Below are 57671 nucleotides of genomic sequence, written 5' to 3'. Positions count from 1 at the left end.
TCCGCATCGTCGCCGGCGTAATAGCGGGGACGCTTGGGCTCGTCTTCATGCCATTTCTTGGCAACGGGAATGCCCGAAATCATCGACTGATCGATGCCTGCAGCGTCCATGGCCTTGAGCAGCGCCGGCATACCTTCGGATTCCTGGAAGAAATCCACGTAATGCAGGTGAGCATCGCTGTAACGGTATTCACGGGCCTCGGCCCCTGGCCCCAGCCAGGCGGTCAACGCTACGCAGGCCAGTGCTCTGGCGATCATGGTGGGCTTCCTTGTAAGGGGGCAAACCTACTAGACCTGCACGCGCAGCGTGCGGTTCGCCAGCCTTGCCATCAAAGCAGGGCTGGCAATCGCTGCGGCCACCTGCGCGCTAGCGCTGGAATACCTCGGCCAGCAGGTTGTGCATCGCGCGGAAGGCGCGCTCGGACGTGCGCCGGTCATACTGCGTCTTGCCGGGCACGTTGGCATCCGGGTCGGTGAACGAATGCACCGCCCCGCCATAGCTGACCAGTTGCCAATCGACCTTGGCGGCGTTCATTTCGTCTTCGAATGCCGGTAGCTGCTCTTTGGGCACCAAGGGATCGGATGCGCCATGCAGCACCAGGACCGAGCCCTTGATGCGTTTGGCATCCTCGGGGTCAGGCGTGTCCAGCGTGCCATGGAAGGAGATCGCTGCACGAAGATCAGCCCCCGCACGCGCCAATTCGAGCGCGCAGCAGCCCCCAAAGCAGAACCCGAAGGTAGCCACCTTGCCTGGGCTCAGTGGCGCCTTGGACTGACCGAGCAACTGGGCAAGGGCACCTTCCATGCGCCTGCGCAACTCGCCGCGGTCGTTTTTGAGCGGCATCATTGCTGCGCCCGCTTCATCGGCATTCGCCGGGCGAACGGTCTGCCCATAGAGATCGACGAGCAGCACCACATAACCTTGCGCTGCCACCTCCTTGGCGATGCGCTCGGCCCCTTCGGTCACGCCCATCCAGTTGGGCGCCATCACCAGGCCAGGTCGACCCAGGGCGCCGGGCTCATAGGCCAAACGGCTTTCGAAGGTCTTGCCGGACAGGTGGTGGATCAAAGATTCGACGACTACCTTACTCATGCTGTACTCCTCAGGCTGCACCATGAAAAAAGCCCGCCGAAGCGGGCTTTAGCCATACGTCAATTCAAGCAGACAACTCGACCAACAGCTTGTTCAGGCGCCGCACATAGGCTGCGGGATCCTTCAGGCTATCACCGGCTGCCAGCGCGGCCTGGTCGAACAGGATGTGCGACAGCTCGGCGAAGCGGTCCTCACTCTGTTCGTGATCGAGCTTCTCGATCAGCGGGTGGGTTGGGTTGAACTCGAAGATAGGCTTGGAATCGGGCACTTTCTGGCCGCTGGCTTCCAGAATCTGGCGCATTTGCAACCCCAGGTCCTGCTCGCCGATGGCCAGGATGGCTGGCGAATCAGTCAGGCGATGGGAGACACGCACTTCGGCGACGTTTTCGCCCAGTGCGGTTTTCAGGCGCTCCACCAAGCCTTCCTTATCCTTGGCGACTTCTTCCTGGGCCTTCTTGTCCTCTTCGGTATCAAGCTTGCCCAGGTCCAGATCGCCACGGGCCACATCCACGAACGCCTTGCCGTCAAATTCGTTCAGGTAGCTCATCAGCCACTCGTCGATGCGGTCGGTCAGCAGCAACACTTCGATGCCTTTCTTGCGGAAGACTTCGAGGTGCGGGCTGTTCTTGACCTGCGCGTAGGACTCGCCGGTGAGGTAGTAGATCTTGTCCTGCCCTTCCTTGGCGCGGGCCAGGTAGTCAGCCAGCGACACACTCTGCTCGCCGCTTTCGTCCTGGGTGGACGCGAAGCGCAACAGGCCAGCGATCTTTTCCTTGTTGGCAAAGTCTTCGGCCGGGCCCTCTTTCAATACCTGACCGAAGTTTTTCCAGAAACTCTTGTACTGCTCGGGCTCGTTCTTGGACAGTTTTTCAAGCATGTCCAGCACGCGCTTGGTCAACGCGGTCTTCATCGAATCGATGATCGGGTCTTTCTGCAGGATTTCCCGCGACACGTTCAGCGACAGGTCGTTGGAGTCCACGACACCCTTGATGAAGCGCAGGTAAAGCGGCAGGAACGACTCGGCCTGATCCATGATGAACACGCGCTGCACGTACAGCTTCAAGCCGCGCGGGGCTTCGCGCTGGTACAGGTCGAACGGTGCACGGGCAGGCACGTACAGCAGCGAGTTGTATTCGAGCTTGCCTTCGACCTTGTTATGGCTCCAGGCCAACGGGTTTTCGAAGTCATGGCCGATGTGCTTGTAGAACTCCTGGTATTCCTCGTCCTTGATCTCGGTACGCGGACGGGTCCACAGGGCGCTTGCACGGTTGACGGTTTCCCACTCTTCGGCTGGCTGCTCTTCGCCTTCGGCGGCTGCCTGCTCCTTGGGCAACTGGATTGGCAGGGCAATGTGATCGGAATACTTTTTGACCACGTTGCGCAGGCGCCAGCCATCGGCGAATTCCAGCTCGTCTTTTTTCAGGTGCAGGACAATGCGGGTGCCGCGCTCAGGCTTGTCGACGGTCGCAACTTCGAACTCGCCCTCGCCCTTGGACGACCAGTGCACGCCTTCGCTGGCAGGCTGGCCTGCACGACGGCTGTAGACATCGACCTGATCGGCCACGATGAATGCCGAGTAGAAGCCCACGCCGAACTGACCGATCAGGTGCGAGTCTTTCTTCTGATCGCCGGTGAGGTTCTTCATGAAGTCGGCAGTGCCGGATTTGGCAATGGTGCCCAAGTGAGCGATGACGTCATCGCGGGTCATACCGATGCCGTTATCCTCGAGGGTGACCGTACCGGCCTCCTTGTCGAAGCTCAGGCGAATCTTCAGGTCGGCATCGCCTTCGAGCAGTTCAGGCTTAGCCAGCGCCTCGAAGCGCAGCTTATCGGAGGCGTCGGAGGCGTTGGAGATCAGTTCGCGCAGGAAGATCTCCTTGTTCGAGTACAAGGAATGGATCATGAGGTGCAGCAGTTGCTTTACCTCGGTCTGGAAGCCCAGCGTTTCTTTTTGAGTCTCCACGCTCATGTTCTTCAAACTCCGATCAGATGACAGTGGTCGCCAAGCGGCACAATGGCTGCGTTGGCGGCGGATGTCATGCAGATGGGGGCTGCCAAATCGATTTCAAGGGCCTGCATGGTTCGATCTTCAAATCCGAGCGGGTCATGGCGAGCCGCTGTGCCGCCCTGCTTGCCGCGGGCGGTGTAACGTTTCCGGGTTAGGACGGGCGTCGATACAGACACAGCAAAGAGCCATGCATGTTCGTACCTCGCGTACATTGTGATACCGGCTAAGTGGCAGTTGCCCGCAACGGATAACCCGCCTTAGTGCGAAACACTCGCCAGGGCCGGAAGTTCAGTTTCAAGATATTTAATATCTGTGTACTGACGGTGGAACTAATCCAGCAGGCCCCGACTCGAAGCATCAAGTCAACTTATTCCACCAAGGAGAGACACCCTCATGCGTAAACCATTTGCTTTTGCTCTGATGCTGGCTGCTGCCATGGGCCTGGCTGCTTGCGATAAAGCGAGCGAAGACAAAGCCCAGGACGCACAAGAACACCGTGAAGAAGCCCAGGAGAAGATGGGTGACGCACAGGACAAGATGAACGACGCTGCCAAGGAAAACGCCGAAGCTGCCCAAGACCAGGCCGAAGCCAATCGTAAGGCTGCCGAAGAGGCTTCCCCAGCCACTCCAGCAACCACCACGACTCCGGCCGATCCTGCCAAGCAGTAATCGAACCGATCAAAAAACCCGACAATGTCGGGTTTTTTTATGCCTGTCATTCATGGACTAATCGTTTCAGTTAGGCACAGTGGACTGGGAGGCATGCACCTCACCTGTCGAACTTTCGGTGGGGGTGAATACCATGACGTCAAGCACGTCCGAGTGGAACTCGCGGCGATAAAGAATCAGCACAACCCCTACACTTACCGCCATGAACAACCAGGGGTTGATAAACCAGCTCAACATGGCCATGCCGAAGTAATAGGCGCGCAGCCCGAAGTTGAATTGGTTGGCAGCCAACGACAACACCCTGGCCGCCCTCAAGGCAAAGGCCTTGCGTTCTAGTTCGCTGACCTGGCGCTCGCCGATCATGGGCGCCGAGCCCACCAAGACAGCAGCGAAGTTGTATTGACGCATGCACCAGCTGAACGTGAAGAAGGCATACACGAACACCGTGGCCAGGCACAGCAACTTGATCTCCGACATCCCTTGGGAGGCCTGCTGTACCAACGGCAGGTCGGCCAGCAACGACAACGCGCGGTCGGAAGCTCCCAGCACCGTCAGGATACCGGCGAGAATGATCAGGGTGCTGGAGGCAAAAAACGAGGCGTTGCGTTCCAGGTTGCCGATCACGCTGGCATCGGCAATGCGGTTGTCACGCAGCAGCATCCTGCGCATCCAGTCCTCGCGATACAAATGCAGCACGCTGGCCAGGCATGCAGTGTCCCGCCCCTTCCAGATGGCATAGCGCGTATAACCGCCCCAGCACAGCACGAACCAGCATGCCGCTATGAGGTTATTGAGATTACTCAGGATGAAGTTCATGCAGAGATCCGTAGGTGCCATGTGCCGAAAGCATAAAGACCGTCTTTCGACGCTGGCAAGCCGCAAAAGGCACGCAAACTCCGAAGAATAATTTCCAGGGCGGTTCGCTTGCGGCGTTTGGCAGGGTGCATGCGAACAAAAGCCCCGCATCCTTGCGAATGCGGGGCTTGCGCTGCCAAGCGGTGGGTCCAGCATCCCATGGCTTGTGGCCAATGCCGGACCTTGTGCTTAGCGACTCATGCCATGGCCTGACGGGGCTTGCCGAGCATGCGATCGCATACCACTGCACCCACCAAGGTCACCACCGACGGCACCAGCCAGGCAAGGCCCTGATCGCTCAACGGCAAGTGCGCCATGAAGTCCGGGAGCACGTGGGCAATGCTGCTGCCTTTAACGGCATCGACCATGCCGAACAGCAACGAGACCAGCATTACCGGGCCAAGGATGCGCGTTGGCGAGTTCCACAGGTCGTTCACGAAGCTCAACCCCACCACGACGATGCACGGCGGGTAGATGGCGGTAAGCACAGGGATCGAGAACATGATCAGCTTGGTAAGCCCCAGGTTGGACACCAGAAGCGAGAAGCCCGCCAGGATCACGACCAGTGCGCGGTAGGACAACGGCAGGATCTGGCTGAAGTACTCGGCACACGCGCAGGTCAGGCCCACGGCAGTCACCAGGCAGGCCAGCGCGATCAACACGGCCAGGAAGCCGCTGCCCAGCGAGCCGAAGGTATGTTGCACATAGGCGTGCAGCACGGCCGCACCGTTGCTGGCCCCTGCCGCGATTTCGTGACTACCGGCGCCCAGGCGGAACAGGCTGATGTACACCAGCGCCAGACCAACACCGGCAATCAGCCCGGCAATGATGGCATAGCGGGTGATCAACTTGGGCGACTCAACGCCGCGCGAGCGGATGGCGTTGACGATGACGATGCCAAATACCAGCGCCCCGAGCGTATCCATGGTCAGGTAGCCGTCGGAGAAGCCCTTGGAGAACGCAGCAGCAGCATAGGCAGGCTGCGCCTCGCCAATGGTGCCCGCTGGCCATGCGAATGCCGCGATGCCAAGCACGGCCAGCGCGATGATTTTGAGCGGTGCCAGGAACCGACCCACGGTGTCCAGCAGCTTGCCAGGGTACATCGACACCGCCAGCACCACGATGAAGTAGACCAGGCTGTAGATGAACAACGCCAGCGGGCTTTCACCCGTCAACGGCGCCACACCCACTTCGAACGATACCGTCGCGGTACGCGGTGTTGCGAACAAGGGGCCGACCGACAGGTAGCAAACGGCTGCCAGCAGGCCACCGAAGAACTTGCCAATCGGGCTGCTCAGCGCATCCATGCCGCCGCCTACCTTGGCCAGGGCGACCACGGTGATCACAGGCAGCCCTACCGCCGTGACCAAAAAGCCCAGCGCAGCCATCCATACATGCGGGCCGGATTGCAGGCCGACGATGGGCGGGAAGATGATGTTGCCAGCGCCTACGAAAAGCGCGAACGTCATAAAGCCAAGCGCCAGGATATCCTGGCCTTTAAGAACTTTCATTTGAGGTAGTACCACACTGCTGAAATCGGGATTCGTGAGGGGATTTCCCCATGGGTGAGGGAAATGCTGCCCGGCTTGGTAGGCCAGACCCGTTTAGCGTGTCGTTCCCTTTTGGGGCACGGGCACAAAATAGTCGCGTAGATTAACCGGTTTACCCTTCAAACGCACTGGCACAGTGCGTGTTGTCCGATGTGCGTACGCCATTGTCGTCTGCGTGAACGGAACGATCGGTATTATCCGCTGGCTGAACACGGCGTATGTACGAAAATTCCTATCACAGCCATCGAAAAAACCTAATCGCTTTACCCCTACCCTGCCGCGCAAAGCTTCGTCAGATGAAGCAGCCCCCTGATACGACAAAGGCCACCCGAAGGTGGCCTTTGTGCGCGTGGGGGGTGCAGCGGTATTACTTCTTCACTTCCCAACCGGTCAGCTCGGCCAAGGCCTTGCCGATGTCGGCCAGCGAACGCACGGTTTTGACACCTGCGTCCTGCAGGGCTGCGAACTTCTCGTCTGCAGTGCCCTTGCCGCCGGAAATGATGGCGCCAGCGTGGCCCATGCGCTTGCCCGCAGGTGCGGTAACACCGGCGATGTAGGAAACGACAGGCTTGGTGACGTTGGCCTTGATGTAGGCTGCGGCCTCTTCTTCAGCCGAACCGCCGATCTCACCGATCATGACGATCGCTTCGGTCTTCGGGTCTTCCTGGAACAGCTTCAGGATGTCGATGAAGTTGGAGCCCGGGATCGGGTCACCGCCGATGCCGACACAGGTCGACTGACCGAAGCCGGCGTCGGTGGTCTGCTTGACAGCTTCGTAGGTCAGGGTGCCGGAGCGCGACACGATACCGACCTTGCCTGGCAAGTGAATGTGGCCAGGCATGATGCCGATCTTGCATTCGCCGGGCGTGATGACGCCTGGGCAGTTAGGGCCGATCAGGGTCACGCCCAGCTCGTCGCACTTGACCTTGGCGTCCAGCATGTCCAGGGTCGGGATGCCTTCAGTGATGCACACGATCAGCTTGATGCCGCCGAACGCCGCTTCAAGGATGGAGTCCTTGCAGAATGGCGCTGGTACGTAGATGACCGAAGCATCGGCGCCGGTCGCCTCGACGGCTTCCTTGACGGTGTTGAACACCGGCAGGCCCAGGTGGGTGGTGCCACCCTTGCCTGGGGTGACGCCACCGACCATCTTGGTGCCGTAGGCGATGGCTTGTTCGGAGTGGAAAGTACCTTGCGAGCCGGTGAAGCCCTGGCAGATGACTTTGGTGTCTTTATTGATCAGGACGCTCATTACTTGCCCTCCGCAGCTTTGACAACTTGTTGAGCAGCGTCGGTCAGGCTGGTTGCAGCAATGATGTTCAAACCGCTTTCTGCCAGTACTTTAGCGCCCAGTTCGGCATTGTTGCCTTCAAGGCGAACGACGACCGGAACCTTGACGCCGACTTCCTTCACCGCACCGATGATGCCTTCGGCAATCATGTCGCAGCGAACGATGCCGCCGAAGATGTTGACCAGAACGGCCGCGACATTGCTGTCGGACAGAATGATCTTGAACGCTTCGGTAACGCGCTCCTTGGTAGCACCGCCGCCCACGTCGAGGAAGTTGGCTGGCTTGCCGCCATGCAGGTTGACGATGTCCATGGTACCCATGGCCAGGCCAGCACCGTTGACCATGCAGCCGATGTTGCCTTCCAGGGCAACGTAGTTCAGTTCGAACTTGGCAGCGTGGGCTTCACGGGCATCGTCCTGGGACGGGTCGTGGAAGGTTTTCAGCTTCGGCTGACGGTACATGGCGTTGGCATCGATGTTGATCTTGGCATCGAGGCAGTGCAGGTCGCCGTCGGCCTTGATCACCAGCGGGTTCACTTCCAGCAGGGCCAGGTCGTGATCCTTGAACAGCTTGGCCAAGCCCACGAAGATCTTGGCGAACTGTTGAACTTGCTTGCCTTCCAGACCCAGCTGGAACGCCAGCTCACGACCTTGGAACGGCTGAGCGCCGACCAGTGGATCGATAGTGGCCTTGAGGATTTTTTCAGGCGTGTCGTGCGCGACTTTCTCGATGTCCACACCACCTTCGGTGGAGGCCATGAACACGATGCGGCGGCTCGAACGATCGACCACAGCGCCCAGGTACAGCTCTTTGGCGATGTCGGTGCAGGATTCGACCAGAATCTTGGAGACGGGCTGACCGTTGGCATCGGTCTGGTAGGTGACCAGATTCTTGCCCAACCACTGTGCAGCGAACGCCTTGGCGTCTTCCTTGCTGCGAACCAGCTTGACGCCGCCCGCTTTACCGCGACCGCCAGCGTGAACCTGGGCTTTGACGACCCACTCGTTCCCGCCGATCTTGTCGCAGGCTTCTGCCGCTTCTTCAGGGGTGTCGACCGCGAAACCCTTGGAAACTGGCAGGCCGTACTCAGCGAACAGCTGCTTACCCTGATACTCGTGAAGATTCATGCTTTTTACCGTCTTCGTTAGGTACTGCGCTTCGGCGCTGCGCCATCACTGGCGCCGCACCACCTGTGACCGTTGACCCCGGGTTATCCCATGTGATCCGGTCCGGCGGACTTTCCGCGGTGAGTCATGCACGCAAGACTCACGACGGGCAGCCCGCCGTGGTTTCTTATGATTAACGCTTCTTACGGTTGGCGACGTGAATGGCACCGCCATTCACCGCCAGCGCTGCTTCATGCAACGCTTCGGACAGGGTTGGATGGCTGAAGACCATCATGCCCAGGTCCTCGGCACTGGTGCCGAATTCCATTGCGATTGCGCCTTGCTGTACCAGTTCGGCAGCCGATGGGCCAATCACGTGCACACCCAGTACGCGGTCGGTCTTGGCATCGGCGATGACCTTGACGAAACCACCGGTGTCGTTGGCTGCCATCGCACGGCCGCTGGCCGCGAACGGGAAGGTGCCCACGTTAACCTCAACACCCTCGGCCTTCAAGGACTGTTCGGTCTTGCCAACCCACGCGATTTCCGGGTGGGTGTAGATGACCGATGGGATCAGATCGTAGTTCATCTGGGCCTTGTGACCCTTGATGCGCTCGACGACCATGATGCCCTCTTCCGAGGCCTTGTGCGCCAGCATCAGGCCACGCACCACGTCACCGATGGCGTAGACGCCCGGCACGCTGGTTGCGCACTGGTCATCGACGTAGATGTAGCCACGCTCGTCAATGTTCACACCGCTGTCGGCAGCCAGCAGGTCGGTGGTCACTGGACGACGGCCCACGGCAACGATCAGCTTGTCGAAGGTGATCTTCTGCTCGCCTTCGGCGTTGGTGTAGGTCACCTCGACTTCGTCGCCGTTCACCTTGGAACCGGTGACGCGCGCACCCAGCTTGATGTCCAGGCCCTGCTTGGTCAGGACCTTCTGGGCTTCCTTGGAGACGGCGCTGTCGGCAGCCATCAGGAAGGTGTCCAGGGCTTCGAGCACGGTCACTTCCGCGCCCAGACGCGCCCATACCGAACCCAGTTCCAGGCCGATCACGCCAGCGCCGATCACGCCAAGGCGCTTGGGCACGGCTTGGAATTCCAGGGCGCCGGTGGAGTCGACGATCACGTTCTGGTCGACCGGAGCCGGCGGAATGTCGATCGGGCGCGAGCCGGAAGCCAGGATGACGTTATCCGCTTCGATGACTTCGCTGGTGCCGTCGGCCTTGGTCACTTCGACCTTCTTGCCCGCCAGCAGCTTGCCGTGGCCCTGGATGGAGGTCACGCCGTTGGCCTTGAACAGGGTAGCGACACCGCCGGTCAGGTTCTTGACGATGCCTGCCTTGCGGCCAACCATCGCCGGTACGTCCATCTTCACTTCGCCAGTGGAGATACCGTGGACATTGAAGCTCTCTTTGGCTTCCTTGTATTTCCAGGAGCTGTCCAGCAGCGCCTTGGAAGGAATGCAGCCTACGTTGAGGCAAGTGCCGCCCAGGGCCAGCTTGCCCTCGGCGTCGGTGTACTTCTCGATACAGGCAGTCTTCAGACCGAGTTGGGCGGCCTTGATAGCAGCTACATAGCCGCCAGGACCGGCACCAATCACTACCACGTCGAATTTCTGGGTCATAAAAGATTCCTTGTTAGCTCAAGCGGCCGCTGCAAGCCGCAAGACAGACAGGCTTCGATCTGAAGCCTGTCGCTCGCAGCTTACAGCCGCGCGATTAGATGTCCAGCAGCAGGCGGGACGGATCTTCCAGCAGGTTCTTGATGGTCACCAGGAAGGTTACCGCTTCCTTGCCGTCGATCAGGCGGTGATCGTAGGACAGTGCCAGGTACATCATCGGGCGAATCACCACTTGGCCATTGATGGCCATTGGGCGCTGGATGATGTTGTGCATGCCCAGGATCGCGGCTTGCGGTGGGTTGACGATCGGCGTCGACATCATCGAACCGAAGGTACCACCGTTGGTGATGGTGAAGGTGCCGCCGGTCATTTCTTCGATGGCCAGCTTGCCGTCACGGGCTTTCTTGCCGAAGGTGGCGATGCCGTTCTCGATTTCGGCCAGGCTCATGGACTCGGCGTTGCGCAGTACCGGAACCACCAGACCACGGTCGCTGGAGACAGCCACACCGACGTCCGCGTAACCATGGTAGACGATGTCGTTGCCGTCGATCGAGGCATTGACTGCAGGGAAGCGCTTGAGCGCTTCGGTCGCAGCCTTGACGAAGAACGACATGAAGCCCAGGCGCACGCCGTTGTGGGTCTTCTCGAACAGGTCCTTGTACTTCGAACGCAGGGCCATGACTTCAGTCATGTCGACTTCGTTGAAGGTGGTCAGCATGGCCATGTTGGACTGGGCTTCGACCAGGCGCTCGGCGATCTTGGCGCGCAGACGGGTCATCGGCACACGTTTCTCGGTACGATCGCCAGCGGCGGTCACGACCGGTGCCGCTGCAGCTGCGGCAGGCTTGGCCGCCGGGGCAGGCGCCGACTTCTTGTTGGCAACGGCAGCGACCACATCTTCCTTGGTCACGCGACCGCCTTTACCGGTACCCGAGACGCTGGCCAGGTCAATGCCATTTTCTTCTGCCAGCTTGCGGGCAGCAGGGGCAGCGACCGGGTCGTCTTCACTGGCGTCGGCAGCAGCGGCAGCCGGTGCGGCGGCCTGGGCAGGCGCAGCAGCCGGTGCAGCGGCAGCAGCGCCGCCTTCCACGATCGAACCCAGCACTTCGTCGGACAGGACGGTGTCGCCCTCGCCCTTGACGATGTCACCCAACACGCCGTCGGCAGTGGCCAGCACTTCCAGGACGACCTTGTCGGTCTCGATGTCGACGATCAGCTCGTCCCGCTTGACGGCGTCGCCTGGCTGCTTGTGCCAGGTGGCAACGGTGCCGTCGGCAACCGATTCCGGGAAGGTTGGGGCTTTGATCTCGATAGCCATTATCAGTGTTTCCTTAAATTCGGTTTCAGATGCGCGAAGGCGTTAAACGGTGAACGCGTCTTGCAGCAGTCGTTCCTGCTGCTCGGCGTGCTTGGAAGCGTAACCACAGGCTGGCGCGGCAGAAGCCTCGCGACCGGCGTATTCCAGGTTCAGCGCCTTGTTGTGGCGGCCCAGGATACGGCGCATGTGGTGCTGGCTGCTGTACCAGGCACCCTGGTTCATTGGCTCTTCCTGACACCAGACCGCATGCTTGAGGTTGGTGTACGGTGCCAGGATTTCGACCAGGTCGTCTTCCGGGAACGGATACAACTGCTCGATACGCACGATCGCAATGTCTTCGCGGCCTTCGGCACGACGTTTTTCCAGCAGGTCGTAGTAGACCTTGCCACCGCACAGCACCAGGCGCTCGACCTTGGCTGGATCGAGGGTGTCGATCTCCGGAATGACGGTCTGGAACGAACCTTCCGCCAGATCTTCCAGCGTCGAGACGGCCAGCTTGTGACGCAGCAGCGACTTGGGCGTGAGCACGATCAGCGGCTTGCGCAGCGGGCGAATGACCTGACGACGCAGCAGGTGGTAGATTTGCGCCGGCGTGGTCGGCACGCACACCTGAATGTTCTGCTCTGCACACAGCTGCAGGTAACGCTCCAGGCGTGCCGAGGAGTGCTCGGGGCCCTGCCCTTCATAACCGTGAGGCAACAGCATGGTCAGGCCGCACAAACGGCCCCACTTGTGCTCGCCACTGGTGATGAACTGGTCGATGACCACTTGCGCACCGTTGGCGAAGTCGCCGAACTGGGCTTCCCAGATCACCAACGCGTTGGGCGTGGTGGTGGAGTAGCCGTACTCGAATGCCAGTACCGCTTCTTCGGACAGGAAGGAGTCGTACAGTTCGAAGCGTGGCTGGCCCGGGTACAGGTTCATCAGCGGTACGTAGGTGCTGGCGTCCTTCTGGTTGTGCAGCACCGCGTGACGGTGGGAGAAGGTACCGCGGCCGATGTCCTGGCCGGTCATGCGGATCGGGTGCCCTTCGAACTGCAGCGTGGCGTAAGCCATGGTCTCGGCGTAGCCCCAGTTGATCGGCAGGCCACCGGCTTGCATCTTCTGGCGATCTTCGTAGATCTTGGCAACCTGACGCTGGACCACGAAACCTTCGGGCAGCTCCAGCAGTTTGGCCGACAGCTCCTGCAGGGTCTTGAGGTCGAAGCGGGTGTCGTGGCGAGCCGTCCAGGCGTGACCCAGGTAGGGGCGCCAGTCCACGAACAGCTCGCGGTTCGGCTCCTTGACCAGGCTCTTGACCACATGCAGACCGTTGTCCAGCGCGCTGCGATAGTCGTCGATCTTGGACTGGGCGCGCTCGGCATCGATGCGGCCTGCCTGGATCAAGGCTTCTGCGTACAGCTCGCGGGTGGTGCGCTGCTTGGTGATCTGCTGGTACATCAGCGGCTGGGTGCCGTTGGGCTCGTCGGCCTCGTTGTGACCGCGGCGACGGTAGCAGACCAGGTCGATGACCACGTCACGCTTGAACTGCATGCGGTAGTCGACGGCCAGCTGGGTGACGAACAACACGGCTTCCGGGTCGTCGCCATTGACGTGCAGGATCGGCGCCTGAATCATCTTGGCCACGTCGGTGGCGTACTCGGTCGAGCGCGCATCGAGCGGGTTACTGATGGTGAAGCCGACCTGGTTGTTGATCACGATGTGCACGGTACCGCCGGTCTTGAAACCGCGGGTCTGCGACATCTGGAAGGTTTCCATCACCACGCCCTGGCCTGCGAAGGCCGCATCGCCGTGGATGGAGATAGGCAGCACCTTGTCGCCGACGCTGTCGTTGCGGCGGTCCTGACGGGCGCGCACCGAGCCTTCGACCACAGGCGACACGATTTCAAGGTGGGACGGGTTGAATGCCATGGCCAGGTGGACTTCGCCCCCCGGGGTCATCACGTTCGAAGAGAAGCCCTGGTGATACTTCACGTCACCGGAGCCCAGCTCGTTCATCTTCTTGCCTTCGAACTCGTCGAACAGCTCGCGCGGGTTCTTGCCGAAGGTATTGACCAGCACGTTCAGGCGACCACGGTGGGCCATCCCGATGACGACTTCCTTGGTGCCGTAGGAGCCGGAGCGCTGAATCATCTCGTCCAGCATCGGGATCAGGCTTTCGCCACCTTCCAGGCCGAAACGCTTGGTGCCTGGGTACTTGGTGCCCAGGTATTTCTCCAGACCTTCGCCTGCGGTGACGCGCTCGAGCAGGTGGGACTGCACGTCGGCGGAGAATTCAGGACGGCCTCGCACGCTTTCCAGGCGCTGCTGGAACCAGCTGCGCTGCTCGGAATCGACGATGTGGGTGAACTCGGCGCCAATGGTGCGACAATATGTCTTCTGGAGCGCATCGAGGATGTCGCGTAGGCTCGCCTCCTCTTTGCCGATGAACAGGTCGCCGGCACGGAAGGTCGTATCAAGATCGGCATTGGTCAAGCCGTAGTGATTGATCGACAGGTCTACGGGCGCAGGGCGCTGCCACAACCCCAAGGGGTCAAGCTTGGCAGCCTGATGGCCGCGCATACGATAGGCCTGGATCAGTCGCAGCACTTCAACCTGCTTCTTCTCGTGTTCACTGCTCACGCTCCCGGCAGATACCGGCTGGGCGCGGCGCTGGTTCTTTGCCAGCAGTACGAAATGATCGCGGATCGTGGAGTGCGATACGTCGGTAGCGGTGCTGCCGTCGGCGGGCAACTTCTGGAAGTAGGTGCGCCACTCTTCTGGCACAGCGTTAGGGTCGTGCAGGTAGAGTTCGTAGAGCTCTTCCACATATGCAGCGTTACCACCTGAAAGGTGGGCGCTTTCCCACATGCGCTGCATCACGCTTTCTTGCATGCTTGGTCACCCTCGATTAGGGGACTGATCGGCGAGAGCCATGAAACCTGGAACGGTCCGAAAACAGCGACTGAACCACGCCACCTGGATCCTGCTGATTTTCCGGGTACCAGCCCGGAAAGCCCCTGCTGGTCTCATCTTCATAGGTAATGAACAGGGGCTTTGTGAGCCCCGTTCGGGTTTTACCTCGGCGCGGGTGTTACACCCGCGCGTCGGCGTACTGCAGGTACAACGTCTATCAGGTGCCGCTTTGCAGCAGCATGTTACGTACGTGGCCGATTGCCTTGGTCGGATTGAGACCTTTAGGGCAAACGTTGACGCAGTTCATGATCCCGCGGCAGCGGAATACGCTGAACGGGTCATCCAGGGACGCCAGGCGCTCCTGGGTCTTGGTGTCACGGCTGTCGGCCAGGAAGCGGTAGGCTTGCAACAGCGCGGCGGGGCCCAGGAACTTGTCCGGGTTCCACCAGAACGACGGGCAGGACGTGGAGCAGCACGCGCACAGGATGCACTCGTACAGGCCGTCCAGCTTGTCACGGTCTTCCGGCGACTGCAGACGTTCGATGGCCGGAGGCGGCGTATCGTTCTGCAGGAACGGCTTCACCTTCTCGTACTGCTTGTAGAAGATGCTCATGTCCACGACCAGGTCACGAATGACCGGCAGACCAGGCAACGGACGCAGTACCAGCTTGTTGCCCTTGACCACGCCCGACAACGGAGTGATGCAGGCCAGGCCGTTCTTGCCGTTCATGTTCATGCCATCGGAGCCGCACACGCCTTCACGGCAGGAGCGACGGTACGAGAAGCCCTCGTCCTTTTCCTTGATCAGCGCCAATACATCCAGAACCATCAGGTCCTTGCCGCCGGTATCGACGTCGAACGACTCCATCTTGGGGGCCGCGTCGGTGTCGGGGTTGTAGCGATAAACTTCGACTTTCAACATAGCAGCCACCCTTAGTAGGTCCGGATTTTTGGTTCGAAGGCCGGCACGGTCTTCGGCGCAAAGTTGACGCCACGCTTGGCAACGCGCTTGACACCCGGGTAGTACAGGGTGTGGCACAGCCAGTTCTCGTCGTCACGGTCTTCGAAGTCTTCACGGGCGTGAGCGCCGCGCGACTCTTTACGGGCTTCGGCCGCGATGGCGGTAGCTTCGGCAACTTCCAGCAGGTTCTGCAGCTCCAGCGCTTCGATACGCGCGGTGTTGAAGGCCTGGGACTTGTCGTTGATCTTGACGTTGGCGATACGCTCACGCAGGCCAGCCAGCTGCTCGATACCCTTGAGCATGTACTCGCCGGTACGGAATACGCCGAAGTAGTTCTGCATGCAGCTCTGCAATTCGCGCTTGAGGCTGGCAACGTCTTCGCCGGTGGAGCGCTCGTTGAGCTTGTTCAGGCGATTGAGGGCAACGTCGATGTCGGTGTCGCTGGCGTCGAGGTGCTCGATGCCGTCGCTCAGTGCCTTCTCCAGGTGCAGGCCGGCAGCACGGCCGAACACCACCAGGTCGAGCAGGGAGTTGCCACCCAGGCGGTTGGCACCGTGAACCGATACGCACGCCACTTCACCTACGGCGAACAGGCCAGGGATGATGTGATCCTTGCCTTCTTCGTCCATGGTGATGGCTTGGCCATGAATGTTGGTGGCAACGCCGCCCATCATGTAGTGGCAGGTTGGAACGACCGGCACTGGCGCGACGACCGGATCGACATGGGCGAAGGTCTTGGACAGTTCGCAGATGCCTGGCAGGCGACTGTGCAGCACCTCCTCGCCCAGGTGGTCCAGCTTCAGCAGCACGTGGTCCTTGTTCGGGCCCACGCCGTTGCCGGCGATGATTTCCTTGACCATGGAACGGGCAACCACGTCGCGGCCGGCCAAGTCTTTGGCGTTCGGCGCGTAGCGCTCCATGAAGCGCTCGCCATGGGCGTTGATCAGGTAACCACCCTCACCGCGGCAACCCTCGGTAACCAGTACGCCGGCACCGGCGATACCGGTCGGGTGGAACTGCCACATCTCGATGTCCTGTACCGGAACACCAGCGCGCAGCGCCATGCCGATGCCGTCACCGGTATTGATCAGGGCGTTGGTGGTGGAGGCGTAGATTCGGCCAGCACCGCCAGTGGCCAGAACGGTGGCCTTGGACTTGATGTACATGGTTTCGCCGGTTTCGATGCAGATCGCGATCACGCCGACGAAGGCGCCTTCCTGGTTCTTCACCAGGTCAACGGCATAGTACTCGTTGAGGAAGGTGGTACCGGCTTTCAGGTTGCCCTGGTACAGGGTGTGCAGCAGCGCGTGACCGGTACGGTCGGAAGCGGCACAGGTACGGGCAGCCTGGCCACCCTTGCCGAAGTCCTTGGACTGGCCACCGAACGGACGCTGGTAGATACGGCCGGTTTCGGTGCGCGAGAACGGCAGGCCCATGTGGTCCAGCTCGAAGACCGCAGCCGGGCCTTCCTGGCACATGTATTCGATAGCGTCCTGGTCACCGATGTAGTCCGAGCCCTTGACGGTATCGTACATGTGCCAGCGCCAGTCGTCGTTCGGGTCGGCCGAAGCGATGGCGCAGGTGATGCCGCCCTGGGCGGACACGGTGTGCGAACGGGTCGGGAAGACCTTGGTGACCACGGCAGTCTTGTGACCGCCCTGGGCCAGTTGCAGCGCTGCGCGCATGCCGGCGCCGCCGCCACCGATGATGATGGCGTCGAAGGAAATGGTTGGAATGCTAGCCATGGATCAGATACCCCAGAGAATCTGCACACCCCAGACGAAGTAAGCGAACATCGCAACGCCGCATACCGCCTGGAACAGGAAACGAATCGCAGTTGCCGACTTGCCGAACGACATAGGCGTCAGGTAGTCGGTAGCAATGGTCCACATGCCGACCCAGGCGTGAGCGCCGAGGGCAACGAGGGCCAGCAGACTGAAGATCCGCATCGCGTTGTTGGAGAACAGGGCATGCCACTGGGCATAGTCGATGCCTGGGTGGGCGACCACGTAGCCGATCAGGAAGATGAAGTAAGCCGCGAGAACGACCGCCGAGACGCGCTGCGCCATCCAGTCATAGAGGCCCGAACGCGACAGGTTCGTGACGTTGGTTACCATACCCAAACTCCCACCAGAACGATCAGCACCACGGAGATGACGATCACGATTTTCGAGCCCAGCTTGCCGCCTTCCAGCGTCTCGCCGACACCCATGTCCATGATCAGGTGACGAACACCTGCCACGAGGTGATAAAGCAGGGCGGACAACAGGCCCCAGGTCACGAACTTGGCCAGCGGGCTGGTCAGACACGCCTTCACTTCACCGAAACCTTCCTCGGAACCCAGCGACTTGCCCAGTGCATACAGCATGATGGCAAGGCCGATGAACAGGATGACGCCGGAGATACGGTGCAGGATGGACGTGTACGCAGTGACAGGAAGCTTGATGGTCCTTAGGTCTAGGTTTACAGGTCGTTGGCTTTTCACGGCTTTTTTCACACTGAAGAGCCCCTAGCGAATCAGGGCAAAGTTGTTGGTAAGTGTACTGGTCAGGTACCCACCACCCAGGGAACGGCGACCCCCAGCAGGTCGGGCTTGCAAGCCCCTGGCGGTCGGGTGCCGAGTATAGACAGTTAGGCTGCTCATGACAACGTGAGGGGGTAGCCCGAATAGCGCATTGCCTTTAACGAGCAAAAGGCGTAAACGGGCGAGAATTTCGGGAAAAATCAGGCTTGAACAGCTGATTCAACAAGCCTTTAGGCAAATTGACATCTGAATTTATCCCTCTATAGTGGTGCGGGCCCTGCGTGGGGGGTCTGTCTGATGATTTCAAGCATTAATAGGAGGCCACATGGCTGACAAAAAAGCGCAGTTGGTCATCGAGGGCACTGCCCCCGTCGAGCTGCCCATTTTAACCGGCACGGTTGGTCCTGATGTAATCGACGTCCGCGGGTTGGGGGCCACTGGTCACTTCACCTTCGACCCTGGTTTCATGGCAACGGCCTCGTGCGAGTCGAAGATCACCTACATCGACGGCGACAAGGGTATCTTGCTGCACCGCGGCTACCCCATCGAGCAACTGGCCGAGCAGTCCGACTACCTCGAGACCTGCTACCTGCTGCTCAACGGCGAACTGCCCAATGCCGAGCAGAAAGCCCAGTTCGTCAGCACCGTCAAGAACCACACGATGGTTCACGAACAGCTCAAGACGTTCTTCAACGGCTTCCGCCGCGACGCTCACCCGATGGCGGTGATGTGCGGTGTGGTCGGCGCCCTGTCGGCCTTCTACCACGACTCCCTGGACATCAATAACCCGCAACACCGCGAAATCTCCGCGGTGCGCCTGGTCGCCAAGATGCCGACCCTGGCCGCGATGGTGTACAAGTACTCCATGGGCCAGCCCATGATGTACCCGCGCAACGACCTGTCATATGCGGAAAACTTCCTGCACATGATGTTCAACACCCCGTGCGAGATCAAACCGATCAGCCCGGTGCTGGCAAAGGCGATGGACCGGATCTTCATCCTCCACGCCGACCACGAGCAGAACGCCTCCACCTCCACCGTGCGCCTGGCAGGCTCGTCGGGTGCCAACCCGTTCGCCTGCATCGCTGCCGGCATCGCGGCACTCTGGGGCCCGGCCCACGGCGGCGCCAACGAAGCGGTACTGACCATGCTCGATGAGATTGGCGATGTGTCCAACATCGACACCTTCATCGCCAAGGCCAAGGACAAGAACGATCCGTTCAAGCTCATGGGCTTCGGTCATCGCGTCTACAAGAACCGCGACCCGCGCGCCACTGTGATGAAGCAGACCTGCGACGAAGTTCTGCGCGAACTGGGCATCAAGAACGATCCACAGCTCGAGCTGGCCATGCGCCTGGAAGAGATCGCCCTCACCGATCCTTACTTCATCGAGCGCTCGCTGTACCCGAACGTCGACTTCTACTCGGGCATCATCCTGAAGGCCATCGGCATTCCAACCAGCATGTTCACCGTGATCTTTGCCCTGGCGCGCACCGTCGGCTGGATCTCGCACTGGAAGGAAATGCTCTCCAGCCCGTACAAGATCGGCCGCCCGCGCCAGCTGTACACCGGCGAGGCGAAGCGCGATATCGTGGCACTGACCGACCGCAAGTAAGCGTTCACCGTCAAATGCCAAAAGGCTGCCCTAGGGCAGCCTTTTTCGTCGGTCCTGTGCTGACCGCCTCTCAAGTCAGGCGGCCTTCACCAATGCAGCAGAAAAACCTCAGTTTTTCTCGGCGCGCGCGCGAAGCGCCTTGAGCGTATTGAACGGGGCTTCCACGACGAACTTGTTGGCAATCATCGCCGGCACACTCCCGCCTGGCTCGGTATGCACCTGGTACGTCACCTCCGTGCTGTCACCCTTGGGCACCAGCTTCCAGAAACCGTCTACCATAGCCACTCGAACAAAGCCCTTCTCTTCGGGCACGTAGGCAGGCTCTTCGACGAGGTTACGTGTAAGGCTGCCATCGGCACCCTTGACCGTGGTAACACGCAGCACGGAGTCGCGCGGCGTTACAGGCCAGGGCGTATTGAACTGGGTATAGGTCCAGCTCTGATCACCCTCATGCTTGAGCAGTTTCTGCAACTTGCACTCGTGAATCCAGGCACAAGCCCCAGCCACATCCTCCTGCAACGCCTGGACTTTGGCCAACGGCGCCTTGATGACGGTCACGCCTCGGTACGCCTTGTATTTGGAGCCCGGCACTTCACTGAGGGACACCTTGATGCCCTCCTCGTCCTTGGCCACCTGCCAGTTTTCAGCCAAGGCAACAGGTGCAAACAGAACACTGACGCTACACAGCAGCGCTATACGCTTGAACGATCTCATCATGTTTATCCTTGTTGTCGAAGATCCAGCCTGTCACGCCGCCGTTACCCGCTCCCACCAGCCAAGAATCCTGATCGCCTCTTCATTGTCAGCACCGCACACCTCGGGATCGGCCTTGAACCCACCACAGACCGCCGGCCGCTCGGGTTTGCCGAACAGGTCGCACAGATTCGCAGGCGTCAGGTGCAGGCACCTCACACCTGCCGGCTTGCCCTCGGGCATCAGCGGCATGGCTGAAGTAATGGATGGCGCGATGCAACAGGCGCCGCAGCCTTCGCGGCATTTCATGGCATTCAAGTGAATCAGGACTCCAGAGTACGGGATAGGGCGGCACACACGGATAGTAACCGCTCAAACAGACGTTTGAAATTGCCGCCCTGATGAAAATCCACTGACCGGCCGGTCAGCTCCCATCTACTGACGGTACTCGAAATCGATGGCGGCGCCTTCGACATCCCGGCGGCTGTCATTGCGAAGCTGCAGTTGCATTTCGTTGCTGATCAAGCGGCCATTGAGTTGAAACGGGCTGTCGGCTTCGGACTTTTCGACGAACAGCGGCGGTAGCAACGGTTTGCGCTTCCTGATGGGCGAGGGTTCACCAACGTTCGGCTGCAGGTTATCGACCAGCTCGGTGGGCAAGCTCAGGTCGAGGTTGGTTTTCGGCAACGGCTTGGCCACTTGCTTGCTGACCTTTTTGTGCGTCGACTTGGCACGCTTGCTGGCTGCCTTGCGAGCACTTTGCTGTGCCTTCGGCTTGACTTGCGCTTTACCTGAAGCGGACTGTGCCTGGCTTGCTGGCTGGGCAGCCTGAGCTGGGCTGCCCGGCAAAGCCACAGGCAGCAGACACAAGACCAACAGATACCGGCGCAGTGCGTTCATGGCAAATGGACAGAACCCCATGGAAAATGCGTATGCTCCCTGTTCCGCAGCCGCCTGGCAAGCCTCACAAAAGTGGGATGGCAGGCTCCCTGCACAATTGTTGTGCCAGTAGTCCCAAGGTGATGACTGCGCGCTCGGCCTCCTTGTTCCATGGAATCCCGCAGTTCAGGCGGATACAGTGGTTGAACTGTTCGGTATTGCTGAAAATCAGCCCCGGCGCGATGCTGATCCCCTGTTCGAGCGCTCGCACGTGCAGCTCCTGGGTATTGACCCGGCCAGGCAAGCTCACCCAGAGAATGAAGCCGCCCGTTGGGCGAGTCATCTGAGTGCCCTCTGGAAAGTGCTGCTGCACGGCCAACTGATAAGCGCTGAGGTTCTTGCGGTATTCCTGGCGAATGAAGCGAAGGTGGCGATCATAACCCCCGTTTTCCAGGTATGCCGCCACCGCCATCTGGGTCACGCTGCACGCCGAGTGGGTGGTGAAGGTCTGCAAGCGCTGGATCTCGTCCTGGTAACGGCCAGCAATCATCCAACCCACACGCACGCCTGGCGACAGCGTCTTGGAGAAGCTTGAGCAGTAGATGACCCTGTCCAGCCGGTCGAAGGCCTTCAAGGCCTTGGTCTTGCCCTGCTCGAACATCAACTCGCCATAGATGTCATCTTCGACGATCTGGATGTCGTAGTCCGATGCCAGGCGCAGCAACTGCTTTTGCCGCTCTTCGGGAATGGTACCCCCTAGCGGGTTGCTCAACCGTGCGGTCAACACCAATGCCTTGATGGACCATTGATTGGCGGCCAGTTGCAAGGCCTCGAGGCTGATGCCGGTCGAGGGGTCGCTGGGGATCTCGATCACTTTCAATCCGAGCAAGTCCGCCAGCTGCAACAGACCGTAGTAGGTCGGCGACTCGGCCGCAATCAGGTCGCCGGGCTTGGTGAGCACGCGCAGCGACATTTGCAAGGCATCGACACAGCCATGGGTGACGATTACCTCCTGCGGGTCGACCAGCACACCAGCGTCGCGCATGCGAATGGCGATCTGCCGACGCAGAGGTTCGAAGCCTGGGCTGAACATGTAGCTGAAAGCACGCGGGCTGTGAAAGCGCGTCACTTTGGCCAGTTGCTGGTGCAGGGCACGCACCGGCAGATAGTCGACGTGCGGTACGGCCGCGCCGAAGGCGAATACGCCATCGCGGCGCGCTTCGGTCAGTACCTGCTGGATGATGCTGGCCCGGGTCACCAGACCGGGACGCTCCACGCGCGCGATGTCCGGCGTGGGCGCCGTGAGCGCCGGAGTCTGGTGCACATAGTAGCCAGACTGGGGACGCGCGCGAATCAACCCCTGGTCTTCCAGGTTGGCATACGCTTGCAGGACGGTGGCATGGCTGACATTGAGCTGGGCACTCATCTTGCGCACCGAAGGCACCCGCTCCCCGGGCTGGTAGACACCGCGCCGGATGTCTTCGGCCAGTTGCTGGGCGATACGCTGGTACAACAGCAGATTGGTCATGGCTGGATCTCGACGCGCGGACAGGCTCATTATTCTTGTGTCGCTCACTGCGGCTCAGGATACCGGAACAGTTGCAAAGTGTACTGGGACAGATGACAGGATAGTCAACGGTACACTTGCTTGGAAGCGATTTGCAGCGCCCGCGTGCGTGCGGTGCACAGGTAGGCTGATCTTGAACCTACCCAACAGGTGGCGAGTGCCCATGAGTCACTCAGGCGCAGAGGCAGCAGCTGCCATGCACCGCCCGTTTCGACGGCCAGCATGGGCCACTGCCCGAGCCTGCTATCAGCCGTCAGCGTGCCGGCGCAAGCTTGCCCTTGTCGTCGGAAAACACGATCTCGACCCGTCGATTTTGCGCCCTGCCCCGCTCCGAGGCGTTGACTTCAACCGGGTACTGGTCACCGTAGCCCTCCACCTGCATTCGCTTTTCATCGATGCCCAAGTCGGCCAGCATATCGGCCACGGCCTGCGCCCGGTCGCGGGACAGCTTGAGATTCTCTTCGGGCGTCCCCGTGCTGTCGGTATAGCCTTCGATGCGCACTATCCGGCGGGGGTTGAGCTGGAGGAACTGCACGAGCTTGAGCACCGTCCGGCTGGCCGAGTTCTTGAGATCGGCGCTGCCGGTATCGAACAATACATCACCCAGCGTCATGACCAGACCACGGTCGGGCTGCTCAGACGCCAGGGCGACGATCTGCGACTCGACCCATTTGCCCTGCTGCTGCACGCTGGCCAGCTTGGCCTCGCGCAGCGCCAGTTGCAGCCGTTGGCGTTCCAGGTCGAGCTTGGCCTGGCGCTCCTGATTCAGCGCAAGCTTGGCGTGCTCACTGGCGATTTCGCTGTAGCGTTGACTGAGGTAGGCGTAATGGCGTACATCGGCACCGGTACCCATGTAGCTGGACAAACGCTCTGCACGGGACAGCGACTCGCCGGCGCGAATCACATCACGCGGCGCGCTGCGCAGCACATCCGAGTCATCCTTGACCTTCTGGAAGCTGGCAGCGGCTTGATCCAGCGCGGCCGTGCTGCGCTGGCTGGCGCAACCGGTCAGGCCTGCTGCAAGGGCCAGCACTGTCAGTGCCGTGATAGAACCACGCGCCATCATGGCTGCACCTCCAGCTGCTTGCGCAAGCGCTTGATCCTCGATTGCAGCAATTGCAACTGCTCATCACTCTTTTGGTTCAACACCTGGGCCTCGGCCAGCCGAGCATCGAGCTCAGCCTGTTCGGCGCGCATGCGAGCGTCGCGAAAGTCTTGTGTGAGCATGTTTGTACGAGCACGTCCCAGTTTGTCTTCGGCCAGCTTGAACGCTTCGACCTGGTCGGTAGCACCAACCGCTTTCGCTTGTTCCAGGGCCTGCTCGGAAAGGCGCATCTGCTCATCCGGGGCAGGGTCATTGGCGCAGCCAGCCAGGGCAAACATGGCCATGGCAAGGATCAAAGGTTGGGTTTTCACGCGATCTTCCTAGTGTTTGGGGGCGTCGCCCTGCACCTGCAATTGGGCCTTCCAGCGCTCGAGATTGGCCTGCAGCACAGCATCGGACGTACCGGAGATGGGCAATTCTGTCAGCTTTTTCGCCAAATGCCCACGCAGCCAACTGTCATTGCACGCCGAGTCATGGGACAGCGCCAAGTACAGCCCAGGTCGGTCCACGGGTAGGCCGCGGGCAATCAGGGCATCGTTCATGCCCAGGCTCTGGACCATGGCCATGCCCGAATAGCGACCGGCCAGCACATAGTCCACCTGGCCGAGTACCAACTTTTGAAAGGCCTGGGTCAGGTTCTGCGCCATCACCGGTTTCAACTGGTCTTTGGCGAACGCGGTAAAGGCAGGGGTCAAGCGCGCCCGTTCCGACAGACTGCCCCGATAACGCGCAAGGTCAGCTGGGCCATCGAAGGTCAACTCGGCATCGTGCCGCGTCCATACCAGGTACTCGTTGAGCTGCAGCGGCGGGTGGATGTAGTCCAGTGACGTCAATTGCTCCACTTGCAGCGGCGCATCGAGCAGCAGGTCCATGCGACCGCTGCGCACTTCCTCAAGGGCCTGGTCGCGCCTACCCGCGTTGAGCACTTCCACCTTGATTCCCAGCTCGCTCGCCACGTGGCGCAGCAGGTCGACGTTGGCGCCAATCAAGTGCTTGGGGTCTTTGGGGTCCTGCCACGAGTAAGGCGGCGCGTCGGGGCTGCCGGTGGCCACCAGGCGTTCGCACTTGCCTGCCGCCATCGCCAGCGGCGATACCAGAACTGTCATGCAGGCCAGCACCCTGCCCATTGCACGCAACCTCATCCCACACTCCTCGACCATAAAAAAACCCGGCCCTCAACGAGAGGGCCGGGTTCTTTATAAGTGAAGCCAGCGGATCAGACCAGCTTTTCCAGCTCCGGCACGGCTTCGAACAGGTCGGCAACCAGGCCGTAGTCGGCCACCTGGAAAATCGGTGCCTCTTCGTCCTTGTTGATCGCCACGATCACCTTGGAATCCTTCATCCCGGCCAGGTGCTGGATGGCGCCCGAGATACCCACGGCGATGTACAACTGCGGGGCGACGATCTTGCCGGTCTGGCCGACCTGCATGTCGTTGGGCACAAAGCCCGCATCGACGGCCGCACGGGATGCGCCAACAGCGGCGCCAAGCTTGTCGGCCAAGCTATACAGGTGGCTGAAGTTATCGCCGTTACCCATGCCGCGACCGCCGGAAACTACGATTTTGGCAGCGGTCAGCTCAGGACGATCGGACTTGGCCAGCTCTTCGGAAACGAACGCCGAAATGCCAGCATCGTGGGCAGCACCCACCGCCTCGACAGCGGCAGTGCCACCTTCGGCGGCCACGGCATCGAAGCCGGTGGTGCGCACGGTGATGACCTTCACGCTGGCGCTCGATTGCACGGTAGCGATGGCGTTACCCGCGTAGATCGGGCGCTTGAAGGTGTCGGCAGATTCGACCGAGATGATTTCGGAGATCTGATCGACGTCCAGCAGCGCTGCAACGCGCGGCAGGGTGTTCTTGCCATTGGTAGTGGCCGGGGCCAGCACGTGGCTGTAGCCCTGGGCAAGCTCGACGATCAACGGCGCAACGTTTTCGGGCAGCGCATGGGCGTAGGCGGCATTATCGGCGACCAGCACCTTGGCCACGCCAGCGATCTTGGCGGCGGATTCGCCAATGGCACCTACGTTCTGACCGGCGACCAGTACGTGCACGTCACCACCGATCTTGGCGGCGGCAGCAACGGTATTGAGGGTGGACGGTGCTACGGCACCGTTCTCGTATTCAGCGACAACCAGGATAGTCATTTAGATTACCTTCGCTTCGTTCTTCAGCTTCTCGACCAGTTCGGCCACCGATTTGACCTTGATACCAGCGCCACGGGCAGCGGGTGCTTCGACTTTCAGGGTCTTGTTGGTAGAGACCAGGGAAACGCCCAGCGCATCTGGCGTCAGGGTCTCGAGCGGCTTCTTCTTGGCCTTCATGATGTTGGGCAACGACGCGTAGCGCGGCTCGTTCAGGCGCAAGTCGGTGGTGACGATGGCCGGCAGGTTGAGCGCGACGGTTTGCAGGCCGCCGTCGATTTCACGGGTGACGTTGAGCTTGTCGCCAGCGACTTCGACCTTGGACGCGAAGGTGCCCTGGGCGTAACCGGTCAGTGCGGCGAGCATCTGGCCGGTCTGGTTGTTGTCACTGTCGATGGCCTGCTTGCCGAGAATGACCAGCTGCGGCTGCTCCTTGTCGACCACGGCCTTGAGCGCCTTGGCCACTGCAAGGGAGTTCAGCTCGTCGGCTGCTTCGACCAGGATGGCGCGATCGGCACCCAGCGCCAGGGCGGTACGCAACTGCTCCTGGGCGGTAGTCGGGCCGACGGATACGACCACGATCTCGGTCGCAACGCCTTTTTCCTTCAGGCGAACGGCCTCTTCCACGGCAATTTCGCAGAAGGGGTTCATGGACATCTTGACGTTAGCAAGGTCGACGCCGGAGTTGTCCGCCTTGACGCGAACCTTGACGTTGTAGTCGACCACTCGTTTGACAGCTACAAGAACCTTCATGGATTCCTCGTTACTCTCCGGTGAATAGATAGTCGCCTGGGACTAGGCCCTGCGATACGCGTGGGTACAAGGGCACCTCTGGAAACGAGCCGCAGACGAAGTTTTCATGGTGACCGCAACCAAGCGCGCCCCGACCCATCAGTCCTGTGCACATGCCTGGGGCAAAAATGCACGCGGGCCATTTGCTGTCGTGGCGTGTAGACTTCACTACAAACCGCTTGAACGCTTGAAAACCCTGCTCCACACCTGGTCTTTAGAGGTGTACCTGCGCCCGGCTGCATGCCTACGGCGAACGTAAAACCGCTCGTATCTTGACCGTATCACCCCATCCGGTCAATACGGCAAATCGGTCACCTTCCAGCCGCGTACCTTTGATTTTACTGGGCTGCGGCAAATTCAAACAAACGTTTGTATTGGACCGGTCAAGTGGTGTAGATATAATGCGCGTCCAAGACAAAACGGTGTAGTTCGTCATTTGCCCAGCTACAACCTGGTGGCTCGCCACCGCTGCGAATGCCCGCGCACCCATAAGACAAAGCAACAGCTATGAGCCTTGATGAGTAGGAGAGAACCTGTGGAACGCGAATACATGGAATTCGACGTGGTCATCGTCGGCGCCGGCCCGGCGGGTCTGTCCGCCGCCTGCCGCCTGAAGCAGAAGGCCGCCGAAGCCGGTAGCGAAATCAGCGTCTGCGTGGTGGAAAAAGGCTCCGAAGTCGGTGCCCATATTCTCTCCGGCGCCGTGTTCGAGCCACGCGCCCTGAACGAGCTGTTCCCGGACTGGAAGGCGCTGGGCGCGCCGCTGAACACCGAGGTCAAGCGTGACGACATCTACGTGCTCAAGGATGCCGGAAGCGCCACCAAGGTGCCTGACCTGTTCGTGCCCAAGACCATGCACAACCAGGGCAACTACATCATCTCGCTGGGCAACCTGTGCCGCTGGCTGGCCCAGCAGGCCGAGAACCTGGGTGTCGATATCTACCCAGGCTTCGCAGCCCAGGAAGCGCTGTTCGACGAGGACGGCGTCGTACGCGGCATCGTCACAGGCGACTTGGGTGTCGATCGCGAAGGCCAGCCCAAAGACGGTTTGTACACGCCGGGCATGGAACTGCGCGCCAAATACACCTTGTTCGCCGAAGGCTGCCGTGGCCATATCGGCAAGCAACTGATCAAGCGCTTCAAGCTTGATAGCGATTCGGACGTACAGCACTACGGCATCGGGCTCAAGGAGCTGTGGGAAATCGACCCAGCCAAGCACCAGCAAGGCTTGGTGGTGCACACCGCCGGCTGGCCGCTGGACGTCATGGCCAAAGACAACACCGGTGGCTCGTTCCTTTACCACCTGGAGAACAACCAGGTGGTGGTCGGGCTGATCGTCGACCTGTCCTACGCCAACCCCTACCTGTCGCCCTTCGACGAGTTCCAGCGCCTGAAACACCACCCGGTGATCAGCCAGTACCTCGAAGGCGGCAAACGCATCAGCTACGGTGCCCGCGCCCTGGCCAAGGGCGGCATCAACTCGCTGCCCAAGATGGTGTTCAAGGGTGGCGCCCTGATCGGTTGCGACCTGGGTACCATGAACGTGGCCAAGATCAAGGGCAGCCATACGGCCATGAAGTCGGGCATGCTCGCCGCAGAGGCCGTCGCTGACGCCCTGATCGCCGGCAGTGAGGGCGGTGACCAGCTCGACAGCTATGTCAGTGCCTTCAAGGCCAGCTGGCTGCATGAGGAGCTGTTCGCCAGCCGCAACTTCGGCCCGGCCATGCACAAGTTCGGCCCGTTGCTCGGTGCTGCGTTCAACTACATCGACCAGAACTGGTTCGCCGGCAAGCTGCCCTTCACGCTGCGCGACACCAAGCCCGACTATGCCTGCCTGAAGCTGGCCGCGGACTCGCAAAAGATCGAGTACCCCAAGCCCGACGGCAAGCTCAGCTTCGACAAGCTCAGCTCGGTCTTCCTGTCCAGCACCAACCATGAAGAAGAGCAACCCTGCCACCTGAAGCTGGCCGACCCGAGCATTCCGATCGCCAGCAACCTGCCGCTTTATGACGAACCTGCCCAGCGCTATTGCCCGGCAGGCGTCTACGAAGTGGTCACCCAGGAAGATGGCAGCAAGCGCTTCCAGATCAACGCGCAGAACTGCGTGCACTGCAAGACGTGCGACATCAAGGACCCGGCCCAGAACATCACTTGGGTCACGCCTGAAGGCGCTGGCGGGCCCAACTACCCGAACATGTAGTCACCTCGCTCTGCACGATACAAAAAGCCCCCGGTTCGAAAGAACCGGGGGCTTTTTTGCAGGGTGTGCTCCGAAACGGTGTGATTGTGAGTGTCAGGCCGTGCGCGAGAGCTCAAGCCCCGCTTCACCCGCCGCCATGGGCTCTCGTCGCCCGAAGTACACCGAGGTCATTACCCCTACCCCGCCCATCACCAGACAGAACCCGACACACACCCAAGGGCTCCATGGCATCAGTGCGATAAGCGCCAAGGGCGTGATACTGGCCCACAGCGCATAGGCCACGTTGTAGGTGAACGAAATGCCCGATACGCGAATCTGCGCAGGGAACAGCCCGACCATGACCGATGGCACCACGCCCACCACACCGCACGACAAGCCCGCCAGGGCATAGGCCACCCAGGTCATGCCCCAGTGCCCGATCAGGCTGGCATAGAGCACGCCGACCCCGAGGGGTAGCAGCGCGCTGTACAACAGCAGCGCCCGCCACGCGCCCACGCGGTCGACAAGCAACCCGGCAAGCACACAGCCCAGGTTCAGAAAAACGATGCCCACGCTGCTCAGGGCAAAGGTATCTCCCGCGCTCATGCCAAAGCGCTGCTGCATGACCGTCGGGGTGATCACCACCAGCACCACCACCGCCGAGGTCAGCACGCAGGTCAGCAGCGCCGCGGGTGCCAAAGCGCGTTTATGTTCGCCAAGCACCTGTCGCAAAGGAAACTTCACCGGCGCCTGTTGACTACGCAACGCCAGGAAAACCGGTGTTTCACTCAGCCAGCGGCGCAACCACACGCCGATGACCCCGAACACGCCCCCCAGCAGGAACGGATAACGCCAGGCGTAGCTGAGTATTTCCTCGGGCGAGAACACATGGGCCAGCAAGGTTGCCGTCAGTGCGCCCAGCAGATAGCCGAACGTGAGCCCGGCCTGCAGAAAGCCCAAGGCATAGCCGCGTCGCCCGGGCGGCGCATGTTCGGCAACGAAGGTCCAGGCACTGGGCACTTCACCACCGACCGCGGCCCCTTGCAGGATGCGTAGCGCCAGCAACAACAACGGCGCCGCGTACCCAATGTCGGCATACGTCGGCATGACGCCGATGAGCAGGCACGGCAGCGCCATCATCAAAATGCTCAGGCTGAATACGCGCTTGCGGCCCAGGTGATCAGCGAAATGCGCCATCAGGATGCCACCCAGTGGTCGGGCCAGGTAACCGGTGACGAAGATGCCGAAGCTTTGCAGCAGCCGTAGCCATTGAGGCATCTCAGGCGGGAAGAACAGCTGGCTGAGGGTCAGGGCGAAGAAGACGAAGATGATGAAATCGTAGATTTCCAGCGCGCCGCCCAGCGCAGCCAGGCCCAGCGTCCGGTGGTCACGGCGGGTGAACCGGGGTGGACGAGCGGTATCGGTGGCAGTCATGGCAGGTTTCGCAGCAATGGTCAAAGGCCGGAGGATAGCAAATAGCGACCCGATTGCCCCTACCCTGCCTGGATCAGCGATGAAAGACCGTCTGGGCCAAGTTGCCGGGTGCTCTGGGGCCTACCCTGCGCAACCCGTCCGGCATCCGTAGGGTGCCCACCACCAGGGGTGCGTCGACGATCGACATGAAGGACGCCAGGGCGGCATCGTCAGGCACGTGCGGCAGGCTCAGGCTGACCGCCTGGCGCTCGGCCTGGGGTACCGCAGGCACCTTCAGTTGGGCGCAATGGTAAAGCAGGGCATGCTGGATCTGCGTGCTGACCCGGCAAAACCGGGCCAGGTCCACGCCTGCATGGCTGGCCAACTCGATATTGCCCAACAGCAGGTGGAAGGGCTGGAGGGCACCCAGCACCAGCCGCTGTAGCTCCTCGAAACTGTCGACGGGGGCAATACGGTAATACCCCAGGCCATTGAGCATACGCTCCAGTTGCAGGCGTTGGTGCGGGTGAGCATCGGCAATCAGGATACGCAAGGACTTGTTGGCCATGGTCGAACCTGGACAGTGGAGGGGCCGCCAAGACTTGGTCGAGCCCGTCAAGCCCTGGCCAAGTCCAGCATTGATACCCCTAGATACAAGCCGGGAAACCCTCGAAAAGCAAGCGGTGGCCCGACAGAATGTGCAGTTTGCGCGGCGTGCCGTCAGGACTCCCACTGGCGCATGCGTTGCCGGCAGTGCTTCATGGCATTGACGATGTGCTTTTCCACCAGGCTGCGCGACAAGCCCAGCCGTTCGGCAATCTGCGGATGGGACAAGCCTTCGAGCTTGCGCAGCAGAAAGCTGTCACGGCATGGCTTGGGCAGTTCGTCCAAGGCACGCTTGAGCAGGTCCAGGCGCTGGGCGTGGTGCATGTCCTGGGACCAGAGCGTGTGCTGCCACTGAACGCCCTCATCGAGCACTTCCAGCGGTTCGGTCTGGCGAATCAAGTGACGCCGGTGTCGATCCACCACCAGGTTGAGCGCAGTGCGATAAAGAAACGCGCGGGGGTGCTCGATCACTTGCGCATCGACACGCTCCAGCACCCGAACGTAGGCGTCATGGGCCACATCTTCAGCAGCCTGGCGGCTACCGAGGCGTGCGCTCAGGAAATTGACCAACTCGCGATAATAGTGTTCCACGGCGGCACCCTGAATCGCCCGATGACGGCCCCGCGCAGCCCAGACGGGCGCAGGTGATATCAAATTGGAATCTTACAAATTATCATTACCCGCAGCAACCGACGTCGGTCGCCTGGCAAACCTAAATTAGCCGCCATGACCTTCGTTTAACGGGGACCTGCCTGCGCACAGGCACCGCCTGCGTTCAGGCCCAATTCGGCTGGAAGTCCCCATGAGACGTGCACCCGCTATTCGCCACCGCCTGCTTCTGGGCGGCTTAGCCCTGCTGAGCCTGGGCAGTCTTCTGGCCTGGCGTACCCTACCCTTGGGCGCGGTACCGACCAACACCGTCAGCGTGACGCGTGCAGACATCGAAAGCAGCGTCACCGCGCTGGGCACGCTGCAACCCAGGCGCTATGTGGATGTTGGCGCACAAGCGTCCGGGCAGATTCGCACGCTCCATGTCGAAGCCGGCGATACCGTGCGCAAGGGACAACTGCTGGTGGAGATTGACCCGTCCACACAGCAGGCGCGCGTGGATGCCGGGCGCTTCTCCATCGACAACCTCAAGGCGCAGCTCGCCGAGCAGCGCGCCCAGTTCAAACTGGCCAGGCAGCAGCTCGCCCGCCAGCGCAGCCTAGCCGATGCCGGCGCCACCCGCGAAGAGGATGTGCAGGCGGCCGATGCGCAGCTCAGCGTCACCCAGGCGCGTATCGACATGTACCAAGCGCAAATCCGCCAGGCCCAGGCGAGCCTGCGCAGTGACGAAGCCGAGTTGGGCTATACCCGTATCTACGCCCCGATGGATGGCACCGTGGTGGCGGTGGATGCCCGTGAAGGCCAGACCCTCAATGCCCAGCAACAAACCCCATTGATTCTGCGCATCGCCAAGCTCTCGCCGATGACGGTGTGGGCGCAGGTGTCGGAGGCCGATATCGGCAAGGTCAAGCCCGGCATGACGGCCTATTTCACGACACTGGCCGGCGGCAAGCGCCGCTGGAGCAGCCGCGTCAGGCAGATCCTGCCGATTCCACCCAAACCGCTGGAGCAAACCAGCAGCGGTGGCGGCAGCCCGGCGAGCGCGACCAATGGCGCCACCGGTACTCAGGTGGTGCAGTACACCGTCTTGCTGGATGTGGAGAACCCTGACGGTGCGCTGATGGCCGAAATGACCACGCAAGTGTTCTTCGTCGCCGGGCAGGCCAGCGGTGTACTGACCGTACCCCTGGCTGCGCTGGACGAACAGGATGGCGTGCACATTGCACAGGTGCTCGCCCCCGATGGCCAGGTGCGACCGCGTCAGGTACGAACAGGGCTGAGCGATCGCCTGCGTGTGCAGGTGCTCGATGGCCTGGGCGAAGGTGAGCGGTTGCTGATCGGCCAAGGCAGTGGAGGCTGAATGACCACGCCCCTGATCGAACTGCGCGACATCTGCAAGGCTTACGGCGGCTTCGGCACCCCCAAGGTGGACGTGCTGCGAGGTATCAGCCTGCGCATTCATCCCGGTGAGTTCGTTGCGATCGTTGGCGCTTCGGGCTCCGGAAAATCCACCCTGATGAACATCCTCGGTTGCCTGGACCGCCCCACCAGCGGCAGCTATCACTTCGCGGGGATGGACGTGGCCGAGCTGGGCAACGATGAGCTGGCTTGGCTGCGCCGTGAGGCGTTCGGATTCGTCTTTCAAGGTTATCACCTGATCCCCTCCGGCTCTGCGCTGGAAAACGTAGAGATGCCGGCCATCTATGCCGGCATCCCGGCCCAGGAGCGCCACGCCCGCGCCGCGGCCCTGCTGGAGCGGCTAGGCTTGGCAAGCCGCACCGCCAACCGCCCGCATCAACTGTCGGGCGGTCAGCAGCAGCGGGTGTCGATTGCCCGCGCCTTGATGAACGGTGGCCACATCATCCTCGCCGACGAGCCTACCGGCGCCCTGGACAGCCACAGCGGCAAGGAAGTCATGGCGTTGCTGGACGAATTGGCCAGCCAAGGTCATGTGATCATCCTGATCACCCACGACCGAGATGTCGCGGCCCGCGCGCACCGGGTCATCGAGATCCGCGACGGCCTCATGATCAGCGACTCGGCCGATGAGCGCGACGGCACAGCCCGCCACCCAGGCCTGCAGGCCGATGCTCTGCGTCAGCGCCTGGACCAGGGGGCGCAGTTGCGCGGCGCCTGGAAAGGCGAGCTGGTCGAAGCACTCCAGGCAGCCTGGCGCATCATGTGGATCAATCGCTTTCGCACGGCGCTCACCTTGCTGGGTATCGTCATCGGGGTAGCCTCGGTTGTGGTCATGCTGGCCGTGGGCGAAGGCAGCAAGCGCCAGGTGATGGCGCAGATGGCCGCGTTCGGCTCGAACATCCTTTATCTCAACGGCAAGCCGGCGACACTCGGCGAGCCGGCAGGCACCGTCACCCTGGACGATGTCGCGGCCATCGGCGAATTGCCGCAGGTCAAGCACGTCATGCCCGTGATCGGGGAAAAGCTCATGGTGCGCCAGAACAACACCAGCCAGGTGTTTTACGTGGGCGGCAACAACACTTGGTTCGAGGACATTTTCAACTGGCCCGTGGTGGAAGGCTCATTCTTCAGCCAGGCCGACGAAGCCGCCGCGGCGGCGGTCGCCGTGATTGGCCAGAAAGTGCGGGAAAAGATGCTGGGCGACCATGCCAACCCGATCGGTCAATACCTGCTGATCGGCAACGTGCCATTCCAGGTGATCGGCATACTGGCGGGAAAAGGCGCCAGCTCCGGCGACCAGGACAGCGACGGGCGTATCGTGGTGCCGTACTCGGCCGCCGCCATCCGCCTGTTCGGTCATCGCGACCCCGACTACATCACCATTGCGGCGCGCGATTCGACCCAGGTCAACGCGACCGAGGCGGCCATCGATCACCTGTTGCGCCAACGCCACCAGGGCCGCCACGATTTCGAACTGACCAACGATGCGGCGTTGATCCAGGCCGAGGCACGCACCCAGAGCAGCCTATCGCTGATGCTAGGCGCCATCGCGGCCATCTCGCTACTGGTGGGCGGCATTGGGGTGATGAACATCATGCTGATGACCGTGCGCGAGCGTACCCGCGAAATTGGTATCCGCATGGCCACCGGAGCCCGCCAGCGCGACATCATGCGCCAGTTCCTCAGTGAGGCGGTCATGCTCTCGATGGTGGGCGGGCTCAGTGGCATCGTCCTGGCCTTGGTCGTCGGCGCCGGCTTGATGCTGGCCGATATCGCGGTGGCCTTCGCGCTGCCAGCCATGCTTGGCGCTTTTACCTGCGCTGTGATCACCGGCATCGTGTTCGGCTTCATGCCCGCACGCAAAGCCGCCCGACTCGACCCGGTCAAAGCCCTTACCAGCGAATAAGCCATGCCCTTGCCAAGCCGCATCAGCCTGTTGACCCTTTGCCTGGCGTTCGCCGGGTGCAGCCCACCCACCCTGCCCCAGGCAGCGGTCGATATGCCGCGTACCTGGCAGGGCCCGACACACGCTTTCGGTGAGGCCAACCGACCGGCGCGTCAGTGGTGGCAGTCCTTCAACAGCCCCGAGCTGGACAGCCTGGTGCAACGCGCCCTGCTTAACAGCCACGATCTGGCGGCCGCCACCGCACGCATCCGGCAGGCCAGAGCGCGAGCCGCCATCGCCAACGCACCCCTGCTGCCAGCGGTCGAGCTGGGCGTGGATGCCAGCCGCCAGCGGCTGCTCAAGGGTGAGGGTTATAACGACCTCGATGCCACCCGTAGCGAGCGCACCAGTACCGCGTTCGATACCCAGCTCAGTGCCAGCTATGAAATCGATTTCTGGGGCGGCCTGCGGGCTAGCCGCGACAACGCCCTGCGCACATTGCAAGCCAGCCGCTTCGACCGGCAGACGGTGCAGTTGACCCTGCTCAGCGACATCGCCGACACGTATCTGCAGGGCCTGGCCTTAGCCGAACAACTGCGCATCGCCCAACTGAACCTGGACAATGCACGGGGCATTTTGCGCCTGGTCCAGGCACGCCAGCGCGCAGGCTCGGCAACACGCCTGGAGCTTGCCCAGCAGCGCAGCCTGGTCGCGGCCCAGGAGCGTCAGGTCCCCCTGATGGCGCAACGCGTGCAAGATACCCGCATCACCCTTGCAACATTGCTCGGCGACCCAGTACAGCAACTGCCGACCAGCCGCCAGCCGTTCGCCAGCGTGGCCTGGCCGACGGTTGACAGCGGCCTGCCCAGCGACCTGCTGACCCGTCGCCCCGATATCGCCGCCGCCGAGGCCCGCCTGGCAGCGGCCAACGCCAACGTGCAGGTGGCCCGGGCGGCCATGCTGCCCAAGGTAACCCTTGGCGCCACCCTGGGCAGCGGCGCGCGCACCTTCGCCCAGACGCTGGAAAGCCCCTATTACACCCTGACCTCTGGTCTGCTTGCGCCGATTTTCGACAACGGCAGGCTCAGGGCTTCCCGCGATCTGGCCGAGGCCGAGCAGGCCGAACTGCTGGAGCAGTATCGCAGCAGCATTCTCGCTGGCCTGAGCGATGTGGAGAAGGCGCTCAATGCCCTGGACGGTGTCGACCGCCAACGCCACTGGCAGGACGAAGAAGTGCGACAAGCTCAACTGGCCTTTGACCTGGCCGAACAGCGCTATGGCGCAGGCGCCGAGACCGTACTGACCGTGCTGGAAACCCAGCGCACGCTGTATGTAGCCCAGGATCAGCAGGCAACGCTTCGCCTGGCCCGCTTGCAAGCGAGCGTGGCGCTTTACAAGGCGCTCGGTGGTGGGTGGCAGGTGGGCGGTGATGCCCCTTAGGCGCAACGCTGGGCTGGAAAAACGCCAGGGTCGCCGAGGCCGCTGCGCGGCCTATCGCGGCATGAATCTCCATGAACCCTCACCGCAATGGCCGCGTCACCTTGAGATGCCGGGCATACCATGGCCGCTGCGGCACCTTGGGCCGTAACGCGGCGAAACGATCATCCTCGGCATAGATGATGCGCAGGGCCAGCTTCATGGTCTCCGGGTCCATCTCCACACTCCGCCCTGGGCGCAGCCCAGGCACTGTGGAGCATCCATGGGTATCAGGCCCCAGCCAGGGGTCGGCAACTTCCACCCATCGCCCCGGTGCGAACCAGGGCACGCCGTTGACGTCCAGGCGCCGCACTTCACCAGGATGAAGCCGTTCATGGGCCTGGAACCAGTCCTCGATGCGGTCGTCGATCCAGCCATGAAAGCGCCAGAACACCGGGTTCACATGGGATGAAAAAGGGTCGCCGAGAAAATCGTTCTCGGCGCCATACCAGCGTTGGGCATAGTCGTCGGGCGTGCGCGCCATCGGCACCGGCATGCCGTTGGCCGGATCGCGCGGCACCGAGGCCCAGCGCATGTGCAGCCAGTCATGCAAGCCCAGCTCCAGCTCTGAGCCAAACTGCCCCAAGGTCAAGGTACTGAGGTAATGCGGATCGCTGTAGCGCGACTCCCAGACCTGGAAGTTGCCGTAGAACGTGTCGGGGCTCTTGATGTCACGCACCCACTGGGTGTACTCCTCGTCATCATCGGCCAGCCATGTCGGCGGCAAGGCGTTGCCGTCATGGTTGTCGAAGTAGGCTGCGAACCCTACGCGGTCGCGCTCGAGCGCTGGCTGGGGCAAAGGAAAACGCGGCCACGACGGTAACGGCTCAATGGCCCTGGCGTTGCCCAGCATGTGCCGATGCATGAACAGAAAGTCCTCGCCGGAGCCGTTGCGGTCCTTGTGCCGGCCCCGTGCATCACGCTCGCGCGCCCTCGGCCCTGGCTGCCAGCCAAGCCCGCGCAACGCACCGCGCTTTTCGTCATCGAGTTTGTGCCACTTGTCCCGCGACGCATGCCAGAGCTGGTGAAACAGCCGGTGTTCCGGCGCGATCAGCTTCGCCAGCAACGGCGCCGACAATGGCGTGCGCTCCCGCGCTTCGGGGAACGTTCTTTTCAGCGCCAGGAAACGGTTGTCCTGCACGGGCAGCGCCAGTGGCCGCTCAAGCGCCGCCACGTGCCCGCTCAAGGTCGCAGGCCCTGCGTTGCCGTACGCCCCCCAGACCTCGTCAAGCACAACCTGGCACTCGTAGCGTGCCCCCAGGGGGTTGGCGTCTGTGGCCAACAGCCGCCAGCGCAGTGTCCCTGGTCGGTCGAGCAACAAGTCAGCCACCACCCGATAGCGTGGCTCCAGGGTGCTGCGCAAACGTTCAGGGGTGTCGAGGTAGCCGCGCAACCCCCGCCCGCTCGAGGCCACATCCAGGAATAGCTCAAGCTCCCCTGACGGCATGCCGGCGAGCCCGGCCTCGCGGCCTTGAGGTGTCCAGCGCCAGATACCGCGCAAGGTGTCGCCCAGCTGCCTGACAGGCGTATCGGCAAGTTCCACCACCGCCTCGCCGGGGGTCTCAGGGTATTGCTCTTCACTGGCTCGCCGCCGCTGCAGGTACCGCGCGCCTGGCACTGCCATACCCGTCAATGCCACACCGGCGATGAACCCGCGTCGAGAAATCGTCATTGCCCTACCTGTGCTTTCACTTCGGCCATGGAGCACGGCCCATCCAAGGCTAGGACGTGGCTCGGCGGGCGAAATTTAGCGCTGCAGTGCGCCCTGGCACCTGTCTTCAGTCAACGGGCGGGCGCTTAAATTTCCGCTATCGCAGCTCGTTCCCTCCAGGTAGCGGCGGCATCCAAGCCCATCCCTCGACGGTGAACCTACTGAGACCAAGATGACGACACCACGCTGGAAAAAAGCCTTGTATATCAGCCTGGCCGCGGCCGTGACCGCCGGTGCCGGGTGGGCGGCCTGGGACTATCTCGACACGCCGTCAGGCTACCCCAGGGACGTCATGCGCCAGGCCAATGACCTGCAGGAACGCCTGCTTTCGTTCGACAGCCACATCACACTGCCGCTGACCTTCGGCACCGAAGGCAGCGAAGCCGACCAAGACGGTGCTGGTCGCTTCGACCTGAACAAAGCGGCGCGCGGGCGCCTGTCTGCCGCTGCCCTGACCATTTTCGCCTGGCCCGAATCCTGGACCGGCGACGATGGCCCACACCGCCCTACCCCCGGCTTCGTCGAGGCCGCCCGCCACACGCAAGAGGTGCGCTACAACGCCATCATGGGCATGGTCCGCGACTTTCCCGAACGGGTGGGCGTTGCCTATACCCCGCAGGACATGCGCAGGTTGCACGGCGAAGGCAAGTTTGCGGTGTTGCTCAGCATGCTCAATGCCTACGCACTGGGCGACGACCTGGACCAGCTGGACCGTTGGGCTGCGCGCGGCGTGCGCCTGTTCGGCTTCAGCTACGTGGGCAACAACAGCTGGGCCGACTCCTCGCGCCCGCTGCCCTTTTTCAATGACACCGTCGATGCACTCGAAGGCCTGTCATCCATCGGCAAGCAGGCAGTACAGCGCCTGAACGATCTGGGGGTGATCATCGACGTGTCGCAGATGTCCAGCCAGGCCCTGGCCCAGGTCGTGGCGCTCAGCCGGGCACCGGTGGTGGCGTCGCATTCGGCGCCCCGGGCGATGGTCGACATCCGCCGCAACCTGTCGGACAAGGAAATGCAACTGATCAAGGACAGCGGCGGTGTCATCCAGATCGTCGCCTTCTCCACCTACCTCAAGCCCTTGAGCAACAAAACCCAGGAGCGCCTCAACGCGCTGCGCAGCGACTATGCCCTGCCGCCCCTGGCTGACCTGAACTACGCCCTCATGCCGGGCGACCCCGTTATCGCGGGCTGGCCGGAACAGAAAGTGGGCCAGTACGCCAATGCGTTGTACGCCATTCTCGACGAAGAACCGCCAGCCACGCTCAAGGACTACGGCGACGCCATCGACTACGCGGTGCGCAAGGTCGGCATCGACCATGTAGGCCTGAGTTCGGACTTCAACGAGGGCGGTGGCATTGACGGCTGGCAGGACGCCAGCGAGGCCCGCAACGTCACGGCCGAACTGATTACACGAGGTTACTCCGAAGCTGACATCAGCAAGCTGTGGGGCGGCAATTTCCTGCGTGTCTGGCAGCAGGTGCAGGCGGCAGCGGCCCCTGGCGCCACCCCCTCACGATGATGATGCGAGCCCTCAGATGAACGACCGTCGCGCCTTTCTCAAGCAGGCCAGCCTGCTCGCTGCCAGCCTGCCACTGGCAAGCCATTTGATACCCGCCGCCCAGGCAGCGCCCACACGGGCCGCAGGCTCTGACGCCTGGGCGGGCTTTCGCAGCTTGTTCGACCTCGACCCAGCCTACGCCCACTTCGCCAACTTTCTGATCACCTCGCACCCAAAACCGGTACGCGACGCCATCGAGGCTCTGCGCGCGCAATTCGATCGGCACCCGGCCCGGCTGGTGGACTGGGATAGCCAGTCGGAATGGAAGCACGAAGCGCAGGTCCGCGAAGCGGCGGCCCGTTACCTGCAAGTCGCACCACGGCAAATTGCCCTGACCGGCAGCACGACAGAGGGCTTGGGCCTAATCTACGGCGGGCTCAAGATAGCACCCGGGCAAGAGATCCTGACGACGGTGCACGAGCACTCGGCAGCGCGCCACACGTTGGACTTTCGCACCGCCCGCGATGGCACCCCGGTACGCCGGCTGCGCCTGTTCGACGAGCCGTGGAACCTGTCCACCGACCAAGTGCTGAGCACCATCAAGGCGGCCATCAACCCCAAGACCCGCGTGCTGGGCATGACCTGGGTGCACTCGGGCAGTGGCGTGAAGCTGCCGGTGGGCGCCATCGGCGAACTGGTGCGCGAGGCCAACCGGGACCGCGCCGAGCATGAGCGCATCCTGTACGTCGTCGACGGCGTGCATGGCTTTGGTGTAGAGGACATGCACTTTGCCGAGCTCAACTGCGACTACTTCATTGCCGGCACGCACAAGTGGATGTTCGGCCCGCGCGGCACAGGGATCATCTGCGCGGCCAGCACCGCACTCGACAACCTGAACCCCCTCATCGCGACTTTTTCCGAAGATGAGGATTTCGCCACCACCTTCACCCCAGGCGGCTATCACGCCTTCGAGCACCGATGGGCGCTGGGCGCAGCCTTCGACTTGCACCTGCGGCACGGCAAGGCCGCCATACAGGCACGCATTCACGGCCTCAACGACTACCTCAAACAGCGGCTCGAAACGATGCCGGGCGTGCAACTGGTCACGCCGCGCAGCACTCGCCAATCGGCAGGTTTCACCTTCTTTCGGGTAGCCGACCAGGATGCCGACGAGGTCGCCGCCTACCTCAACAGCCAGCGCATCGTCGTCGATGCGGTGTCGCGCGACGTGGGCCCGGTGGTACGCACTGCACCGGGCCTGCTCAACACCGAAGCCGAAATCGACCGGCTGATCGCTGTGCTCACTCCACGCTTGCGCCGCTGAACCCCTCATGCAGACCATCGATCACGGACTTTTCACCATGCCCAACCTGCCTTGCGTTTCATTCAAGCCATTGTCCAGCACCCTGTACAGGCTCGGCACTGCCGTGCTGCTCGGCCTGCTGGCCAGCCCTGCCGTACACGCGGGCGAAGCGATCAAACCCGGTAGCGTTTTCAAGGACTGCCCACATTGCCCGGAAATGGTAGTGCTGCCCGCCGGCAGTTACCTGATGGGTACCCCGGAGGATGAAGTGGGTCGCGAATACGATGAGGGCCCGCAGCATACCGTGACCTTCGCCAAACCGTTCGCGGTGGGCCGCTTCCCGGTCACCGCAGGCGAGCTGGATGCGTACATCCGTGAAACCGGGGTCAAGATCGCCGATGGCGACACCCGTCCTGGCCGCTTCTGCAAGGCCAGCAAACCCACCTACAAGCAGGGCCCTCGCCAGCCGGCGGTGTGCATCAGCTGGTTCGACGCCGATGCGTATGCTCAATGGCTGACGAAAAAAACCGGGCACACTTACCGCCTGATCAGCGAGGCGCAGCGCGAATACGCCGCCCGGGCCGGCTCCACTGGCTCTTTCCCGTTCCCCTTCGACAACAACGACGAGAAGGCCTACAGCATCAGCCAGCACGCCAATACCTATGGCCCTGCCGATGGCTACTCCTACACCGCGCCCGTGGGCAGCTACCCGGCCAACGCCTTTGGCGTGTACGACATGCACGGCAATGTCTACGAGTGGACGGCCGACTGCCTGAACCCAGACTACGAAGGTGCGCCTGCCGATGGCAGCGCCTGGAAAACCGGCAACTGCGAGAAACGCGTCATGCGCGGCAACGACTGGGGCGAGGCCCCGGTGTTCTCGCGCTCGGGCAACCGCAACAACCGCTCGCCCGAGGTTCGCGGCGATTTCCTTGGTTTCCGAGTCGTCCGCGAACTCTGACAGCCCCACGCGATTGAGGAGAAACACATGACCCATCAACCTCGTGGCGCCGTCAGGGAACTGTTCGGCCTGCTCAAGCCGTTCTGGCCTCTGGTCACGGTTTGCATCGTCCTGGGCATGATCGGTGGCCTGAGCGTCACCGCTTTGCTGGCCACCATCAACAGCAGCTTGCACAGCGACGCCGGCCTGACACAGGGCGTGGTACTGGGCTTCGCTGGCCTGTGCCTGCTGGCCCTGCTCAGCTCGATTCTGTCCGACATGGGCACCAACTACGTAGGCCAACACGTCATCGCCACCTTGCGTCGTCAGCTGGGTGAGAAGGTGCTGGCCGCGCCCATCGACCAGATCGAGCGCTACCGCAGCCATCGGCTGATCCCGGTACTGACCCATGACGTGGACACCATCAGCGACTTCGCCTACGTCTTCGCCCCGCTGGCCATCTCGCTCACCGTGACGCTGGGGTGCCTGGGCTACCTGGCGCACCTGTCTTGGCAGATGTTCCTGGTGATCCTGGTGGCCATCGGTGTGGGCACCGTGCTGCAGTTCATCGCCCAGGCCAAAGGCATGCGGGGCTTCGAAGCCGCGCGGGAAGCCGAGGACGACTTGCAAAAACACTACAGTGCCATCGCCGAAGGGGCCAAGGAACTGCGCATTCACCGGCCGCGCCGCCAACGGATGTTCAGCCACGGCATCCGCGACACGGCCAATCGGATCTGCGCCACCCAGGTCCGCTCGATCAACACCTTCGTGATCGCCAAGACCCTGGGCTCGATGTTGTTCTTCGTGGTGATTGCGGTGGCGCTGGCCCTGCAATCGTACTGGCCCTCGGCGGACAAGAGCGTTACCAGCGGTTTCGTGCTGGTGCTGCTGTACATGAAAGGCCCGCTGGAGCACCTGATCAGCACCCTGCCGATCATCGGCAAGGCCCGGATCGCCTTTCGTCGTATTGCTGCGCTGTCGACGCAGTTCTCCTCGCCCGAACCACACCTGCTGCTGGACGACGCACGCAAACCAGCCATGGCCATGAACTTGCTAGAACTCAAGGACGTTCGCTACACCTTCCCTGCCGTGGAGGGCGCCGAGCCCTTCCAGTTCGGGCCGGTGAGCCTGCAGGTCCAGCAAGGCGACATCGTGTTCATCGTCGGTGAAAACGGCTGCGGCAAGACCACCCTGATCAAGCTGCTGCTGGGCCTGTATGCCCCGCAAGCCGGGAGCATCGTGCTCAACGGCCAGCCCGTGACGGCCCAGACCCGTGATGACTACCGCCAGCTGTTTACCACCATCTTCGCTGACTACTACCTGTTCGACGACGTGATCCAAGGCGATCAACCGCTACCCGATGACGCCGGGCGCTACCTCAGGCGCCTGGAGATCGACCACAAGGTGAGCATCCGCGACGGGGTGTTCAGCACCACCGACCTGTCCACCGGCCAGCGCAAGCGCCTGGCGCTGGTCAGCGCCTGGCTGGAGGAGCGTCCCGTACTGGTGTTCGATGAATGGGCCGCCGACCAGGATCCGACCTTCAGGCGGATCTTCTACACCGAGCTGCTGCCGGACCTGAAGCGGCTGGGCAAGACCATCATCGTGATCTCCCACGACGATCGCTACTTCGATATGGCCGACCACTTGGTGCGCCTGCACCGCGGCAAGATCGCGCCAGCACTCCACCCCGCCTGAAGCGTTGTAACCGGACTGAAATTTTTTCTTTCCGGTTTTCCTGTGCTGGTGCGTCTCACTGAGCAACTAATACAAATCATTATCATTTAAATCTCCACCAGAGAGGATGTAATGCCAGCCCTTAGCACGCTCAACCCGATCACCCAAGCCTTCAGGCTTCACCGTGTCTTCCAGACGACGCTGCTCGGCTCGAGCCTGGGCATGGCGCTGTGCCTGCCGCTGTCGGCCCAGGTGATGGCCCAGGAAGTGGACGTGGACATTGCCGCCATGCCGCTCTCCGCTTCGCTGCAGGCGTTCGGTCGCCAGGCCGACCAGCAGGTGCTGTTCAGCCCCGATGATGTGCAAGGGCTCAACGGTCGAGCCGTCAAGGGCCACCTCACCGCGCAGCAGGCCCTGGCAACCTTGCTGGCAGGCACGGGGCTTGCGTACGACATCCAGGGCAACAGCGTGACCATTCACCGTCGTGGCAACGACACCAGCTCGCTGCAGCTGGACGCCACCACCGTGCAGAGCAACCTGGACGGCTCGAGCGAAGCCAGCCGTTCGTACACCGTCAACAGCAGCAGTGCGTCCACCAAGCTGCCCATGTCCCTGCGTGAAACCCCCCAGTCGGTCAGCGTCATGACCCGTCAACGCCTGCAAGACCAACAGCTGACCACCCTGAGTGACGTGCTCAAGCAGGCGCCGGGCCTGTCGGTGCAGAACATCGACAGTGAGCGGGTGAACATCTATTCGCGCGGCTATTCGATCGACAGCTACCAGTTCGACGGTATCCCCACGACCCTGATCGTGCAGACCAGTGCCAGCCCACAAAGCCTGATCGACACCTCGATTTATGATCGCGTCGAAATCGTGCGCGGCGCTACCGGCCTGATGACAGGCGCCGGTGACCCCTCGGGCAGCATCAACCTGGTCCGCAAGCGCCCGACCTCCACCTTCCAGGGCTCGATCACCGCCGGGGCGGGTTCCTGGGACACCTACCGCACCGAGGTGGACGTGTCCGGCCCCCTGACCGACGATGCCCGCCTGCGCGGTCGCACGGTCGTGGCGTACAAGCAGGGCAACAGCTACATCGACCACTACCAGCAGGAAAAACAGACCTACTACGGCATCCTCGAAGCCGACCTCACCGACAGCACCCTGTTGAGCGTGGGCGTGGACTACCAGAAGAACAACCCGCGTGGCGTATCGTTCGCCAGCTTCCCGCTGTTCTACAGCAATGGCGAACAGACCGACTTTTCCCGTTCGATCAACGCAGGTTCGCGCTGGAGCTACCGTAAGCAGAACACTCTTACCACCTTCGCCAACCTTGAGCAGAGCCTGGTCAACGACTGGAAGCTCAAGGTGGCGGTCAACAACATGTACAGTTCGCGCGACTATTCCCTGGCCTCGCTCAGCGGCGACTTCCCCGAGAAGCAAACCGGCGAAGGGGCCTACCTGTACGGCGGCGACGGCTCAGGCTCGCAGCGCCAACTGGGCATCGACGCCTTGGTCCAGGGCCCCTTCCAGCTGTTGGGCCGCGAGCATGAGCTGGTGATCGGCTTGAGCGGTTCGGAATTCCACGACTACAGCGACCCGGCCGACGACGACCTGGAAGGCCGTCCGGCCAACATCTACACCTGGGACAACGACACCGAGCGCCCCCTTTCCGTGGGCAAGCTGATGAACGACGACACCACCGTGCGTCAGAACGCCGCGTACATGGTGGCGCGTTTCAAACCCACCGATGACCTGTCGCTGATCCTGGGCGCACGGGTGGGCGACTACAGCTACAAGAAAAAAACCGTGGCCAACCCGTCCTATCCGGGCCTGAACAGCCGCGCCTCCACCCGCGAGAGCGGTTTCGTCACCCCTTATGCAGGGGTGGTGTACGACCTTACCGACATCCACTCGCTTTACGCGAGCTACACCAAGATCTACAAGCCGCAGTCGATCCGCGATCAGGCAGGCAAGACCCTGGAATCGCGCGAAGGTGACAACTACGAAATTGGCCTGAAAAGCGAATTTCTGGATGGGCGGGTCAACACCGCCGTCGCCCTTTACGAAATCAAGCAGGACAACCTGGGCGTGGCCACCGGCGAAACCGTCGAAGGGACCATTCGTGAGTCGGCGTACCGCGCGGTGTCCGGCGCCAAGACCCGCGGCATCGACATGGAAATCTACGGCGAAGTCATGCCCGACTGGAACGTCAGCGCCAGCTACAGCCACAGCCTGACCAAGGACTCGGACCGCGAGCGCATCATGACCGAAGCGCCTGCCAACCTGGTCAAGCTCTGGACCACATACCGCCTGCCCGGCGATCTCAACCAGCTGACCGTGGGCGGCGGCATGAACTGGCAGAGCGGCCTGAGCCTGACCACCAGCCAGGGCAAGGCGACCCAGCAGCAATACGCTGTGTTCGACCTGATGGCACGCTACGACATCACCAAGGAACTGAGCGCCACCGTCAACGTGAACAACGTGTTCGACAAGAAGTACTTCAGCGCATTGGACCCCACGTTCTTCACCGGTTACTACGGTGAGCCCCGCAACGTGATGTTCACCACCCGGTACAGCTTCTAAAGCCCCTGTCTGTGACGACAAGCCGGCTCGGCGACTGAGCCGGCTTGCCTGCGAAGTGCAGGGAGGCAGCGCGACTCGAACGCTATCAAGCATCCAGTCACCTCCCCACGTATAAGATCGGTGATGCCGAAAAACTGCATTCACTGGCCATCGAGCGTGGGTTCAAGGTCTGGTGGCTACTGATCTACTTCATCGCCTCATTGCTCGCAGCTTCACCCTTGATTTCGACCGGCCCTAGGGCTTTCCTGCTCGGTTTATGTGGTTGGCTGCAGTCACCACTCCCTGTGGCGGCTTGTATGCCTACCTGGCATTGCGGGATTTCATCAAGATCACCCGCGCGCAAGCCTTAGTTAAGAATCAGAAAAAGCACACACCTACTCTCCAAGTTGGTCGCACTACATAGGCCTGGATGTGTGTGTGCTCTGTTACGGTAACGGCACGCGAGGACTATTACGCTCGTCCCCCAACCGCGCTCAACCACGCCCCCACATCCCGATAAATCCCCCCGACCTGCCCCACCAACCCCGACATCCGCAAAAAGTCATGGCTAAGCCCCTGCGCCCGCACAAAGGTCACCGGCGTCCCGCTTGCCTGCAACCTGTCGCGATACGCTAGGCCTTCATCGTGCAATGGGTCGTACTCCGCTACCCACAGGTAGGCCGGCGCCAGCGGCGTGTCCACTTGGGCCAGCAGCGGTGAAGCGCGCCAGTCCAGGCGTTGTTCGGGCAGCGGTGCGTAATGCTGGTAGAACCACGCCAGCGTCTCGGTCTCCAGCAAATAGCCTTCGGCATGCTGGCGGTGGGAGTCGCGCAGGCACGACAGGTCGGTGACCGGGTAGAACAGTAACTGCGCCAACGGCTTGATCGCCAGCGTTTCAGGGGCCTTGACCGCAGTGATGGCCAGGACGGTCGCAAGGCTTGCGCCGACGCTGTCGCCGGCAAACACCACCCGGCGGTTGTCCAGCCCAAGGGCCAGGGCGTGCTCGGCCAGCCAGTTGGCGGCATCGAGCGCGTCGTTCACAGGGACCGGAAAACGGTGCTCCGGCGCCAGTCGGTAATCCGGGGCGAGCACTGCGAAGTCGCCCATGCTCGCCAGGCGCCGGCACACCGAGTCGTGCGAGTCGAGGCTGCCGACCACATAGCCGCCGCCGTGCAGGTAGAGGATCACCGGTTGCGGTGCAGCTGCAGGCTGCCCGTTGCGGTAGAGCCGAGCGGGCAGCTGGGCGCCGTCGCGGGTCGGGATGCTCAGTTCGCTGACACTCAGGTCACCGGGCGGGCTGGGGTCGAGCACTTGCGAGCTGGCGGCGAATTCGGCGCGGGCCTGGGCCACGTCCATCGCGTGCATGGGCTGGCTCTTGCCGGTCAGCCTGCCGAATTCGACCAGTTCCAGAAACGCTGCCAGGTCAGGGTGCAATGCCATGTTCGATCCTTACTTGAAAATCAGTGACAGGGCGCGTCACGCGCGCCCTTGGGTTTCGGTGGTCGTGTCCAGGCACTCGCACACCTCGCGCAGCAGCTGGGGCTGCTTGAGGATCTCGAAGTGCGACGCGTGGATGAGCGTTGCATCGTCCTGGCTGAACCGCCGTTGATAAGCTTGAGCCGGTGCGCCGTACCCGTCCTCTGCCCACCAGAAGCTGGCCGGGCACTCGATGGCGGGCAGCGACGCAAGGCGTCGCGACAGCGCCTTCAGGCGCAGCGCCACCGTAAAGGCATGCACCAGTTCCTCGGCAGCGAAGCGCGGTGAATCACCGCTGACCAGCACGTGGGCCTGCACTTGCGCTACCAGCGCTTCAAGGGCCGGGTGGGAGCCGTCGTCAGACAGGTCGAACGCCGGCAGGCTTTCGGGCGGCTGGTCGAGGATGATGGACAAGAAGTTGCGCAGCTCTTCGGTCAGGTCGTCTTCCGGCCCGTGGTCACCGGGCACGAAGCTGTCCACCAGCCCAACGAAGTGCACGCACTGGCCCTGCCCTTCCAGCACACGGGCCACCAGCAGCGCCAACGGCCCGCCCAGCGACCAGCCCAGCAAGTGGTACGGCCCTTGTGGTTGCTGTTCGCGGATGAACCCTGCGTAGTCCTGGGCCATGGCTTCCAGCGAGCTGTCCTGCCAGTGCTTGTCCAGCAGCATCCTGCACTGCACGCCGATGACCTGGCGCACCCCGTCCAGCCGTCGCGCCAGAGGCTCATAGTCGAACACGGTGCCGAACCCTGCGTGAAGACAGAACAGGGGCTCGCACTGCGCGACCGGGCCATTGAGCGGCAGCAGCGGTGAAAGCACTGCCACGGCGTCGTCCACGTAACCGGACAACTCGGCGATGGTGGGTTTGCTCATCATGTCGCGCAGCTTCAGCTCAACGCCCAACGCCGGTTGATTGCGCACCTTGGACAGCACCTTCAGGGTGCGCAAGGAATCGCCGCCCAGCTCGAAGAAGTTGTCCGTCACCCCAACCTGCTCCAGCTCCAGCACCTCTTGCCAGATCGCGGCAAGGCCGGCTTCGAGGGCGTTGCGCGGCGCCACGTACTCGCGACCCTTGAAGGACGGGTCTGGCAGCGCCTTGCGGTCAACCTTGCCGTTGGGGCTCAGCGGCAGGTGCTCCAGCACCAGGATCTGGCTGGGCACCATGTAGTCAGGCAAGCCCTGTTGCAATGCCATGCGCAGCGCCTCGCCTTGTAGCGCCGGGCTGCTGGTGGCCACATAACCGATCAGTTGCTTGCCGCCTTCGGTGTCACGGGCCACGACGACCGCATCGCGCACCTGGGGTTGGCTGCGCAAGCGGGCCTCGATTTCGCCCAGCTCGATACGAAAGCCCCGGATCTTGACCTGATGATCCAGGCGGCCAAGGAAGTCGATCACCCCGTCTGCCCGGCGGCGCACCAGGTCGCCGGTGCGGTACAGGCGCGCACCCTTGCCACTGGGGTCGGCCACGAATCGCTCGGCCGTCAGGCCTGGTCGAGCATGGTAGCCCCGCGCAAGCCCTTGCCCGCCGATGTACAACTCACCTGGCACGCCGTCCGGCAATGGGTTCAGGCAGGCATCGAGAATGTGCAGGGTACGCTCACCCACCCGTGTGCCAATCGGCGCATAGGCCGCCTCGCAGCGCTGGTCGGTATCGACCACCCACAGCAACGGTGTGACCACCGTCTCGGTGGGGCCGTAGCCATTGGTCAGCAGCCTTGGACGCAGGGTGCGCTTGACCAATTCGAAGTTGGCATCGGCCACGGCGTCGCCGCCAAAGCAGTAGATCTGCACCGGTGGCGGGTTATCGAAGGCCTGGCCGTATTCGGCCAACTGTTGCAGGTACGCAGGCGGGAAACAGGCGATGGTGATGGCCTGCTCATGCAGCACCTGCCAGGTTTCCTCGGGCGTCCACAGACGGTTGTCGCGCACCACCAGCTGACCACCGGCCGCCAGGGTGGACAGCCACCGCTCCTGGGCGCCATCGAAGGCGAACGACATGAACAGCAACTCGCGGGTCGCCTCGCTCATCCCATAGCGCTCGATGATGGCCTGGCAGTGCATGGCCAGCGGCCCGCGGGCGACCGCAACGCCTTTGGGCTTGCCCAACGAACCGGAGGTGTAGATCAGGTACGCCAGGTTGTCTTCGTCGATCACCACCGCCGGCAGGGCGACCTGCGCCTGCACCGGCGCGAGCGATTCGAGCAGCAGCGTGTCGACCCCTTCGGCGCTTGGCAAACGTTCGCTGACGCTGGCCTGGCTGATGAGCAGCCGCATGGCTGAGTCCTCGATGATCCACTGCACCCGCTCGCGCGGGTAATCGATGTCGACAGGCACATACGCAGCGCCGGTCTTGAGCACCGCATAGAAGGCCACGATCATGTCTACCGAGCGCTCCAGCGCCACCCCGACACGTACCTCCGGGGCAGCACCGGCGTCGATCAGGGCCACGGCCAGGCGGTTGGCGCGCGCTTCAAGCTCGGCATACGTCAGGGACTGCCCGGCGCAGCTGACCGCTACCTGCTGACCACGGGCCTGTACATGCCCGGCGATGCGCTGCAGCAGCGGCGTGCGGGTCGGGTTGGCGACCAGCCGGTTGGCCTCGGCCTGCTGCCGCTCAGCGTCGGCATCGAGCATGGGCAGGCTGCCGATGGCGGCCAGTGGGTCGCCCAGCAGCGCTTGGAGCAAGCGCTCGAAGCTGCGCCTAATGCCCTGGCAGGCAGCGTGGCTGAAGCGGCTGCGCCAGTACAGGAACTCGATGCTCAAGGTGTCATCCAGGTGCACGGCAAGGTCCATGGCATAGTTGGTCACGTCGCGGCCTTCGCTGGCGCCGAAGCGCAAGCCGTCTTCGCCGGCGTCTTGCAGGCGCTCGTCCAGGGGATAGTTCTCGAACACCACGATGCTGTCGAATAACGCCTGTCCGCTTTGCCCGGACCAACGCTGTACATCGGCCAAAGACACGTGCTCGTAGTCGCGCACCTGCACGTTGTAGTCCTGCAGGGCCTGCAACCACTGCCCCACCGGCTGTTCGGGCAGAGGCGCCTGGATGATCGGCAGCGTGTTGATGAACAAGCCCAGCATGTCTTCAGCACCCGGCAGGTTTGCCGGACGACCGGCGACGGTTGCGCCGAAGCACACGCGCGCTTGCCCGGTGTAGCGTTGCAGCAGCAGCAGCCAGGCTGCCTGGATCAGCGTGTTGGGTGTGACCCGCAGGCGCTGGGCCTGATCACGCAGTTGCCGGGTTTGCGCGGCGTCCCAGTTCAAGTACAGCGCGTCGTAGCCGTCGGCCTCGGCGACGGGCGCTGGATGCAACCCGGTGGCCAGCAGGGTGGGCCCTTCGAGCCCGGCCAGCTTGTCTTTCCAGAAGTGTTCCATCTGCGCCTGGGGCTGGGCGGCCAGCCAGGCGATGTAGTCGCGGTAGCTGCCGTGTTTGCCGGGCAGTGCTTGTCCACCGTACACGGCGAACACCTCACCCAGCAGGCGTGAGTGGCTCCAGCCGTCCATGAGGATGTGGTGGCTGCTCCAGATCAGTTGCTGGCGCCCCTCATCCAGGCGCACCAGGGTCAGGCCCATCAAGGGCGGCTGCAGCAGGTCGAAGCCGCGGGCGTAGTCCTGCTCGGCCAGGCCTTGCAGGTCGGCGGCGCTGACCGGGCGACCCCGCCAGTCGAGCTCGCGCACACGCAGTTCGGCACGCTTGGCCACCCATTGCAATGGCTCGTTGAGGTGGCTTTCGGTCCAGAACCCGGTGCGCAGAATTTCATGGCGATCGACCATGTGCTGCCAGGCCGCGAGGAAGCGGGCGTTATCCAACCCTTGTACCTGCACGCTGGTTTGGCTGACGTACAGCCCCTGCTGGGCGGCTTCGAGGGTGTGGAACAGGATGCCCTGCTGCATCGGCGACAGCGGGTACAGGTCTTCGACAGCCTCGGCCGGTACCGGCAAACGGTCCAGCTGTGCTTGGCTCAGCCCCGCGAGCGGGAAGTCGGACGGGGTCAGGCAGAGGTGTTCCAAGGCCAGGCAGTGCTCAACGACCGTACGCAGCTCGCTCACGTAGGCATGCGCCAGGTGCTCGATGATGCCCGCGGCGAACCGCTGGCGGCTGAAGGTGAAGTCTAGCTTCAGGGCGCCTTCGAACACCTGCCCGTTGATGGTCAGGGCATTGCCCAGCGGCGCCTGATCACTGACCTGGCGCCCGCCGCTTTCCGCGGCCGGGGCGAACAGCGCATCGTCCTCACCGGCGGCGCTGGCGCTGAACTGGCCCAGGTAGTTGAAGGTGATGCGTGGCTGCGACAGACCGGTCAATGCCTGGCGGGTAGCCGCATCGCCCAGATAACGCAGCACACCAAAGCCAATGCCTTTGTCCGGGATGGCGCGCAGGTGTTCCTTGACCTGCTTGATGGTGTCCCCCACTGGCCCCGCCACCGGCAGTCTCACCGGGAACAGGCTGGTGAACCAGCCTACGGTACGGGTGAGGTCGACGTCGTCGAACAGCGCCTCGCGGCCGTGGCCTTCCAGCTCGATCAATGCCGCGTGCTCGCCCGTCCAGTGGCAGATCACCCGCGCCAGGGCGGTCAGCAGCAGGTCGTTGACCTGGGTGCGGTAAGCGGCCGGGGCCTGCTGAAGCAGTTGCCGAGTCAACGCTGCATCCAGTTCAACCTGCACGGTCTGGGCGTCGCCCACCTGCTGGCTGCCTTGGGCATCTTCGCCAGGCAGCGTCTGGGCAAAGCCCTGCAGTTGGGCCTGCCAATAGCCCAGTTGCTGGCGCAGGGTTTCGCTTTGGGCGTGGGCTTGCAGGCGTTCGGCCCAGGCCTTGTAGGCGCTGGTCTTGGCCGGCAGGCTGAGCGGCTGCCCGGTCAGGCACTGCTGGTAAGCCTGCTGCAGGTCCTCGAACAGAATGCGCCACGACACGCCATCGACCACCAGGTGATGGATCACCAGCAGCAAGCGCTGGCTGCCGTCGGCCAGGGTGGCCAGCACTGCGCGCAGCAGCGGGCCCTCGGCCAGGTCCAGGCTGCGCTGGGCATCGTCGCACAGGGCAGTGAGTGCCTGGACATCGGTCACCTCGCGTTGCCACAGCAGCGGCTGGGCGTTGTCGCCGTGGCAGGCCTGCCAACCCTGATCGCCTTCACTGAAGCGCAGGCGCAGGGCATCGTGATGGTGCACCAACGCCTGCAACGCTTGCTCGAGCGCAGCCCCGTGAAGCGGCGCGCTCGGCACCAGCAGCACCGACTGGTTCCAGTGGTGACGCTGGGCGATGGCTTCGCTGAAGAAGCTGTGCTGCACCGGCAACAACGGCGTGGTGCCGGTGACCGCACCCTGATCGATCTGCAAGGCTGTGCCTGCCGTGCCAACGACCTGGGCCAAGGCCCGGAGGGTCTGGTGCTGGAACAACGCTTTCGGGGTCAGGTGCAGCCCCAGCTGCCGCGCTCGGCTGACGACCTGGATAGAGATGATCGAGTCACCGCCCAGCTCGAAGAAGTTGTCGTCCACCCCGACCCGCTCAAGCTTCAGCACATCTTGCCAGACTGTGGCCAACTGCTGTTCGAGCGCTGTCTGCGGGGCGACGAAAGCATGGCTGCTGGCAGCCTCGGGCTGGGGCAGCGCCTTGCGGTCGATCTTGCCGCTCGGGCTCAATGGCAGGCCGTCGAGCACCATCAGGTGAGCCGGCACCATATAGTCCGGCAGGCTCGCCTTGAGCGCTTCGCGCAGCGTGGCCACGTCCACCTGCGTGACCACATAGCCCACCAGTTGCGGCCCACTGGGGCCAGGCTGCGCCATGACCAGCGCCTCGCTGACACCGGCCTGGGCCAGCAGGCAAGTCTCGATCTCGCCCAGCTCGATGCGGAAGCCACGGATCTTCACCTGATGGTCCACCCGGCCAACGTAGTCGATCACGCCATCGGCGCGGTAGCGCGCCAGGTCGCCCGTGCGGTACAAGCGCCCGCCGTTGCCGGCGAACGGGTCGGGCAGGAAGCGCTCGGCGGTCAGCGCGCTGCGGCCGAAGTAGCCACGGGCCAGCAACTCGCCCCCGATCACCAGCTCACCCACGACACCGGTCGGTACCGGTTGCCCGGCATCGTCCAGCAGGTAGATCTCCCGACCAGGCAAGGCCGTGCCGATCGGCAAGGTGTGAGGTACGGGTTGTTCGCCCAGCACGTACGGGGTGCAGTCGAGCGTGGTGGAGGTGACCGTGGTTTCCGTCGGGCCGTAGGTGTTGAGCAGGCGCACATGGCCCAGGCCGGCCTTGAGCCAGGCGGCCATGCCTTCAGGGGGCATGGCTTCGCCGCCCGCATGAATCTGGCGGAGCTGCCCGTAGTCGCGTGGCCCTACGCTGGCAAACTGGGTTGCCAGCAGGTTCCAGTACGCGGTCGGCAGGTCGGCCACGCTGATGCCGTGGGCCAGCACCCGCTGGTAGAACGTCTCGCTGTCCCAGATTTCATTGCCGCGCAGCATCACGGTGGCACCGCAGACCAGCGGGGCGTACAGCTGCTCGACGAAGGCATCGAAGTTGAACGTGGCAAATTGCAGCACGCAATCGGACGCGTGGATATCGGAATACCACTGGGCCACGAAGGCGTGGCGGGTCAAGGCACCATGGCTGATGGCCACGCCCTTCGGCCGGCCCGTCGAGCCGGAGGTGAAGATCACGTAGGCCAGGTTGTCGGCGTGCACGCGGTTGAGCGGGTCGCTGCCGGAGCCGTTGCCGTCGTCAGGCGTATCCAGCAGCAGGCACTGCACCTGCGCGTCCAGTGCCAGCGTTTCGCGCAAGTGCGACTGGGTCAACAGCAACGCGACGCGGCTGTCCTCGACCATCTGCTGCAGGCGCTCTTGGGGGAATTTCGGGTCGAGCGGTACATAGCCGCCGCCTGCCTTGAGCACGGCCAGCAGGGCAACGACCATCGGCGCATCGCGCTCGACGGCGATGCCGACCAGCACGTCGGGGCCCACGCCTTGGGCGATCAAGCGGTGCGCCAGGCGGTTGGCCGCTGCGTTGAGCTGGGCGTAGGTCAGCTCGGTGGTTTCAGTGATCAGCGCAGTGTGGTTCGGAACGCGCCGGGCCTGCTGCTCGAACAGCACATGGGCAGGCGCCAGGCTTGGGTATTCACCGGCGGCCATGCCCCAGTCCTGCACCGGGGCGCGCTGACGCCCGTCGTCCAGCAGGGTCAGATCGCCCAGGCAAAGCCCGTCGGCCCCCTCGACCATTTGCAGGAGCAAGTGGGCCAGGTTGTCACCGATGCTCGCGATACCCGGGGCATCGAACGCCTCGCCCGCATAGGTGAAGTGCAGCAGCACGGTGGACCCGGCGTTTACGCTGACGGTCAGCGGGTAGTTGCTCTGCTCATGGTTATCGATGCTGCCAAAGCGCAGGTCCACGGGCGCTGCTTGCAGCGCCTCGGAAACCGGATAGTTCTCGAACACCAGGATGTTGTCGAACAGTGCTTCACCGCCCTGCCCGGCCCAGCGCTGGATATCGAAGAGCGGGGTGTGCTCCTGCTCGCGCAGCGCCAGGTTGAGCTCTACAAGCGCGTGCAGCCACGCCTGCAGCGGCTGCTCTGCCTGGGGGCTGGATACCACCGGCAAGGTGTTGATGAACAGGCCGATCTGCTGCTCCACGCCGCTGATCGCCGCCGGGCGCCCGGCGACGGTGGCCCCGAACACGACGCCGTTGTGCCCGGTGTAGCGTTGCAGCAGCAACAGCCAGGCCGCCTGGATGACGGTGTTGAGGGTGACTTTGTGACGGCGCGCAAAGGCATTCAGGCGCTGGGTGTGATGTTCGTCCAACCGGTGGAAATGATCGCGTTGACCTGTGCTGCGCGTTGCCGGCTTCAAGGCTTGTGCAAGCAGGGTCGGCGCCGGCAGGCAGGCCAGTTGATCGCGCCAGAACACTTCGCTGGCCTGACGGTCCTGGCGCAGCAACCAACCGATGTAGTCGCGGTACTGCGTAGGCCCATGGGTCACCGGCTGGCCAGCATAGCGCTGGAGCACTTCGCCCAGAAGCTGCGAGGTGCTCCAGCCGTCCATCAGGATATGGTGGCTGGTGTAGATCAGGTGATAGTCCTGCGCGTTGGTCTGTGCAAGTACCAGCCTGAGCAGCGGCGCGGTGTGAAGCTCGAAGCCTTGTTGCAGTTCGCTTTGCGCCACGGCGTCGAGGGTGGCTTTTGCAGCGGGGTCGTCGCGCAGGTCCAGCAGGCGGAACGGCAGCTCGACCCGGCTCAGGACCATCTGCACGGCCTGCTCGAACTGCCAGTTGAACCCGGTGCGCAGGATGGCGTGGGCGTCGAGGGTGGCCTGCCAGGCGCTGCGAAAACGCTGCGGGTCGAGCCCGCCGATGTCCAGGCGCATCTGATTCAGGTAATCGCCGCTGCCCTGCTCGTACAGGCTATGGAACAACATGCCTTGCTGCATCGGGGACAGTGGATAGATGTCCTCGAGGTTGGCCGCCGACACCGCAAGCTGGTCCAGCTGCGCCTGGTCCAGACCGGCCAGGGGGAAGTCGGAGGGCGTCACGCCACCTGCATCAGGGGCCAGGCAGTGTTCGATCAGCGCCTGCAGTTGTGCGCCGTAGGCATCGGCCAAAGCCTCGATGGCCTGCACATCGAACTGCTCGCGGCTGAACGTCCAGTCCAGGCTCAGGCAACCGTCGTATACGCGCCCGTTGAGCACCAGCCAGTTGTCCAGGGGTGCGTCCGGGCTTTGCTCACGGCCGCGCTTTTCTGTGGCGGGGGTGAACAAGGCGTCATCGTCGCCAGCAAAACTGCCGTCGAACTGGCCCAGGTAGTTGAAGGTGATACGCGGTGTCGCCAGCGCCGCCAAGGCCTCGCGTGTGGCAGCGTCCCCCAGGTAACGCAGGACACCGTAGCCGACACCCTTGTCGGGAATGCCGCGCAGGTGCTCCTTGACCTGGCGAAGCGTGTCGCCAAGGTCGCTGGACACGGGCAACTTCACCGGGAACACGCTGGTGAACCAACCCACGGTACGGGTGAGGTCGACGTCGTCGAACAGCTCCTCGCGGCCATGGCCTTCCAACTGGATCAGCGCGGCCTGTTCGCCTGTCCACTGGCAGATCACACGCGCCAGGGCGGTCAGCAGCAAGTCGTTGACCTGGGTGCGGTAGGCTGCAGGCGCCTGCTGCAACAGGCGACGGGTTTGCTGGGCGTCCAGGCGGGTCTGCACAGTCTGGGCGTGGTGCCCCTGCATGCCTGCATCGACCTTGACGCCCGGCAGGTCTGCGCGCTGCCCGCGCAGTTGTGCCATCCAGTAGTCCTTCTGCCCCTGCAGCGCCGGGCTGTGGGCATGCGCCTCCAGTTTCTGCGCCCAGGCCTTGTAAGCCGTGGTCTTGCTCGGCAGTTTCACGGGCTGCCCGGCCAGGCATTGCGCGTAGGCCTGTTGCAGGTCCTCGAAGAGGATGCGCCACGACACGCCATCGACCACCAGGTGATGGATCACCAGCAGCAAGCGCTGGCTGCCGTCGGCCAGCGTGGCCAGCACGGCGCGCAGCAGCGGGCCCTCGGCCAGGTCCAGGCTGCGCTGGGCATCGTCGCACAGGGCGGTCAGCGCCTGGGCATCGGCCACCTGGCGTTGCCACAGCAGCGCCATCACCGGCTCGCCATGTTCGGCCAACCAGCCTTGCTCACCTTCGCTGAAGGTAAGGCGCAGCGCATCGTGATGTTGCACAAGCGCCTGCAACGCCTGCTCCAGTGCAACGCCCTGAAGTGCTGTGCGCGGTACCAGTAGCACCGACTGGTTCCAGTGGTGACGCTGGGCAATGACCTCGCTGAAGAAGCTGTGCTGCACCGGCAGCAGCGGCATGCCGCCGAGGACGGTGCCTTGGTCGATCTGCACCGCGCTGTCGGCATTGCGCACGACCTTGGCCAGGGCGCGCAGGGTCTGGTGCTGGAACAGCTCCTTGGGCGTGAAGTGCAGCCCCTGCTGACGGGCCCGGCTGACCACCTGAATGGAGATGATCGAGTCACCGCCCAGCTCGAAGAAGTTGTCGTCCACCCCGACCCGCTCAAGCTTCAGCACGTCTTGCCAGATACGCGCCAGTTGCTGTTCGAGCGGGGTCTGGGGGGCGATGAACGCCTGGTTGCTGGAGGCCTCGGGCAGCGGCAGCGCTTTGCGGTCGATCTTGCCGCTCGGGCTCAGCGGCATGTGATCGAGCAGCATGACATGGGCAGGAACCATGTAGTCCGGCAGGCTCGCCTTGAGCGCTTCGCGCAACGCCTGCAC

General features: G+C 62.7%; 40 protein-coding genes (2 of these 40 cut by a window edge). 11 read left to right on the top strand and 29 right to left on the bottom strand.

Annotated elements, in window-relative coordinates; genetic code table 11:
• The 3 genes from FH041_RS02800 to htpG form a co-directional block, all read right to left on the bottom strand.
• A protein-coding gene (locus tag FH041_RS02800) for an amidohydrolase family protein (protein ID WP_028686593.1) crosses the window boundary here: on the bottom strand, window positions 1-257 show its 5' portion. The gene continues 748 nt to the left of window position 1, outside the view; only the first 257 of its 1005 coding nucleotides appear in the window; its start codon is at window positions 255-257; the stop codon falls past the left edge of the window.
• A 109-nt stretch (window positions 258-366) separates the two neighbouring features.
• Window positions 367-1092 carry a dienelactone hydrolase family protein gene (locus tag FH041_RS02795; protein WP_027916289.1) on the bottom strand — a complete coding sequence of 242 codons (726 nt, stop codon included), beginning with the start codon at window positions 1090-1092 and terminating at the stop codon, window positions 367-369.
• Between the two features lie 64 nt (window positions 1093-1156).
• Complete coding sequence (gene htpG, locus FH041_RS02790) at window positions 1157-3061, bottom strand: molecular chaperone HtpG (RefSeq protein WP_028686595.1); 1905 nt, start codon at window positions 3059-3061, stop codon at window positions 1157-1159.
• A 432-nt stretch (window positions 3062-3493) separates the two neighbouring features.
• Here htpG and FH041_RS02785 point away from each other — a divergent pair, with 432 nt between their 5' ends.
• Window positions 3494-3769, top strand: a complete 276-nt coding sequence (locus FH041_RS02785) for a hypothetical protein (RefSeq protein ID WP_027916291.1) — start codon at window positions 3494-3496, stop codon at window positions 3767-3769.
• A 66-nt stretch (window positions 3770-3835) separates the two neighbouring features.
• On the opposite strand, the gene FH041_RS02780 is transcribed toward FH041_RS02785, so the two are convergent.
• The 11 genes from FH041_RS02780 to sdhC all read right to left on the bottom strand — a co-directional run bounded on the left by FH041_RS02780 (window position 3836) and on the right by sdhC (window position 17869).
• A complete protein-coding gene (locus tag FH041_RS02780) occupies window positions 3836-4585 on the bottom strand; it encodes a DUF599 domain-containing protein (protein ID WP_028686596.1) in 750 nt (249 codons plus the stop codon).
• Window positions 4586-4821: 236 nt separating this feature from the next.
• Window positions 4822-6135, bottom strand: a complete 1314-nt coding sequence (brnQ, locus tag FH041_RS02775; RefSeq protein WP_140174159.1) for a branched-chain amino acid transport system II carrier protein — start codon at window positions 6133-6135, stop codon at window positions 4822-4824.
• 406 nt (window positions 6136-6541) lie between these two features.
• Window positions 6542-7426: a succinate--CoA ligase subunit alpha gene (gene sucD, locus FH041_RS02770; protein ID WP_004376004.1), complete on the bottom strand. Its 885-nt coding sequence runs from the start codon at window positions 7424-7426 to the stop codon at window positions 6542-6544.
• Window positions 7426-8592, bottom strand: a complete 1167-nt coding sequence (sucC, locus tag FH041_RS02765) for an ADP-forming succinate--CoA ligase subunit beta (protein ID WP_023533614.1) — start codon at window positions 8590-8592, stop codon at window positions 7426-7428. Before sucC ends, sucD begins: the two co-directional genes overlap by 1 nt.
• A gap of 172 nt (window positions 8593-8764) precedes the next feature.
• Window positions 8765-10201, bottom strand: coding sequence for a dihydrolipoyl dehydrogenase (lpdA, locus tag FH041_RS02760; protein WP_027916294.1), 1437 nt, complete (start codon window positions 10199-10201; stop codon window positions 8765-8767).
• A 94-nt stretch (window positions 10202-10295) separates the two neighbouring features.
• Entirely contained in the window at window positions 10296-11516 is a 1221-nt protein-coding gene (gene odhB / locus FH041_RS02755) for a 2-oxoglutarate dehydrogenase complex dihydrolipoyllysine-residue succinyltransferase (protein ID WP_140174158.1), read from the bottom strand.
• A 42-nt stretch (window positions 11517-11558) separates the two neighbouring features.
• The gene (locus FH041_RS02750; RefSeq protein WP_023533567.1) at window positions 11559-14390 is read right to left on the bottom strand and encodes a 2-oxoglutarate dehydrogenase E1 component; all 2832 of its coding nucleotides are present in this window, start codon (window positions 14388-14390) and stop codon (window positions 11559-11561) included.
• A 238-nt stretch (window positions 14391-14628) separates the two neighbouring features.
• Window positions 14629-15333 (bottom strand): succinate dehydrogenase iron-sulfur subunit, encoded by a 705-nt coding sequence (locus FH041_RS02745; protein ID WP_023533615.1) that lies wholly within the window; start codon window positions 15331-15333, stop codon window positions 14629-14631.
• Between the two features lie 11 nt (window positions 15334-15344).
• The gene (gene sdhA, locus FH041_RS02740; protein WP_023533625.1) at window positions 15345-17117 is read right to left on the bottom strand and encodes a succinate dehydrogenase flavoprotein subunit; all 1773 of its coding nucleotides are present in this window, start codon (window positions 17115-17117) and stop codon (window positions 15345-15347) included.
• A 3-nt stretch (window positions 17118-17120) separates the two neighbouring features.
• Window positions 17121-17489, bottom strand: coding sequence for a succinate dehydrogenase, hydrophobic membrane anchor protein (sdhD, locus tag FH041_RS02735; RefSeq protein ID WP_023533603.1), 369 nt, complete (start codon window positions 17487-17489; stop codon window positions 17121-17123).
• On the bottom strand, window positions 17483-17869 hold the full coding sequence (sdhC, locus tag FH041_RS02730; protein ID WP_088523617.1) for a succinate dehydrogenase, cytochrome b556 subunit: 387 nt from the start codon (window positions 17867-17869) through the stop codon (window positions 17483-17485). Before sdhC ends, sdhD begins: the two co-directional genes overlap by 7 nt.
• A 352-nt stretch (window positions 17870-18221) precedes the next feature.
• Between sdhC and gltA the strand changes: the two genes are divergently transcribed.
• Complete coding sequence (gene gltA / locus FH041_RS02725) at window positions 18222-19511, top strand: citrate synthase (protein WP_023533602.1); 1290 nt, start codon at window positions 18222-18224, stop codon at window positions 19509-19511.
• Window positions 19512-19619: 108 nt separating this feature from the next.
• On the opposite strand, the gene FH041_RS02720 is transcribed toward gltA, so the two are convergent.
• From FH041_RS02720 to FH041_RS02680, 9 genes are all read right to left on the bottom strand, one after another.
• Window positions 19620-20225 carry an START domain-containing protein gene (locus FH041_RS02720; protein ID WP_027916296.1) on the bottom strand — a complete coding sequence of 202 codons (606 nt, stop codon included), beginning with the start codon at window positions 20223-20225 and terminating at the stop codon, window positions 19620-19622.
• Between the two features lie 33 nt (window positions 20226-20258).
• Complete coding sequence (locus FH041_RS02715; protein ID WP_027916297.1) at window positions 20259-20513, bottom strand: YkgJ family cysteine cluster protein; 255 nt, start codon at window positions 20511-20513, stop codon at window positions 20259-20261.
• 126 nt (window positions 20514-20639) lie between these two features.
• Window positions 20640-21104 (bottom strand): hypothetical protein, encoded by a 465-nt coding sequence (locus tag FH041_RS02710; protein WP_023533622.1) that lies wholly within the window; start codon window positions 21102-21104, stop codon window positions 20640-20642.
• A 64-nt stretch (window positions 21105-21168) separates the two neighbouring features.
• Window positions 21169-22611: a PLP-dependent aminotransferase family protein gene (locus FH041_RS02705; protein WP_027916298.1), complete on the bottom strand. Its 1443-nt coding sequence runs from the start codon at window positions 22609-22611 to the stop codon at window positions 21169-21171.
• A gap of 292 nt (window positions 22612-22903) precedes the next feature.
• The gene (locus FH041_RS02700) at window positions 22904-23713 is read right to left on the bottom strand and encodes an OmpA family protein (protein WP_371259684.1); all 810 of its coding nucleotides are present in this window, start codon (window positions 23711-23713) and stop codon (window positions 22904-22906) included.
• Window positions 23713-24066, bottom strand: a complete 354-nt coding sequence (locus tag FH041_RS02695; RefSeq protein WP_027916300.1) for a DUF4398 domain-containing protein — start codon at window positions 24064-24066, stop codon at window positions 23713-23715. Before FH041_RS02695 ends, FH041_RS02700 begins: the two co-directional genes overlap by 1 nt.
• 9 nt (window positions 24067-24075) lie before the next feature.
• Window positions 24076-24897 (bottom strand): ABC transporter substrate-binding protein, encoded by an 822-nt coding sequence (locus tag FH041_RS02690; protein WP_027916301.1) that lies wholly within the window; start codon window positions 24895-24897, stop codon window positions 24076-24078.
• A 74-nt stretch (window positions 24898-24971) separates the two neighbouring features.
• The gene (locus FH041_RS02685) at window positions 24972-25901 is read right to left on the bottom strand and encodes an electron transfer flavoprotein subunit alpha/FixB family protein (protein ID WP_028686599.1); all 930 of its coding nucleotides are present in this window, start codon (window positions 25899-25901) and stop codon (window positions 24972-24974) included.
• Window positions 25902-26651 (bottom strand): electron transfer flavoprotein subunit beta/FixA family protein, encoded by a 750-nt coding sequence (locus FH041_RS02680; protein ID WP_027916303.1) that lies wholly within the window; start codon window positions 26649-26651, stop codon window positions 25902-25904.
• Between the two features lie 574 nt (window positions 26652-27225).
• Between FH041_RS02680 and FH041_RS02675 the strand changes: the two genes are divergently transcribed.
• A complete protein-coding gene (locus FH041_RS02675) occupies window positions 27226-28890 on the top strand; it encodes an electron transfer flavoprotein-ubiquinone oxidoreductase (RefSeq protein ID WP_140174157.1) in 1665 nt (554 codons plus the stop codon).
• 93 nt (window positions 28891-28983) lie between these two features.
• Here the strand turns inward: FH041_RS02675 and FH041_RS02670 are convergent, their stop codons facing one another.
• The 3 genes from FH041_RS02670 to FH041_RS02660 form a co-directional block, all read right to left on the bottom strand.
• Complete coding sequence (locus FH041_RS02670; protein WP_140174156.1) at window positions 28984-30303, bottom strand: MFS transporter; 1320 nt, start codon at window positions 30301-30303, stop codon at window positions 28984-28986.
• Window positions 30304-30376: 73 nt separating this feature from the next.
• Complete coding sequence (locus tag FH041_RS02665) at window positions 30377-30850, bottom strand: response regulator (protein WP_027916306.1); 474 nt, start codon at window positions 30848-30850, stop codon at window positions 30377-30379.
• Between the two features lie 152 nt (window positions 30851-31002).
• On the bottom strand, window positions 31003-31479 hold the full coding sequence (locus FH041_RS02660) for a sigma-70 family RNA polymerase sigma factor (RefSeq protein ID WP_023533586.1): 477 nt from the start codon (window positions 31477-31479) through the stop codon (window positions 31003-31005).
• Window positions 31480-31690: 211 nt separating this feature from the next.
• On the opposite strand from FH041_RS02660, the gene FH041_RS02655 reads away from it, so the two are divergent.
• The 3 genes from FH041_RS02655 to FH041_RS02645 are packed head-to-tail and all read left to right on the top strand — an operon-like array spanning window position 31691 to window position 36241.
• Window positions 31691-32857, top strand: coding sequence for an efflux RND transporter periplasmic adaptor subunit (locus FH041_RS02655; protein ID WP_049695671.1), 1167 nt, complete (start codon window positions 31691-31693; stop codon window positions 32855-32857).
• Window positions 32858-34822: a MacB family efflux pump subunit gene (locus FH041_RS02650; protein ID WP_049695670.1), complete on the top strand. Its 1965-nt coding sequence runs from the start codon at window positions 32858-32860 to the stop codon at window positions 34820-34822. It abuts the gene before it with no gap.
• A 3-nt stretch (window positions 34823-34825) separates the two neighbouring features.
• The gene (locus FH041_RS02645; protein ID WP_104926374.1) at window positions 34826-36241 is read left to right on the top strand and encodes an efflux transporter outer membrane subunit; all 1416 of its coding nucleotides are present in this window, start codon (window positions 34826-34828) and stop codon (window positions 36239-36241) included.
• Between the two features lie 79 nt (window positions 36242-36320).
• Here FH041_RS02645 and FH041_RS02640 read toward each other — a convergent pair whose 3' ends face one another.
• Window positions 36321-37949: a PvdJ/PvdD/PvdP-like protein gene (locus FH041_RS02640; protein ID WP_088523613.1), complete on the bottom strand. Its 1629-nt coding sequence runs from the start codon at window positions 37947-37949 to the stop codon at window positions 36321-36323.
• 211 nt (window positions 37950-38160) lie between these two features.
• Between FH041_RS02640 and FH041_RS02635 the strand changes: the two genes are divergently transcribed.
• The 5 genes from FH041_RS02635 to FH041_RS02615 all read left to right on the top strand — a co-directional run bounded on the left by FH041_RS02635 (window position 38161) and on the right by FH041_RS02615 (window position 45989).
• Window positions 38161-39507 carry a dipeptidase gene (locus FH041_RS02635; protein WP_027916311.1) on the top strand — a complete coding sequence of 449 codons (1347 nt, stop codon included), beginning with the start codon at window positions 38161-38163 and terminating at the stop codon, window positions 39505-39507.
• A gap of 16 nt (window positions 39508-39523) precedes the next feature.
• Window positions 39524-40810, top strand: coding sequence for an aminotransferase class V-fold PLP-dependent enzyme (locus FH041_RS02630; RefSeq protein ID WP_049695666.1), 1287 nt, complete (start codon window positions 39524-39526; stop codon window positions 40808-40810).
• A gap of 37 nt (window positions 40811-40847) precedes the next feature.
• Window positions 40848-41750, top strand: a complete 903-nt coding sequence (locus FH041_RS02625) for a formylglycine-generating enzyme family protein (RefSeq protein WP_033736625.1) — start codon at window positions 40848-40850, stop codon at window positions 41748-41750.
• Window positions 41751-41777: 27 nt separating this feature from the next.
• Entirely contained in the window at window positions 41778-43427 is a 1650-nt protein-coding gene (locus FH041_RS02620; RefSeq protein WP_140174155.1) for a cyclic peptide export ABC transporter, read from the top strand.
• Between the two features lie 111 nt (window positions 43428-43538).
• Window positions 43539-45989 carry a TonB-dependent receptor gene (locus FH041_RS02615; protein WP_082693195.1) on the top strand — a complete coding sequence of 817 codons (2451 nt, stop codon included), beginning with the start codon at window positions 43539-43541 and terminating at the stop codon, window positions 45987-45989.
• A 450-nt stretch (window positions 45990-46439) separates the two neighbouring features.
• Here FH041_RS02615 and FH041_RS02610 read toward each other — a convergent pair whose 3' ends face one another.
• Together FH041_RS02610 and FH041_RS02605 are read right to left on the bottom strand one after the other, a co-directional pair.
• A complete protein-coding gene (locus tag FH041_RS02610) occupies window positions 46440-47408 on the bottom strand; it encodes an alpha/beta hydrolase (protein ID WP_027916316.1) in 969 nt (322 codons plus the stop codon).
• A 36-nt stretch (window positions 47409-47444) separates the two neighbouring features.
• On the bottom strand, window positions 47445-57671 hold the 3' portion of the coding sequence (locus FH041_RS02605) for a non-ribosomal peptide synthase/polyketide synthase (RefSeq protein WP_140174154.1). The gene runs 7461 nt beyond the window's last position; 10227 of the gene's 17688 nt are visible here — the last part of the coding sequence; the start codon falls outside the window, past its right edge — the gene reads right to left on this strand; it ends in the stop codon at window positions 47445-47447.

The organism is Pseudomonas sp. SWI7, from assembly GCF_006351945.1.
GTDB classification, from domain to species: Bacteria; Pseudomonadota; Gammaproteobacteria; order Pseudomonadales; family Pseudomonadaceae; genus Aquipseudomonas; species Aquipseudomonas fulva.
This window is presented reverse-complemented; position numbering and strand designations above follow the sequence as displayed.

Coding starts and splice junctions, on each gene's coding strand:
- lpdA (WP_027916294.1), bottom strand. CDS start 10,201: ATGACCCAGAAATTCGACGTGGTAGTGATTGGTGCCGGTCCTGGCGGC.
- FH041_RS02710 (WP_023533622.1), bottom strand. CDS start 21,104: ATGAACGCACTGCGCCGGTATCTGTTGGTCTTGTGTCTGCTGCCTGTG.
- FH041_RS02750 (WP_023533567.1), bottom strand. CDS start 14,390: ATGCAAGAAAGCGTGATGCAGCGCATGTGGGAAAGCGCCCACCTTTCA.
- FH041_RS02655 (WP_049695671.1), top strand. CDS start 31,691: ATGAGACGTGCACCCGCTATTCGCCACCGCCTGCTTCTGGGCGGCTTA.
- FH041_RS02715 (WP_027916297.1), bottom strand. CDS start 20,513: ATGAAATGCCGCGAAGGCTGCGGCGCCTGTTGCATCGCGCCATCCATT.
- FH041_RS02625 (WP_033736625.1), top strand. CDS start 40,848: ATGCCCAACCTGCCTTGCGTTTCATTCAAGCCATTGTCCAGCACCCTG.
- FH041_RS02705 (WP_027916298.1), bottom strand. CDS start 22,611: ATGACCAATCTGCTGTTGTACCAGCGTATCGCCCAGCAACTGGCCGAA.
- FH041_RS02630 (WP_049695666.1), top strand. CDS start 39,524: ATGAACGACCGTCGCGCCTTTCTCAAGCAGGCCAGCCTGCTCGCTGCC.
- FH041_RS02780 (WP_028686596.1), bottom strand. CDS start 4,585: ATGAACTTCATCCTGAGTAATCTCAATAACCTCATAGCGGCATGCTGG.
- FH041_RS02615 (WP_082693195.1), top strand. CDS start 43,539: ATGCCAGCCCTTAGCACGCTCAACCCGATCACCCAAGCCTTCAGGCTT.
- sucD (WP_004376004.1), bottom strand. CDS start 7,426: ATGAGCGTCCTGATCAATAAAGACACCAAAGTCATCTGCCAGGGCTTC.
- FH041_RS02685 (WP_028686599.1), bottom strand. CDS start 25,901: ATGACTATCCTGGTTGTCGCTGAATACGAGAACGGTGCCGTAGCACCG.
- brnQ (WP_140174159.1), bottom strand. CDS start 6,135: ATGAAAGTTCTTAAAGGCCAGGATATCCTGGCGCTTGGCTTTATGACG.
- FH041_RS02795 (WP_027916289.1), bottom strand. CDS start 1,092: ATGAGTAAGGTAGTCGTCGAATCTTTGATCCACCACCTGTCCGGCAAG.
- FH041_RS02670 (WP_140174156.1), bottom strand. CDS start 30,303: ATGACTGCCACCGATACCGCTCGTCCACCCCGGTTCACCCGCCGTGAC.
- FH041_RS02745 (WP_023533615.1), bottom strand. CDS start 15,333: ATGTTGAAAGTCGAAGTTTATCGCTACAACCCCGACACCGACGCGGCC.
- FH041_RS02640 (WP_088523613.1), bottom strand. CDS start 37,949: ATGACGATTTCTCGACGCGGGTTCATCGCCGGTGTGGCATTGACGGGT.
- gltA (WP_023533602.1), top strand. CDS start 18,222: ATGGCTGACAAAAAAGCGCAGTTGGTCATCGAGGGCACTGCCCCCGTC.
- FH041_RS02690 (WP_027916301.1), bottom strand. CDS start 24,897: ATGAGGTTGCGTGCAATGGGCAGGGTGCTGGCCTGCATGACAGTTCTG.
- FH041_RS02620 (WP_140174155.1), top strand. CDS start 41,778: ATGACCCATCAACCTCGTGGCGCCGTCAGGGAACTGTTCGGCCTGCTC.
- FH041_RS02635 (WP_027916311.1), top strand. CDS start 38,161: ATGACGACACCACGCTGGAAAAAAGCCTTGTATATCAGCCTGGCCGCG.
- FH041_RS02645 (WP_104926374.1), top strand. CDS start 34,826: ATGCCCTTGCCAAGCCGCATCAGCCTGTTGACCCTTTGCCTGGCGTTC.
- sdhA (WP_023533625.1), bottom strand. CDS start 17,117: ATGGCTAGCATTCCAACCATTTCCTTCGACGCCATCATCATCGGTGGC.
- FH041_RS02610 (WP_027916316.1), bottom strand. CDS start 47,408: ATGGCATTGCACCCTGACCTGGCAGCGTTTCTGGAACTGGTCGAATTC.
- FH041_RS02650 (WP_049695670.1), top strand. CDS start 32,858: ATGACCACGCCCCTGATCGAACTGCGCGACATCTGCAAGGCTTACGGC.
- FH041_RS02665 (WP_027916306.1), bottom strand. CDS start 30,850: ATGGCCAACAAGTCCTTGCGTATCCTGATTGCCGATGCTCACCCGCAC.
- sdhD (WP_023533603.1), bottom strand. CDS start 17,489: ATGGTAACCAACGTCACGAACCTGTCGCGTTCGGGCCTCTATGACTGG.
- FH041_RS02720 (WP_027916296.1), bottom strand. CDS start 20,225: ATGAGATCGTTCAAGCGTATAGCGCTGCTGTGTAGCGTCAGTGTTCTG.
- FH041_RS02700 (WP_371259684.1), bottom strand. CDS start 23,713: ATGGCGCGTGGTTCTATCACGGCACTGACAGTGCTGGCCCTTGCAGCA.
- htpG (WP_028686595.1), bottom strand. CDS start 3,061: ATGAGCGTGGAGACTCAAAAAGAAACGCTGGGCTTCCAGACCGAGGTA.
- odhB (WP_140174158.1), bottom strand. CDS start 11,516: ATGGCTATCGAGATCAAAGCCCCAACCTTCCCGGAATCGGTTGCCGAC.
- FH041_RS02785 (WP_027916291.1), top strand. CDS start 3,494: ATGCGTAAACCATTTGCTTTTGCTCTGATGCTGGCTGCTGCCATGGGC.
- FH041_RS02680 (WP_027916303.1), bottom strand. CDS start 26,651: ATGAAGGTTCTTGTAGCTGTCAAACGAGTGGTCGACTACAACGTCAAG.
- sucC (WP_023533614.1), bottom strand. CDS start 8,592: ATGAATCTTCACGAGTATCAGGGTAAGCAGCTGTTCGCTGAGTACGGC.